Genomic DNA, 57671 nt, shown 5'->3' on the forward strand with positions numbered 1-57671 from the left:
GGACGGCGGGGCGGGGGGCGGGAGGGCGTGGCGGCCGCGGACCGGGCCCGGAGGGAGTGAGGGGCGGGCGGGGGCGAGGCTGGGCATGAGCGTCGCCCGGCCGGCCGCGTCGAGGAGGATGGCGCCCGGGTGGACGGCCCCGTGGCAGGCGCCGCCGGTGTGCAGGGCGGTGAGCTGGTCGAGGACGGCGAGCCCGATGGCGGCGACCTCGCCGGGCGGCAGCGGCCCGCGGGCGGCGAGGACGTGGTCGAGCGGGGTGTCGACGGCCAGCCGGGCGAGCGTGGCGGCGACGAGCGGCGTGGGCGGTGTCCCGGCGGGCCGCAGCATGGCCCGGATGAGCGTCCGCAGCGGGTCGGCGCCGGTGGCGGGGGCCTGCCCGGGCGGGCGGCCTTCGACGGCGAAGTGCAGGGTGGCGGCGAGTGACCACAGGTCGGCCGACTCCCGCATGCCGGGCGCGGGCATCCCGAACCCGGTGAGCAGCGCCCGCCCGGTCCCGGTCAGCAGCACGTTGGCCGGGTTGACCCGCCCGTGCACGATCCCGGCCGCGTGCGCCGCCTCCAGCGCCGACAGGACGCACACCCCGATGCGCGCCGCCTGCTGGACGGCCAGCGGCCGCCGCGCCCGTACGCTCTGCTCCAGTGACGCCCCGGAGACGAACTCCATGACCAGCCACGCCTCGCCGGAGTCGACGAGCACGTCGAGCAGCGGCACCGCCGAGGGGTGGGCGAACCCGGCGGCCCGCCGCGCCTCGATCACGGCGAGTTCGCGGGACTCGGCGGGGACGCGCAGCATCCGCACGACGACGTCGCGGTGCTCGTGCTCGTCGAACGCCAGCAGCAGCGTTCCGCCGCCGAGGGGGTTCAGCAGCCGGTAGCGCCCGCCGAGCTTCCTGGTCTGTGTCATGGCCGGCTTCTCGCCTCCGGGACCGGGGGGCCGTTGCAGGGGATGGTGTACCCGGTCAGGTGCTCGTCAGCCACGCCTCGTGCGCCGCGTGCACCTTGATCCAGAGCTTCTCCTTCTCGGCCGCGCTCACGTCGTCGAGGGGCAGCTCGAAGATGTCGGCCAGGGCGGCGTAGTAGTCGCGGGCCGAGTCGAGCGTCACGGTGAGCACCTTGCCGCCGGTGCGCGACAGCACCAGCCCGCGCAGCGTGTCGACGCCGAGCGCGTCGCGCCGCTGCACGACGGCCGTCCGCACGAACCCGGAGTCGGGCGAGGTGGTCAGATGCCGGTGCATCGCCTCGAAGGCGCTCATCTCCGCCGGGGCGAGGCCGAAGTCCATGCCGATGAACGAACCGGCCGGGTCATGGTCGAACCGCCACCCGCCGGGCGCGACCTGCGACGGACGCAGCCCGTACGTGAAGGGTCCTTGCCGGTACGTGCCCGCGACCAGCGGGAGCGGCTCGTGCAGGCCGTCGCCGAGCCCGGCGTCGACCAGCCACGCGCCGCCGGGGTTGTCCGGCGCGGGAAGGCCGCGCACGGTGAGGACGAGGTGGTTGGCGGTGATGCCAGCCTCGCCGCCCCGGTTCTGGACGCCGCCCACGTGGCGGGTGACGTCGTAGCCGAGCGCCGCGAGCAGCGCCGCGAACGCGCCGTTGAGGTGGTAGCAGTAGCCGCCGCGCCCGGCCGCGATCCGCGCCGCCGACTCGTCCGGGTCGATCGTGGTCGGCCGGCCCAGCCAGACCTCCAGAGCCTCGTACGCGACCCGTTCGACGTGGGCGGCGTGCAGCGCGCGCAGGGCGTCGGCGGAGGGCGGGGCGGCGGGCTGGCGGAGGCGGTTCAGGTACGCGGGCACGTTCACCTGCCCAAGTCTGCACCGGATGTGCACGAATTGGGGAGTGCCCTCTGCACAGCCCCCTTCTAGGCTTTCCGGCGTGACAGAGCAGCGACGCATCCTCGTCGTCGAGGACGACGCCACCATCGCCCGCGCCGTGCGCGACCGGCTCGCCGCCGAGGGGTTCGACGTGCGGGTCGCCGCCGACGGGCACGCCGCGCTGGCCGAGTACGGCAGGGCGGAGCCGGAGCTGGTCATCCTGGACCGGCTGCTGCCGGGGCTCGACGGGCTGGAGGTGTGCCGCCGGATGCAGGCGGCCCGCCCGGTGCCGGTGCTCATGCTGACCGCGCTGGGCGAGGAGACCGACGTGCTCGTGGGGCTCGGCGTCGGCGCGGACGACTACCTGGCCAAGCCGTTCAGCATGCGGGAGCTGGTCGCCCGCATCCACGCGCTGCTGCGGCGGGTGGAGCGCGCCGGGCAGCTCGCCACCACGGAGGACGCCGTGGTCCGGGTCGGCGAGGTGGAGATCGACACGGCGGCGCGGCGGGTGTTCGTGGGCGGCACGGAGGCGCAGCTCACGCGGACCGAGTTCGACCTGCTGCGCCGGCTGGCGGAGCGGCCTGGCCAGGTGTTCGAGCGGGAGCGGCTGCTGTCGGACGTGTGGGGGTTCTCGGAGGCTGCCGCCACCAGGACCGTCGACAGTCACGTACGGGCGCTGCGCCGCAAGCTCGGCCCGGACGTGGTGCGCACCGTCCACGGCGTCGGCTACGCGCTGGTGCGCCGATGAGGCCGCTGGACTTCCTCGGCCGCATCAAGGTGAAGCTCGGCATCGTCATCGTGCTGGCCGTCGGCACGGCGTTCGTGGTGAACGAGGTCGGCATCAACGCCGGTTTCTCCAGGGACGTCCGGATCGCGGTCGCCGTGGTGCTCGCCCTCATCATGGTGCAGCTCCTGGCGATGGGCATGACCAAGCCGCTGCGCGAGATGGCCAGGGCGGCCCAGACGATCGCCCAGGGCCGCTACACGCTGCGCGTGCGGGCCACCTCCCGCGACGAGGTGGGCGAGCTGGCCAGGGCGTTCAACGCGATGGCCGACGACCTGGGCGAGGTCGACAGGCAGCGCCGCGAGCTCGTCGCCAACGTCAGCCACGAGCTGCGCACCCCCATCACCGGCCTGCGCGCCGTCCTGGAGAACGTCGTCGACGGCGTCTCCACGCCCGACCCCGTCACCATGCGCACCGCGCTCGCCCAGACCGAGCGGCTCGGGCGGCTGGTGGCGCAGCTCCTGGACCTGTCGCGGTTCGACTCGGGCTCACGGCTCATCGAGCCGGAGGTCGTCGAGCTCGCGCCGCTCGCCGAGCAGGCGGTGCTGGAGGCGTCGCTGGCGCGCGAGGACGTCCGGCTGCGCGCGGCGGTCCCCGCCGGGCTGGCGGTCAGCGCCGACCCCGACCTGCTGGCGCAGGTCCTGGCCAACCTGCTCGACAACGCCGTACGCCACAGCCCCTCCGGCGGGTCGGTCACCGTGACCGCCTCGGCGTCGGCGGCCGGGGTGACGCTCTCGGTCGCCGACCAGGGGCCGGGCATCCCGCGGGACGCCCGGGGGCGGGTGTTCGAGCGCTTCTCCCGCCTCGACGCCGGCCGCACCGCCGACGCGGGCGGCGCGGGGCTGGGGCTGGCCATCGTCAAGGAGATCGTCGAACTGCACGGCGGCTCCATCCGCATCGACGACTGCGCGGGGTGCCGCATGGTCGTCGATCTTCCCGGGAGGATCACCATGCCCGCCGACCGTCCTTCGGACGCCGCCCCCGTGACCGCGAGGGAGGCCGGCGAGCGTCCCCCCGTCCCCGCCGCGCTCGTCGGGGCGTCGGTGACCGGCGACGCGGCAGCCGAAGCCCCTCAGGCCGGCCCAGCGGCGCCCGCCGAGGGCCCGGCGGTCGCCCCGGCCCCGAAGGAGCCCGTACGCATGCCGGAGAGGCCCGCCGTGGCGAAGGGGATCGGGGCGGCGGAGGGGCTGGCGCGGGTCCTGGTGGGGCTCGTCCTCGGCGTGATGGCGGGGTTCGTCGGGGGTCTGTTCCTCGCCGTGTTCGCGTCCATGGTGTTCGGTGACGGGGCCGGGCTGCTGGTGTGGGTGGCGGGGACGACGCTGGTGCTCGGGGCGGCGGGCGCGTCGATGGGCGCCGCCTCGGCCCGCCGCGCCGCGGACAGGGCACGCGCCACGGCCGTCCCGTACCAGGGCGAGCGGGGTGCGCAGCCGCAGCACGGCGGCGGGCCGCCCGTGTACGTGCCGCCGCCCGTGTTCCCGAGGCCGGAGGTGCCGGAGACGCCGCGCTGGCTGCTGCCGGCGGCGGCGGGGGCGGGGGTGTTCGCGGCGGTGGCGCTGCCCGACGCGCACGTCGGGCTGGGGATCGTGCTGGTCGCGGTGATGATCGGGGCGGCGGCGCTGCCCGCGGTGATGCGGCGGATGACGCCGTGGACGGTCGCGTTCGGGCTGGCGGCGTACTGGCTGATCGCGATGGCGGCCGTGCGGGACGCCGACTGGCTGGTGGGTCTCCTGCTGGTGGCGGGCGCGGGGCTGGTGGCGCTGGCGGTGTCGGGGGCCGGGCTGGGCTGGCTGGGCGTGATCAGGGGCGGCGCGTCGGTGCTGCTGGCGCTGGGGCCGCTGCCGTGGTTCGTGGCCAGGCCGCTGAAGGGGCTGGCGGCGCGGCGGCGGGTGCTGCCGACGCTGGCGGGGCTGGGCATCACGGCGGTGCTGCTGCTGGTGTTCGGGCTGCTGTTCGCCTCGGCGGACCCGGTGTTCGCCGGTTACGTGGACCGGTTGACGGCGGCGCCGGAGTGGGCGGAGTCGCTGCCGTTGCGGATCTTCCTGGCCGGGGTGTTCGCGGTGCTGCTGGCGGCGGTGGTGCTGGTGGCGCTGCGGCCGGTGGTGGACCCGATCGCCCCTGAGGTGCGGGTGCGGGTCAGCAAGGCCGTCTGGCTGGTGCCGCTGACGGCGGTGAACCTGCTGTTCGCGGCGTTCGTCGCGGTCCAGATCACGGCGCTGTTCGGCGGCGACGCGTGGGTGCTGGAGACGGCCGGGCTCACCTACGCCGAGTACGCCAGGCAGGGCTTCTTCCAGCTCGTCGTGGCCAGCGTGGCGGTGCTGGGCATCGTGGCGTTCGCGGCGGGGACGGTCCGGGCGGAGCGGGGCGAGCGGTGGCTGCTGTCGGCGCCGCTCGGCCTGCTGTGCGGGCTGACGCTGGTGATCCTGGTCTCGGCGCTGCACCGGATGGAGCTCTACACGGACGCGTACGGGCTGTCGCGGCTGCGGCTGTCGGTGGAGGCGACGGTGTGGTGGCTGGGCGCGGTGTTCGCGCTGGTGCTGCTGGCCGGGGCGGTCCGGCTGGCGGGGCGCGGCACGGGCTGGCTGCCGCGCACGATCGTGCTGGTGACCGCGGTCGGGCTGGGCGTCTTCGGGATGGCGAACCCGGACCTGCGGGTCGCCGAGTCGCAGGCCACGCTGCGCGGCGTGCAGAACCTCGACGCCGACTACCTGGGCGATCTGGGCGCGGAGGCGGTCCCGGCGCTGGACCGGCTGCCCGAGCCGCAGCGCAGTTGCGTGCTCGCCGACGTGGTCAGGGCCAACGGCCTGGACGAGCCGGATTCGTGGAACGGCTGGAACCTGGACAGGTCACGGGCCCGCGCCCTGCTGGCGGAACGCCCGGTGATCGCGCAGTCGTCCTGTCAGGCCGTGTCCGGCCGCGGTTCCTGATGGTTGAATCTTGGGGTGATGTTCGACGTAGTCATCAGCGGCGGCCGGGTGCTCGACGGCACCGGAGCGCCGGCGTACCGGGCCGACGTGGCGATCTCCGGTGACAGGATCGCGGCGGTGGGCCGCCTCGACGGGGCCGGCGCGGCGACGGTGATCGACGCGGCCGGGCGGCTGGTGGCGCCGGGGTTCGTCGACTGCCACGCGCACGGCGACGCCGTGGTGTTCGACCGGGGCGTGCAGCTCGCGGCGCTGCGGCAGGGCGTGACGACGTTCGTGCTGGGGCAGGACGGGCTGTCGTTCGCGCCGGGCTCCGCCGAGACCGTCGCCTACGCCTCGCGTTACTTCGCCGCCGTCAACGGGCTGCTCACCGAGGGGCCGCTGACGGTGGCCGAGCTGCTCGACGGCTACGACCGCTCGGTGGCGCTCAACACCGCCTACCTGCTGCCGCACGGCACGATCCGCTATGACGTGATGGGCGCCTCGCCGGAGGCCGCCTCGCCCGAGGACCTGGCGGGCATGCTGGCGCGCGTGGAGCGCGGGCTGTCGGAGGGCGCGGTGGGGCTGTCCAGCGGCCTGGAGTACCTGCCGGGCCGCTACGCCTCCGCCGGGGAGCTGGCCGAGCTCTGCCGGCCGCTGGCGGGCCTGCCGTACGTCACGCACATGCGGGCCTACGGCGCCCGCGCCGGGGTCGGCATGGCGGACGTGGTGGAGATCGCGCAGCTCTCGGGCGCCGCGGTGCACGTCTCCCACCTGCACGGCCCCGCCGACGTGCTGCTGCCGCTGATCGACGAGGCGCACGGCAAGGACGTCGACCTGACCTTCGACACCTACCCCTACCTGCGGGCCAGCACGATCCTGGCCATGGTGGTGCTGCCGCCGTCGGTGCCGGGCGCCGAGGTCGACAGGGCGCTGGAGATGATCGCCTCCACCGAGCTCGACGCCTGGTGGGCGGGGCTGGCGCCGACCTGGCCGAGGCTGACGATCTCGCACGCGCCCGGCCTGGAGTGGGCCGAGGGGCTGACGATGGTCGAGGCGGCCGAGCGGGCGGGCGTCGATCCCGCCGCGTTCTGCCGCCGCCTGCTCGTGGAGACCCGCCTGGAGGCCGGCTGCGTGGCCGCGCGCCCCGACGAGGGCCCGGCGGGCGAGGAGTCCGTACGGGCGGTTCTGCGGCATCCGTCGCAGACCGGCGGCTCCGACGGCATCTACGTGGGCGGTCATCCGCATCCGCGGGGGTTCGGGGCGTTCGCCCGGTTCCTCGGGCGGCACGTGCGTGAGCTGGGCGACTGGACGTGGGAGCAGGCCGTGGTGCACCTGGCCTCGCATCCGGCCAGGCGGTTCGGCATGCACGACCGCGGGCTGCTGCGGCCCGGGTTCGCGGCGGACGTGGTGGTGTTCGACCCGCTGACTGTGGGCGACCAGGCCACCTACGACGCGCCGCGCACGCTGGCCGCCGGCGTGGACGACGTGCTGGTGTCGGGTCAGCGGGTGCTGGCGGCCGGTGAGCTGACCGGTGCGACCCCCGGCCGGGCCCTGCGCCCGCGCTGACCGTACAAGATCCACAGGATAAGGTCAGAAGCGGACAAAAGGGGGAGATGTGCGGGAGATGCTTGGACACTCCGTGCTCGACGGCGAGCTCGGGTTCCCGCTCATGGTCGTGCATCGCGACGCGCTGGAGCACAACATCGCGACGATGGCCGCGTTCGCCCGCGACCACGGACTGGAGCTGGCGCCGCACGCCAAGACGCACCTGTCGCCGGAGATCGCCGCGATGCAGCTCGACGCCGGGGCGTGGGGGCTGACCGTGGCCACGCCGCGCCAGGCGATGACCGTGCGCGAGTTCGGCGTGAGCCGGATCATGGTGGCCAACCAGGTCGTGGACCCCGCCGGGCTGCGGTGGGCGGCCGGTGAGCTGGAGCGCGATCCGGAGTTCGAGTTCCTGTCGTTCGCCGACTCGGCGGCCGGGGTCGACATCCTGGCCGCGCACGCCGGGGCGCGGCCGTTCCGGGTGCTGGTCGAACTGGGGCACGCCGGGGGCCGGGCCGGATGCCGGAGCCTGGACGACCTGCTGACCCTGGCCGCGTACGTCCAGCAGACCGGCGGGGTCGAGCTGGCCGGGGTCGCCGGGTACGAGGGGTCGCTGAAGTCGGCGGAAGAGGTCCGGAAATATCTGGACCAGTTGCAGGAGGCCGCCGAGCACCTGCGCATCCGCACCCCGATCCTCAGCGTCGGCGGCAGCCAGTGGTTCGACGTGATCGGCCGCCACCTCGCCGCCACCCAGGCCCGCATCCTGCTGCGCAGCGGCGCCTACGTCACCCACGACGACGGCTACTACCGCGAGCGCACCCCGTTCAACCGGATCGACGGCGAGCTGTGGCCCGCCCTGGAGGTGTGGGCGCACGTGCTGTCCACCCCCGAGCCCGGCCTGGCGGTCGTCGGCATGGGCAAGCGCGACGCCCCGTACGACGAGGGCCTGCCCATTCCCAGGCGCGGCGGCGTCACCATCGTCAAGATGCAGGACCAGCACGCGGTGGTGCACGCCGACGGGCTCAGGCCCGGCGACCTGCTGGCCTTCGGCATCTCGCACCCGTGCACCGCCTTCGACAAGTGGCGGGCGCTTCCCCTCGTCGACCGCGAATACCGGGTCGTCGGCACCATCACCACCCGTTTCCAGGAGTTGACATGAAGAAAGAGCTCAGGACCACCGAAGGCGCCGCCCCGGTCGGCGCCTACTCGCAGGGTCTCGTGGTCGGCGACTTCGTCTACACCTCCGGCATGGGCCCGCTGGACCCGCAGACCGGTGAGATCGTCGGCGGCGACGACGTGGCCGCGCAGACCCATCAGGTCATGCGCAACCTCGGCGCGATCCTGGCGGCCCACGGCCTCGGCTTCGACGACGTGATCAAGGCGACCGTCCACCTCCAGGACCTGCACCGCGACTTCGCCGCCTACAACGAGGTCTACAAGTCCTACTTCACCGAGCCGTACCCGGTGCGCACCACCGTCGGGTCCGAGCTGATGAACATCCTGGTGGAGATCGACTTCGTCGCGCACAAGAGCGCGTAAGGTCGGCTCGTGGACAGTTCGGTGTACGTCTTCGTGGAGGACCTGCGAGGCGAAGGGGTCGAGCGGGTGCTCGACAGGATCAGCGCCTACGGCGTGGCGGGAGTCACCGTCGGCGCCGTCCACCACGCCTCCCGCGACGTCACCCCGCACGGGCTGTCCCGGCTGACCATCCGGCACGACGGGGCCCACCTGGTCCCGCCGGCCGACCTGTTCTCCGGCCTGCGGCTCACGCCGACGGCCGGGCACCAGGACGCGCTCGACGGCCTGCGCGCCGCCTGCACGGCGCGTGGGCTCAAGCTCCACGGCTGGACCGTCTTCCTGCGCAACGCCACCATCGGCGAGGCGCACCCGGACGTGAGCGTGCGCGACTGCTTCGGCGACCGGGGCGCGCTGGCCGACCTGTGCCCCGCCCACCCCGACGTGCGCGACTACGCGGTCGCCCTGGCCAGGGCCGTCGCCCGGCTCGGCGTCGACAGCGTGGTGGCCGAATCGCTGCACTTCAGGCCGCACAAGCCGCAGCGCTCGTTCGTGCCGCTCGGGCCGATGGACGCCTACCTGTTCGGCCTGTGCTTCTGCGACTACTGCATGCGCCGCGCCACCGACCTCGGGGTGAACGCCGAGGTGGCGCGGGACGAGTGCGCCAGGATCGTCGGCAGCGTGCTCGACGGCGACCCCCCCGCGCAGGGCGAGGTGACCAGGGCCGCGCTCACCGCCTACGCCGGCCCCGAGGTCGTCGCCTACGCCCGCGCCCGCTCCGAGACCGTCACCACGCTCGTCTCCGAGGTGGCGTCCGCCGTCGCCGACGAGGGCTCCAAGCTGGTGTTCATCGACTCGACCGGCGCGGTCAAGGGCTACACCGACGGCCTGCCCACGCCCGGCCTGGCCGCCCACGACGCCTGGCAGTTCGGGGTCGACCTGGTGGCGCTCGGCGACCTGGTGCCGGCCTTCGGCGTGCTCGCCTACGCCCGCGACGCCGTCCGGGTGGCCGACGACGTGGGCGCCTACCTGCGTTCCGTGGGCAAGGACCGGGAGGTGCGGGCCGTGCTTCGGCCCGGGTTTCCCGACAGCGACTCCGCCGACCGGCTGGTGGCCAAGGCGCGGGGGGCCAAGGCGGCGGGCGCGGCGGCCGTCGACTTCTACGCCTACGGGCTGGTGCCGCACCCCGTGCTGGAGCGCATCCCGGCCGCGCTGGCCGAGGTCAAGGGCTGACCCCGTCGAGGACCAGCGACACCGTGCGCTCGGCGAACCCGGGCCCGAGCGGCTGCCCGCGGAACACCGCCCGCACCCACACCGCCCCGGCCAGCAGGTCCACGATCAGCATCGGGTCGGCCGAGGCCGCCAGCTCGCCGCGCCGCGCCGCGCGTTCGAAGACCTGGCGCTCGCGGGCGAACCGGTCGGCGAAGAAGCGCCGTACATCCAGCTCCGGATGGTCGACGGCGGCGGCCAGCGCGGCCACGGCGACGTCGCGCGCCGGAGGCTCCGTCAGGAGCCGGCGCAGCCCCTCCACCAGCGCGACCAGGTCGCCGCGCAGGCTGCCCGTGTCGGGCGCCTCGAACGCCAGCAGATCGGCCTCCACCAGCGCGGCGCCGAGCAGCGCGGCCTTCGACGGCCACCAGCGGTAGATCGTCGTCTTGTTGACGCCCGACCGCTCGGCGACCCCTTCGACGGTCAGCCCCGCGTAGCCCTTCTCGGCCACCAGCCGCAACGTCGCATCGAAGATCTCCTGCTGCTTCCTCGGCGCCATGCGATCATTTTCTCCCGGTGAACGCCGTAGCCACGCCCAGCCCCAGGTAGACGACGCCGCTGAGACGGCGTAACGCCCTGGCCCGGCTCGTCAGGCGGTCGCTGAGCGCGCCGGCCGCGAACGCGTACACGATGTCCGACAGCGTGCCCAGCGCCAGCAGCGTCAGCCCGAGCACCACGATCTGCGCCGCCGGCGAGCCCGCCTCCGGCCGGACGAACTGGGGCAGGAAGGCCAGGAAGTAGAGCGTGACCTTGGGGTTCAGCAGGTTGACCACGACGCCTTCGAGGAACACCTTGCGCAGCGGCTGCCGCTCCGGGGTCCGCGCCGCCGCCCCGTCGCCGCCGGTGAAGGCGCGGATGCCCAGATAGACCAGGTACGCCACCCCCGCCCACTTGACGATCGCGAACAGCGTCGCCGAGCGCGCGATCACGTACGACAGCCCGGCGGCGGCCGCGGCGATGTGCACGAGCGTGGCCACCTCCACGCCGACCGCGCTCACCAGTGCCGCCGCACGGCCCTGGGAGAGCCCTCTGGCCATGATGTAGAGGTGATTGGGTCCCGGGATCAGCACCAGGGCCAGCGAGGCGCTCACGAAGAAGACGAACGTCGTCCAGGAGATCACCTGATGAGGGTAAAGGCGGCTTTGGTCCGGGCAGAAGGGCCAATGCACGGCCTGAAATACGGTCCATTGCGGTGCGTGGCATAGTAACTGCGTGAATGGAACTCTCGTCGGCCGCTCGATCGAGCTCGCCCGTCTTGTCCGGGTGCTCGACGCCGCCGCCGAGGGCACCGCCGGGGTCGCCCTCATCGGAGGCGACGCCGGGATCGGCAAGTCCCGCCTGGTCGGAGAGGTGGTCTCCGAGGCGCGCGAGCGCGGCTTCAACGTCCTCGTCGGCCAGTGCGCCGAGCTCGGCGACGCGCTGCCCTACCTGCCGCTGGCCGACGCGCTGCGAAGCGCGGACCCCGAGGTGCGCGAGGCCGCCGCCGCCCACCCCATGCTCAGCCAGCTCCTGCCTGGCACCGAGGGCACGCAGTCGGCCGCGCTGACCCAGCAGCGGCTGTTCGGCACGCTGCTCGGGCTGCTGTCGGAGCTGCAGCCGGTGCTGTTCGTGATCGAGGACCTGCACTGGGCCGACCGGTCCACGCGCGACCTGCTGGTGTTCCTGAGCCGGATGGTCCAGACCGAGCGCGTGTGCGTGGCCGGCACGTACCGCACCGACGACCTGCACCGGCGCCACCCGCTCCGGTCGGTGCTGGCCGAGCTCAAGCGGCTGCCCACGGTGACGAACGTGGAGCTGGGCCCGCTCGGCTCTGGCGACATGTCCGACTATGTCATGACGCTGGGCTCGCTGGACGCCCGCGAACTCGGCATGGTCGTCTCCCGCGCTGACGGCAACCCCTTCTACGCCGAGGAGCTCGCCGGCGCCGTCGCCGAGGGCGAAACCCTGCCCGACAGCCTGGCCAGCCTGCTCATGTCCCGCGTCGAAGTGCTCACGCCCGCCTCCCAGCAGGTGCTGCGCGCCGCCGCCGTGGCCGGCCGCCGCGTCGAGGACGAGCTGCTGCGCGAGGTCTCCGGCCTGCCCCTGCCCGACTTCGAGGAAGCCGTACGGGAGATCGTCTCGCGCGGCCTGCTGCGCGTCCACGGCCACGGCTACGCCTTCCGCCACGCCCTCCTCCAGGAAGCCGTCTACACCGACCTGCTGCCCGGCGAGCGCACCCGCCTGCACGCCGACTTCGCCCGCCTGCTCACCTCGCCCGCCGAGCTCGCCCACCACCACCTGGCCAGCCACAACCTGGCAGGCGCCGTCGCCGCCTCCGCCGAAGCCGGCCGCCTGGCCGAGCGCCTGGGCGCGCCCGCCGAGGCCCACCGCCACTACGACCAGGTGCTCAGCCTGTGGGACCGGGTCAGTGACGCCGCCGAACTCGCCGGCGAGAGCCGCATCGCGCTCGCCTTCCGCAGCGCCGTCATGGCCGCCGACAGCGGCGACAACCACCGCGCCGTGCACGCCCTGCGCGCCCTGCCGCCCACCTCCGAGGTCAGCGAACGGCTCGCCTACTACCTGTTCGAGATGGACGACACCGAAGGCGCCATCGCCGCCGCCGAACACGCCGTCAACACCGCCTTCGACCAGACCGCCCTGGCCCGGGCCCTCGCCACGTACGCCCGCGCCCTGCTGTGGACCCCGCGCCACGCCGAGGTCGAGCAGCTGGCTCACCGCGCGCTGGAGACCGCCCGCGCCGCCGGGGCCAAGGACGCCGAGGCCGGCGCCCTGCTCACGCTCGCCACGTTCACCGAGGTCCGCCACGACGTCATCCGCGCCCACGAGCTGATCGAGCTCGCCTCCGCCGAGAGCACCGGCGACCTCGCCATGGACCTGCGCGCCCACTTCCACCATGCCCGCGTCCACTACGAGCAGGGCCTGCTCCGCCAGGCCGCCGAGGTCGCCGACGAGGGCATCCGGCTCGCCGACGAGACCGGCCTGCGCTGGAGCACCTACGGCACCGACCTGCGCTTCCTGCGCTTCCTCATCCACTACGTGGCCGGCGAATGGGACGAGGCCGAAGCCGTCGCCTCCGGGTTCGGCGCCCGCGTCGGCACCGTGCCCGAGGCCACGCTGTCGTCCTTCGCCCTGTTCATCGAGGTCGCCCGCGGCCTGCCCGCCGTGGAGAGCCGGCTGGCCTGGCTGCGCCCGTTCTGGGACGACGCGCTCGTCGTCTACATGTCACGCGGGCTCGCCGCCGAACACGCCCTGTGGACCGGCGACCCCGCCGCCGCCCTCGACCACGTCGCCGCCGCTCTCGACTCCCTCCTGCCCGGCGAATCCGGCACCGTCCGCATCGCCGCCATCGGCCTGTGGGCGATGGCCTCGCTCGGCACCACCGAAGGCGCCGACGAACTCGCCGACCGCGCCCGCTTCGCCGTCGACTCCGGCCCGGTGGGCGAACGCGGCCCCATGGGCCCCGAAGGAAACGCGTGGGCGCTGCGCGTCGAGGCCGAAAGGCACCGCGTCCACGGCCGCCTCGACGTCTCCCTGTGGCGCCAGGTCGCCGAAGCCTTCTCGTACGGGTTCGTCTACGAGGAGGCGCGGGCCCGCTGGCGGCTCGCCGAAGCCCTGCTGGCCGCCGGCGAACGCGACGAGGCCCAGGCCGAGTGGGAACGGGCGCGAGAGACGGCCCTGAAGCTCAAGGCGGCCCCCCTGGAGTCGGCCCTGGCCGAGTTCGGCAAACGAGCCCGCTTCGGCGCCGGCCAGGGCAACGGGCACGTGGACGGCGCCCTGACCGCCCGCGAACAGGAAGTGCTCCGGCTCGTCGCCGAAGGACTGACCAACCGGGAGATCGCCGAGCGGCTGTTCATCGCGCAGAAGACGGTCAGCGTGCACGTCTCGAACATCCTGGCCAAGCTCGGCGCCTCCACCCGCACCCAGGCCGCCGCCACCGCCCGCCGCCACGGCCTCCTCGGCTAGGGCTTCGCCGCCAGCTCCCTGACCACCTGGATCAGCTCCGCCGGATCGAACGGCTTCGTCAGATAGGCATCGACACCCAGGCCCCGGCCGCGCCGCTTGTCGTCATCCTGCGCCCTGGCCGTGATCAGCACCACCTTGATGTGGCTCGTCGCCTCCTCGGCACGCAACCGCTGAGCCGTCGTCCAGCCGTCGAGGCACGGCATCATCACGTCCAGCGTGATCACGTCCGGCATCACGTCCAGCACCTGATCCAGGCAGTCTTGCCCGTCGGTCGCCGTCGTCACCTCGAACCCCTCAAGGTTGAGATTGACCGCGATCAGCTGACGGATGACCTCGTCATCGTCCACGACCAGTACTTTGCCAAGAACCTCGCCCACGGCGGCAAAGCTACCCGTAGCAGGGCGCTCACGTGCGGTTTTCGCGGGATGTGTGCACGGACGGTTATCTGGTGCCGAGTGGTCGCGGGATACTGGTAGCCTTATCACTCGTCGAGCCCCCTTAGCTCAGGGGATAGAGCACCGGCCTCCGGAGCCGGGTGCGCAGGTTCGAATCCTGCAGGGGGCACCGCTCGACAGCCAGGTCAGACATCGTCTGACCTGGCTTTTTGCTTATTGGCCGATCGTTCGGCCGTGCCCTCTCGCCGCGCTTCCGCTCGCACGATGCGGCGAGTCTCGCGAGCCACTGGCGATGCTCCCGTGCGCGATCCGCGCGTTCGATCCCCACCTCGTCATGTCCGGCCACGCATCGGCGGCAGATCCGCTGCGGGACCTTCCACGTCGTGCCCGCCCGCTCGGCCATTGAGCCGCAGGCACGCCCATGGACAGCCGCCCGGCGACCCCCGGCGCGGTGGGTGGACTTCGGCACCGCCCGATCCGTCGGGGCCAGGGGACCGGGTCGCCACGCGGGTGCGGCCTTCGATCGTGGCGAGGTCGTCGCGGTTGCAGACGACCTCGCGGCCGATCCGGCGGAGGACGCGTGCCTTCAGCGGCGGGCTCGCCGGCGGCTTGGCGGGAGTCGCCAGATGCACGAAGGCCGCTCCCTGTGTGCGGACGGCTCAGGAGGCGAGGAAATCGAAGTGGAAGCCGACGAGGAATAACCCGAACGCGAGCCATCGGGCAGGGTGAGCCGGCCGGGCGCGGTCCAGCAGGAAGGCCAGGCCTCGGCTTGCCGGCAGACACAAGCCATAGATGAAAATCACCCACGGCAGCATGAAGATTCCAACGGCTATCAGCGCCATCACGAGCACGGGCGCTATAAGCATTACCAAGTAGCCTTCGGATTTCAGCTCAGATTTGGATTTTCCTGTTGCGTCGGAGGAGCTGATATACCAGAAGGGCGCCGCGAATACTGCGATGAAGAAGATCGCGAGGAGGACGCCGATCGCGATCTTCCATCTGCCGTCGAGAGCGCCGACGGCCTCGTTGTAGGCCTTGGCAGCCTCTCGCGCAGGACCGAACGTGTCATCGAACAGGCCGATGACGGCGATGATTATCCAGGTGATCGCGGAAAGGACAGAAAGTATGGCTGCCGCCCGCTCGGCGCCTCGGGTGAACCGTGCTCGCCATGGAATTCTGGCCAGTTGCTTGCCGAACGCGCGGAGCGCGTCGGGGCCGATCAGGTCGAGGACGACTGTAAGCGCGGCGACAAACTGGAGCGCCTTCCCCCAGCGGGCCCAGTAGAAGAGGGGCTGCCCCCAGAGGGTGGCGCCAGTGAGTTGCTGCCCGTCCCGCCAGCGCATCCATAAATCACAGAGTTCCCCCACGTGTACAGCGTGATCGAGCGGTCGGGGTACGTCCAGCGAGATGCCGATGTCTGAGGCGTCCCTATCCGACGCTGATGGCGGATCCGGAGTTTCCATGGATCAGAGACCCTGGTCACACGACAGGCATGGACGGGGTCAGCAGGACGGCCAGGACCTACTACTGCTTGGCCCCGGCTCGCGTTGCCGGGGCGTTCATGCTGCTCATGGCATCGTGCTCGCGTAGTGGTCGGCGATGTCGTCGCTGGTGGTCAGCCACACGCCTGGGTGCCCGGCGATGTAGGCGAGCGCCTGGTCGAGATACTTGGTGCGGAAAGCCTGCCCGATCACGAACGGGTGCAGAGCCAGCGCCATGACCCGCCCGCTCGTGGCCGAGTCGGCGTAGAGCTGGTCGAACTGGTCCTTTACCAGCTGCAGGAAGTCGGGCCCCGTCATGCCGTGCATCGTGAACAGGCCGAGGTCGTTGAGCTCCACCGTGTACGGCACGCTCAGCATGCCGGGCACGTTCAGCCGGAACGGCTGGTCGTCGCAGGTCCAGTCGAGCACGTAGCTCAGGCCGAGTTCGGCCAGCAGGGCCGGGGTGCGCAGGGTCTCGTTGAGCGCGGGGCCCATCCAGCCGCGCGGCCGGCGGCTGGTGGCCTGCTCGATCGTGGCGACGATGGAGGTCAGCTCGGCGCGTTCCTCGTCCTCGGACATGCCCGCCGGAAGGACGGAGTTGGTACGGCCGTGGGCCACCCACGCCCAGTCACGGGCCAGGCCGGCCTGGACGATCTGCGGATAGTGGTCGCAGACGGACGAGTTGAGCAGCACGCTGGCCCGGATGCCGTGGCGGTCCAGGCTCTCCATCACCCGCCAGAAGCCGACCCGGGCTCCGTAGTCGCGCCAGCCGTGGTTGAGCGGGTCGGGCACCAGGGCCGAGGTGGCCTCGTTCAGGCTCGTCGACGGCCGGCCGAACAGGAAGTGCTCGACGTTCAGCCCGACGTAGAAGGCCACCCTGGCGTCGCCGGGCCAGTGGAGGGGCTGCCGGTCGACGATCGGGTCGTAGTCGTAGAGTTCGTTCTCCATGGTTCTCCCTTGTTCAGGCCGAGGCGAGGCGGACGAGCATCTTTCCGGTTCCGGCGCCGTGAAGCGTTCCGATGAGGGCGGCAGGCGCCCGGCCGAGTCCGTCGACGACGGCGTGGTCGCGCAGGACCGCGCCGTGCATGACCGTGACGCCGACGGGAACGGCCGCCGCGCGGGAGTCGACGACCTCGCCGGCGAGCAGCAGGATCTGGTGGCTGATCACGGGGCGGCCATCTCGGGTTCCGTCGCCTCGTCAGGGGCGCTCGCCGCGCGTACGTGCCGCAGCGTGATCAGTACGACGGCGATGACCAGTACGGCGAGGCCGGCACTTACGGCGGCGGCCGCAGAGAAGCCGCACAGGAAGGCGTCCTTGGCCGCGGCCACCAGCCGGCCCGCCAGGGGAGAGGGGAGGGCCTCGGCGACGCCGATGGCGCTGCCCAGCGAGTCGCGCGCGGCGTCAGGCGCGCCCGGCGGGAGGTTCGTCGCGATCTCGTCGCGGTAGACGGCCACCGCGAAGCTGCCGGTGATGGCGATGCCCATGGCCAGGCCCAGGTCGTAGGCGGTCTGCCCGGCCGCGGCGGCGGAGCCGGCCTTCTGCGGCGGGGCCGCGCGGACCGCCAGCTCGGTGCCCAGCACGCTGATCGGCCCGACCCCGAGCATGATCACCGTGGCCGCGACAGCGGCGGCCAGCGGGCTGGCCGCCCCCACGGCCAGCAGATACCCGGCCAGCGACACCAGAGCGCCGAGCGTGATGACATACGCCGGCCGCAGCCGCCGTACCAGCAGCGGCGTGAGCTGTGAGCCGAGCAGGAAGGCCGCGGCCGACGGCAGCAACCACAATCCGGCCGCCACCGGGTCGAGCCCGCCGAACAACTGCAGGAACTGCGGGATCAGGTACTCCACGCTGTTGAGCGCCATCATGGCCAGGAACAGCATGGTCAGCGCTCCGGTGAAGGACCGGTCGGCGAACAGCCGCAGGTCCAGCAGCGGCGAGCGGAGCCGGTTCTGCCGCCGGACGAACAGGACGAAGAACACCACCCCGGCCAGCCCGGCCAGCACCACCGCGGGCCGCCAGCCGTGTTCGGCGATGCGCTTGACCGCGTAGACGATCGGCAGGATGCCCAGCAGGAACATCGCCACGCTGGTCAGGTCCAGCCGCCCGGCCGCCCGGTCGCGGTACTCCGGCAGCAGCACCGGCCCGGCCGCCAGCACCAGCAGCATGACCGGCGCGCCGATCAGGAACACCAGCCCCCACCACAGGTTCGCCAGCAGCAGCCCGCCGAACACCGGGCCCAGCCCGACCCCCAGCGCCAGCGCCGTCGCCCACAGCGAGATCGCCCGCGTCCGCTGGCGGGGATCGGTGAACATGGTGCTGATCAGCGACAGCGTCGAGGGCAGGATCGCGGCCCCGGCCACACCCAGCACCGCCCGCGCCCCGATCAGCAGCCCCGGGCTGGCGGCGTACGCGGACGCCACCATGACGAGCTCCACCACCAGGTACGTCGCGGCCCCGGCGAGCAACAGCCGGCGGCGGCCGATCCGATCGCCCAGCGTGCCCATCACCACCAGGAACCCGGCGGTCATGAAGCCGTAGATGTCGATGATCCACAGAAATTCGGCACTCGACGGCCGCAGGTCAGCGGTCACGAACGGGGTGGCCAGCCACAGAACGCCCAGATCGGCGGTGAGCATCATGGTCGGCAGCAACAAGACCGCCAGCCCGAGCCACTGCCGGGGCCCGGCCTTGTGTTCAGTGCGAACGTTCATGCCGGGACCGTACGGATCAGGCCGGGCCCACCAGGAGGGCCGGGCGCGTCAGGAAGGGGACCGGACCCGCCGCAGCGCCGCGGGCCCGGAGCCGTACCAGCGATGGATCGCCCGGCGCAGCGCGCGCTGGTCGGCATAGCCGGTGCGGGCGGCGATCGAGGCCACCGTCATGGGCGTGTTCAGCAGCAGATGCTCCACCCGTGCTCGCCTGACCCGTTCGACCTCCTCGCGCCAGCTCGTCCCCTCCTCGCGCAGGCGGCGCTGCAAGGTGCGCGGCGCCAGGCGCAGCCGGCGCGCGACGGCGGCCAGGTCCCCGTCGGGCAGGCTCAGCTCGACCTCGACCCGGAAGCGGTCCAGCCAGCCCAGCACCGGCCGGGCGCCGGCCAGCGTGGTGCGCGCGTGCTCGCGCAAGATCCTGGCCAGCGCCGGATCCGCCCGCGGCAGCCGCGCCCACGCATCGGCGGCCGAGAAGGTGACCGAAGGCAGCTCGGCGCCGAACTCCAGCCGGTCGGTGCCGTACGCCTCGATCAGGTACGCGTGGCGGCGGGGCGGCGCGCAGGGCAGCGTCACCCGCACCGGGGTCAGCGGCCGTCCGGCGCCCGACCGCGCCGAGGTCAGGATCAGCCCGGCCGCGAACTCGGAAATGATCGGGAACACCGGATGGCCGGCGAACACGCCACGGAACCCGACCGTCAGCCGGCCATCGGCCTCGACGGTGACGGCGAAGGACTCCGCCGGATCGGTGATCGCCGCCGCGTGCCGGTCGCCCTCGCCGAACGCGTCGACGAGCGTGTCGGCGGCGGCGAAAAGGTAGTCCCACACCCCGAGCAGGCCGGGCCGCCACAACTTCCACGGCAGCGTGCCGCCGCCTCGCTCGCGCAGCGCCGTCTCCCACTCCTGCCAGATGCGCACCAGCGAGGCGGACGGCAGCCGGATGCCGTCGTCGCCGACCACGTCCAGCCCGGGAACCCGCGACAGCCGGCGCCGATCGAGCCCGGCCGTCTCACCCGCCAACAGGACCAGTCTCGTGATGTGCGGCGGGCAGGTGTGCTCCATCCCCGTCATGCCTACCCCCGGTGATCCATGTGACCGGCCCTCCGGACCGTGACGCTAGCGATCAAGCTTCGCGCAGGGCAATGACGGTCATCACAGTGGATCCCGGTCAGACGCACCAGAGCGGGGTCTTTGCGCTTGAAACGGGACGCCGGCCCGATCCGGACGGCGGCGAGGCCAGCATGACGCTGAGACCTTCGGCGTGACTGCCCCGGGGAGCGTCAGAGGGCTCGACGGCGCCCACATCAGGTGGTGTCGACGCCGCCCGTAGCTGGACGCCTGGTGGCCGAGCTACGAGGCGATCACCATGTTCTACGGCCTGTGCCGGCCAGGTTCGGTGGGAGGGGTGGCCAGGGGCCGGGCGGGGTCAGCGGGGGCGGTTGTGGGCGGCTTCGGCGAGGTCGGTCCACTGGTCGGCGAAGGCGTGGGGGACGACGACCCAGTCCTTGACCACCTTGCCCTGCCCGGTCGGGTCGAAGAGGGAAGCGCCGTCCAACTGGAGCGCGGCCGCGTGCTCGGGGGTGTCGCGGACCAGGCGGAAGACCATGGCGCCGTCTCGTTGCAGGCTGGCGAACACCTTCCCGGCCTGGTCCTTGAGCGCCGGTCTGCCCATCATGCTGGACACCAGCACGCCCAGGTCGGCCAGTTCGGCGCCGACCTGCTTGAAGTCCTCTTCCGCGCTCACCGGTGCCCCCAAGACTCGTCAGGCAGAACGGCGATCAGGCTAGCCGTCCCGGGAGGTGCTGATCAAACGGCGCCGGAGCCAGGCGCGCAACCATCGAACCGGGCTCCGCCAGATCCGGCTTCGCCCGAGGCCGCGCCGGTGTGGCCGGGTGGAGCGTACGGCGGGGCGGTGTCCGGGGTGTTCGGCGCGGTAGGCGGCGACGGCGTCGGCCACCCGGTGGAAGAAGCGGACGCGCTCGTCCAGCCCCGTTTCGCGCATGAGGTTCCGGACGGGCACGCGGGTGCGGGCGAAGGACAGCCGCACCCCGGCGCGGTCGCAGTCGTCGGCGACGCGGTGCAGGGCTTCGACGCCGGTGGTGTCCAGGTCGTAGACGGCTTCGGCGTCGATGACGATCTCGCGGAGCGGGGGTTCGGCGTCGGCGATGAGGCGGCGCAGGTCGGCGCGGAGGACGTCGGCGTTGGCGAAGAACAGCGGCGCGTCGAAGCGGTAGACGACGAGGCCGGGCAGCGTCTCGGCGTCGCGGTAGTTGACGACGTCGCGGTAGGCGCGCTCGTCACCGGTGCGGCCGAGCACGGCGGTGTAGGGCATGACGGCGCGGCGCAGCACTTCCAGGAGGGAGACGGCGACGCCGACGACGATGCCTTCGAGCACGCCGAAGACGAGGACGCCGGCGGCGGTGACGGCGGCGAGGACGAAGTCGGTGCGGCGGAGGCGCCAGAGCCTGCGGAAGGCGGGCAGGTCGATGAGCCGGGCGGCGGTGAGGATGATGACGGCGCCGAGGGCGGCCTGGGGGAGGGTGCGGATGAGCGGCATGAGGGCCAGCAGGGTGATGATGACGGCGAGGGCGGCGCCGAGGCCGGCGAGGCGGGTGCGGGCGCCGGAGCCGGACAGCAGGGCGCTGCGGGAGTCGCTGCCGTTGGCGGGGAAGCCGCCGAGCAGGGCCGATCCGGCGTTGGCGGCGGCCAGGCCGAGGAACTCCTGCTGCGGATCGGCGTCCTCGCCTTCCTTGGCGGCCAGGGAGCGGGCGGTCAGGACGCTGCTCGCGTACACGAGCAGGGCGAGGCTGAGCGCGGGCCCGATCAGGCGCATGGTGTCGGCGAGGCCGGTCCAGGGCAGGCGCGGCACGGGCAGGCCGCCGGTGGCGGGGCCGAGGACGGCGAGCCGGTCGTCGAGGCCGGCGAGGGCGACGACGGCGGTGGCGGCGACGAGGGCGATGAGCGGTCCGGGCAGGCGCCGGGCGTAGCGGCCGATGAGCAGGACGGCGGCGGCGGTGAGGAGGGCGCAGCCGAGCGCCCACGGGTTCAGGTCGCCGAGGTTGCGCAGGACGGCGCCGATCTTGGTCAGGTGGTGGCCCCGGGGTTCGATGCCGGTGACCTTGCGGAGCTGGCTGACGATGATGACGACGCCGGAGCCGGCGAGGTAGCCGGTCAGGACGGGCGTGGACAGCAGGCGCATCAGCACGCCGGCGCGGATCGCGTACCCGATCGTGAGGAAGGCGGCGATCAGCAGGGCGAGCTGGGCGGACACGAGGGCGGGGTCGCCGCCGGGCACGGTGGCGAGCGCGCCGGCGACGACGATGGCGACGGACGACTCGGGGCCGACGTTCAGGAAGCGGGCGCCGCCGAAGAGCGCGTAGCCGATCATCGCGCCGAGCGCGGTGTAGAGGCCGGCGGCGGCGGGCAGGCCGGCGAGCTGGGCGTAGGCGAACGCCTGCGGCACGAGCACCGCCCACAGCGACAGGGCAGCGAGCAGGTCCGGGCGCAGCCAGGCCCGCCGGTAGCCGCGCAGGGCGGCCCAGCCGGGCATGACGGACAGGTTCACCCGGTTCCTCCCCCTGGTCGGGCTCCCCTGGTTCCTTGCCAACGGCGGGGCAAGGGAAAGCCTGGGAGAGCATCATTCCTGCTCAAAAGGGGTACGCCAGGCCGCATGGGTGGGGTGCTGGGGGAGTTGCTGCCACTCGCGCTGGCCGTGGCGATCAGCACGGTGCCGATCATGGCGGTGATCCTGATGCTGCTGGCGCCGCGTGCGGGCGGCACGAGCGCGGGGTTCCTGGCGGGCTGGGTGGGCGGGATCGCGGTGGCGACGGGGGTGTTCGTCGTGCTGGCGCGCACGGTGGGGCTGTCGGCGGGCTCGGGGGAGCCGTCGGCGGCGGTCTCGTGGATCAAGCTGGTGCTCGGCGTGCTCATGCTGGGACTGGCCGGCAAGCAGTGGCGCTCGCGCGGGCGGCCCGGCCTGCCGGGCTGGATGAAGGCCGTCGACAGGCTCACGCCGGTGAAGGCGGCCGGGCTGGCCGCCGCGCTGGCGGCGGTCAACCCGAAGAACCTGATGATGTGCGTGGCCGCCGGCGTCACCATCGCGCAGGGTGCGGTCCATGAGATGGCGCTGCTCGTCGTGTTCACGCTGCTGGCCGCGTGCAGCGTGGCGGTCCCGGTCGTCGTGTACGCGGTCGCGGCCGAGCGGATGCGGGCGCCGCTGGACCGGCTCAAGAGCTGGCTGGAGCGGGACAACGCGACGGTGATGTTCGTGCTGCTGCTGGTCATCGGCGTGGTGCTGATCGGCAAGGGCCTGGGCGGGCTGCTGCCGTGACGTGGTTCGCCGCGGGCATCAGCAGGCCGCTGGACTGGCCGAAGGAGATCACCGCCGGGGTCACGCTGGCGGCGCTGGCCATCCCGCTCAACATCGGCTACGCGCAGATCGCGGGACTGCCGCCGGTCGTCGGCCTGTACGCGGCGATCGTGCCGATGCTGGTGTTCGCGCTGTTCTGCTCCTCGCGGCAGCTCGTGGCCAGCCCGGACGCGCCGATCGCGGCGCTCATCGCGTCGCTGCTGGCGGCGATGGCGGTCCGGCCGGGCAGCGCGCAGTACGTCGAGCTGGCCTACGCCCAGGCGCTTGTGTGCGCCGGGGTGTTCCTGCTGTTCTTCGTGTTCAGGCTCGGGTTCCTGGCCGACTTCCTGTCCGAGCCGGTGCTGGTCGGGTTCATCGCCGGGCTGGCCGTGGAGATCCTCACCAGCCAGGTCGAGAAGATCCTCGGCGTCCACACCACGGCCGACCGGTTCTTCCCGGAGCTGTGGGAGATCATCACGAGGATTCCGCAGGCCGAGAAGTGGAGCGTGGTCATCGGCCTGGCGACGGTGGCGGTGATCGTCGTGCTGCGCAGGTTCGCGCCGGCGCTGCCCGGGCCGCTGGTCGCGCTGGTGGCAGCGACGGCGGTGGTGGCCTGGGCCGGGCTGGACAAGCGCGGCGTGTCGGTGCTCGGCGACGTGCCGTCCGGGCTGCCGCTGCCGCACTGGCCGTCGATCACGCTCGGGCAGTGGGCGGGGCTCGTCCCCGGCGCCATCGCGATCGCCGCCGTCACCCTGGCCGACGGCCTGCTCACCGCCCGCCGCTACGCGGAACAGCGCGGCTACCGGCTCGACGCCAACCAGGAGCTGCGCGCGTTCGGCCTGGCCAACGTCGCCGCCGGGCTCACCCAGTCGATGACGGTCGGCTCCAGCGCCTCGCGCACCGCCGCCATGGACGCCACCGGCTCCCGTTCCCAGGTGCCCAGCGTGGTGTGCGCGCTCGTGGTGGCCGTCCTGGTCGCGTTCTTCTCCGGGGTGCTCGCGTACCTGCCCAACACCGCCCTGGCGGGCATCGTGGCCGTCGCCGTCGTCCGGCTCATCGACGTGCGCAAGCTGGCCGAGCTGTGGCGGCTGCGCCGCTCGGAGTTCTGGATCGCCGTCGTCTGCCTGCTCGGCGTCCCGGTGCTCGGCTCGCTCACCGCCGTCGTCATCGCCTTCCTGCTGTCGGCCGTGGACGTCGTACGGCGGGCCGCCCGCCCCAGCACGGCCGTCCTGCGTCCCGGCGAGCAGGGCCGGTACGTGCGAGAGGAGGATCACCGGGACGGGGACGGCGAGGCCGGGCCGCTGACCGTCTACCGGTTCGAGAGCCAGCTCTTCTTCGCCAACGCCGCCACCTTCAAGGCCGACGTCGAACGCCTCGCCGAGCGGGGCGCCCGGTGGATCGTGCTGGACGCCGAGGCCATCCCCGACGTCGACACCACCGGCGCGCAGGCCCTGCGGGACACCGTCGCCCTGCTGGGCGAGCGCGGCGTCACCTTCGCCGTCTCCCGCGCCACCGCCGGGCTGCGCCGCCTGCTCACCCACTACGGCCTGACCGAGCTGACCTACTACGACTCCAACGAGGCCGCGGCCGACGCCTTCCGGGAGAGCTCAGCCCCATGAGGTCGCCGGAGAGTCCCGCAGTGCTCACACGCAAGGGGGAACGCGTGCCCCCGGCCCTCTTCCGGCGTCCCCGGCGGCGGCTGCGGGCCGGCGTGGTCCAGGTCGGCTGCGCAGGGGCCGGGCTCGCCGCCGGGCTGATCCTGCCGAACCTGCCCCCCACGGTGCCACTGCCCACCAAGGACGCCACCGGGGCGCTGTTCACCATCGGGTTCGGCGTGCTCGGCCTGGCCAGCGTGATCTTCTCGCTGCTGTTCCTGGTCATGCAGTTCGCCGCGGGCACCTTCAGCCTGCGGCTCACCCTGTTCCGCGACGATCCGACCGTCTGGCGCACCTTCGCCTTCGCCGTCGGCGTCTTCGTCTACACGATCACCGCGGCCCTCGCCGTCGCCCACCGAGGCGCGGTCTCGCTCAGCGTGCCCCTGCTGGCCGTGCTGCTCGCGCTCGTCGCCGCGCTGCTCATGCGCACGGTGCAGATCCGCGCCTTCATCTCCATCCAGCTCGCCCCCTGCCTGAACGTGATCAACCGGCGTACGCGCCGGGTCGTCGACGTCGTCTACCGCAGCCCCTACCGGGCAGACCGCGAGCCGCTCGACCTGCCCGCCCCGGTGTCGTCGATCCTCTGGCGGGGCAGGCCGGCCCGGCTCCAGGAGGTCGACGTGTCCGCGCTCGTCGCCCTCGCCGCCCGGCGCGAGGCCGTCATCGTGCTGCGTGCCCCCATCGGCGCGCAGCTCTTCGACGGCGACCCGCTCGCCGACGTGCACCACCACGCCGTGCCCGAACGGCTGCTGCTGCGCCACGTGCTCACCGGGCCCGAACGCGCCTTCGCGCAGGACGCCGCGTTCGGGTTCCGGCTGCTGGCCGACATCGCGCTCCGGGCGCTCTCGGCGGCGGTCAACGACCCGGTCACCGCCGTGCAGGCCCTCGACCACGCCGAGGACCTGCTGCGCCGCATCGTGGGCAAGGCGCTCGACGTGGGGTCGGCGGCCGACGCCCGCGGCCGGGTCCGCGTGGTGATCCCGCTGCCCTCCTGGGAGGACTACCTGCGGATCACGTTCGACGAGCTCATCGCCACCGCGCGCAGCCCCATGGTCCTGCTGCGGCTGCGCGAGCTGCTGCGCGGGCTGCAAGAGGAGGCGCCGCGCCCCCGCAGGGACGCGGTTGCCGCCCGCCTGAGCCGCGTCGAGGCGCGCCTCAGGCGGCGGAGCGGCTGACGCTCACGGCGTCACGATCGCGAACGCCGGAGTCGGGTCGTCCAGTACGGCGGTCAGGCGGTTCAGCGCGTTCAGGTCGCCCTCGTGCCGGATGCCGTCGGCCGGCCCGCCGGTCAGCAGGCCCAGCAGGTCCCGCTTGGTGAGCGTGAGCGTCAGGTCCACCGGCCGGGACGGCGGATCGGCCTGGTGGATGAGCACGCCGTTGGACAGCGCGGTCCGGTGCCGCCGGTCCAGGTCCGTCAGGTGCCAGTCGATCGCCAGGCTCTCGTTCCACGCCTTCGGCCCGTCGACGCGGATGGCGATGGAGTCGAAGACCTGCTCCAGCGACAGGGCCTGGAGCATCTCCGGCGAGGTGGTGTCGAGGTCGGGCGGCACCACGCCGGAGGTCAGCTCCCGGGCGGCGACCAGGTAGAAGTTTCGCCAGGTGCCGTTCTCGGAGCCGTGGCCGAGCCGGGTGTAGACCTCGGCGAGCAGCTCGCGCGCCTGCCGGTCGCCGTCGTCGGCGAACACCGCGTGGTTGAGCAGCGTGGCAGCGAAGCGCAGGTCGCCCTCGTCGACGTAGCGGCGGGCGTACGACAGGACGCCCTCGCGCCCGCCCATGCACTCGACGTAGCGGCGGGCCTGCTCGACCGGCGGGTGCTCCCACAGGTGGGCCGGGTTGCCGTCGAACCAGCCGAGATAGCGCTGGTAGATGGCCTTGACGTTGTGGCTGACCGAGCCGTAGTAGCCGTGGGTGTGCCACGCCTGCTCCAGGGCCGGCGGCATCCGGATCGCCTCGGCGATCTCGATGCCCGTCATGCCCTGGTTCATCATGCGCAACGTCTGGTCATGCATGTAGGCGTACATGTCGCGCTGCTGGGACAGGAACGTGACGATGTTCTCGCTGCCCCACGTCGGCCAGTGGTGCGAGGCGAAGACCACGTCGGCGTCGCCGGCGAACAGCGTGATCGCCTCGTCGAGGTAGCGCGCCCACACCCGGGTGTCGCGGACCAGCGCGCCGCGCAGCGTCAGGATGTTGTGCTGGTTGTGGGTCGCGTTCTCGGCCATGCAGAGCGCCCGGCGGTCCGGGACGTAGAAGTTCATCTCGGACGGGGCCTCGGTGCCCGGCGTGAGCTGGAAGACCAGCCGCACGCCGTCGATCGTCTCCTCCTGGCCGGTGCGCGTGATGTCGAGCGTGGGCGGGATGAGGGAGATGGTGCCGGTCGAGGTGGTCATCCCGAGCCCGGTGCCGATCTGGCCCTCCGGCGAGCGGGGCAGGTCGGGGCCGTACATGTAGACCGCGCGGCGGTTCATCGCGGTGCCCGCGTAGACGTTCTCCGACACCGCGTGCTCCATGAACCCGGCGGGGGCCAGGATCGGCACGTCGCCGTCGGTGACGCCGCGCACGCCGCCGAAGTGGTCGGCGTGCGAGTGCGTGTAGATGACGGCGGTGACCGGCCGGTCGCCGCGCTGCTCGCGGTAGAGCTTCAGGCCCGCCGCCGCGCACTCGTTGGACAGCAGCGGGTCGACCACGATGACGCCCTCGTCGCCCTCGATCAGCGTCATGTTCGACAGGTCCAGCCCGCGTATCTGGTAGATGCCGTCCGTGACCTCGTACAGGCCCTGTTTGACGCAGAGCTGGCCCTGCCGCCACAGGCTGGGATGCGCGGTGTCCGGGCACTCCCCGTCGAGGAAGCCGTACGCGTCGGAGTCCCAGACGACGCGGCCGTCGGCCGTTCTGATCACCGCGGGGTCGAGCGCGGCCAGGAACCCGCGGTCGGCGGCCTCGAAGTCCGCCCGGTCATGAAAGGGAAGGTCAGCCATGAAAGCGACCTTCCCCCCGGGCGTCCGGTTGCCCGGCCGGAGCCGGTACCTTCACCCACCCGTGGCCATCTCTTGCACCGGCTCTGGCCGGGTCGCCGCGTACGTGTCGACGAGCGCGAACAGCATCGCCACCACGGGGATGGACAGCAGCGCGCCCACCGGCCCGAACAGCGCCGCACCCAGGAGCACGGCCGTGAACGAGGCCGCCGGGTGCAGGTCGACCGAGCGGGCGCTGATCCTCGGCTCCAGCGTCAGGTTCTCCACCTGCTGATACAGGATCGCCCAGCCCAGCGCCACCGCCCCCACCCACGGCTGCGGCGAGGCGAACCCCACCACCGCGGGCAGCGCGATCGAGATGTACGTGCCGATCGTCGGCACGAACTGGGCCACCACCCCCGTCCACACGCCGAGCGCCAGCCACGACGGCATGCCGATCAGCAGGAACACCGCGGCCGACAGGCACCCGTTGATCGTGGCCAGGATGAGCCGGGCCGACACGTACCCGCCGGTCTTCTCGATCGACAGGTCCCAGACGCGGCCGAAGAGCTGCTGCGGCCGGCGCGGCAGCAGGCGCGCGATCCAGTGGCGCAGGCGCGGGCCGTCGGCCGACAGGTAGAAGGCCAGCAGCAGGATGGTGATCAGGTTGAACACGGTCTTCGTCACCGCGCCCAGCAGGCTCAGCACGCCGCCGAGCACCCCCTGGGCGTACTCGGCGGCCTGCTGCGGGGTGAGGTGGATGGAGGCGAGGATGTCGTGCACCCGGTACTGGGTGCCGAGCCGGGCGTTGATCCACGAGATCACGGCCTCGGCGACGGTGGGCAGGTGGCGCAGGAGCTGCGCGGCCTGCTCCAGGAACAGGTTGCCGAACAGCGCCAGGAAGATCAGCGCCGCCAGGATGAGCGCCACCATCATCACCATCGTGGCCCGGCCTCTCGGCATCCATCTCGACAGCCTGCGCACCCCCGGCTCCATCGCCAGCGACACGAACCAGGCCAGCACCACCAGGACGACCAGCCAGCCCGCGTCGGTCAGCACGAAGTGCAGGAAGAACGCCCCCGCGACGAGGACGGCCAGCGCGAGCCCGGCCCGCGCCACGTTCGCGGGCGACAGCACCACCCGCACCGGTCGCGCCCGGTCGGTCCGCGCCGCCCTGCCCGGCTTGATCATGGGTTCCTCCTGGTCGGCTCGCCGCCGTCCAGCCTTTCAAGCGGCGTCGCGGCGCGCGGGTGCGGCGCGTCAGCGGCCCAGCAAGAACGGGTAAATCCTCACGAGTCACCGCCAACCCGGCCGGCCTGGATCGTGCTCCCGCGCGTTGTCTCCACCACGACCGGCACCCCGTCCGGGATCTGCCCGCGCAGCGCCCCGAGCAGGCCGGAGACCGGCGGCAGCTCACCCGGCGTCTGCACCCGGACGCGCAGCTCCCGGGAGACCACGTCCACGCCCGCGATCGACGAACCCGGCACGCCGGAGATCCACTCCGCGGCCACCGCCTTCGCCCGCGCGCTCCACGTCGTCAGCAGCCAGCTCACCACGGTGTTCGCCGACAGCGGGACGACCACCAGGACCAGCAGCGACGCCAGCACCAGCCGGGCCCGGCGGCGGCTGCGCCCCGACTCCGCGACGGCCTCGGCCCCGTACCCCGTCGCCGTGAACACCACGATGCCGCCGAGGATCAGCGCCAGCAGGTTCGACAGGAACAGCACCAGCGCGCCCAGCGCCAGCCAGCCCGCCCCCCGGCCCAGGCACACCCCCACGACCGCCAGCGGCGGCACCAGCGAGATCGCGATCGCCACCCCCGGCAGCACCGCCGCCACGTCCCGCCGCGCGTGCGCCACCGCCCCGGCCAGCCCCGTCGCCAGCGCCGCCACCAGATCCATCAGCTTCGGCGACGTACGCCCCGCGATCTGACTGTTGGTCAGCAGCTCGTACGAGGCCGGCAGCAACGCCGAGAACACCACCCCGATCCCGACCACCAGCAGCCCGCCGAAGAACACGAACCCGACCGCGCCCTGCCCGCTGTGCCGCACCGTCGCCAGCGCGGTCCCCATGATCGGCGTGGCCAGCGGCGCGATGATCATCGCCCCGATCACGGTGGCCGTCGAGTCCGTCAGCACCCCGGCCGACGCGATCACCGCTGACAGCGTGAGCATCGTCCAGAACGCCGACCGCTTGGCCCCGCTGTCACCCGCCGACAGATCCAGGCTCTCGACCAGATCCTCCAGCGGGCGGCGCTGCGTGTCGGGCAGCACGCGCTCTCGAAGTCCGCTCAGCATGCCCCCGAGTATCCGAGCAGGTCACGCCGGGAACCGACAGCGACACGGCCCTGGACATTGGCCGTGTCCGGCCTGATTCTCGTTCCAGCCGGCTCGTGCGGCCTCGGAGGAACGTTGGTCAGAGTCGGTTTCCTGCTGCTCCTCGTCGGACGCGGGTGGGCGACCGCTGACCTGACCGGTCTCTCCGGGCTGGAGCACTCCAGCGGCTACCTGCTGCTCACGTCGCCGGGGTGGTCCACCTGGTCACCGGCGATCCCCGCGCCATGATCCTGGCCGTGGCCGTCGCCCAGATCGACCCGCTGTCCGTGGCCTCCGTCATGGGCCACAAGCGGCTGTCCGACCGGGCCAGGACGGGCTGTCGGCCGCCTACCTGGCCGACCTGGCGCTGAACGCGGTCTTCGCCGCCGTCGCGTACGGGGTGTGGCGGCTGGTCACGAACGCGCCGCCGGTCCTCGGCTACCTGTCCGGCATCGCCGCCGTGCTGACGGCCGCGTGGACGTCCCTCATGCTCGGCCTCGCCGCTTTCGCGGCCCAGATGCTCGCCGCGCTCGTCCTCACCCGCGGCCTCGCCTTCGCCGACCGCGTCCACCTCGGGCTCGCCCAGCAGAACGGCATCACCGCCGTCAGCCTGGCCCTCGCCTTCGAACGCGACTTCCCCGGCTTCGTCGCCATCGTCGCCCCGGCGATCGTGACGGTCAACCTCGTGCACGTCGCCGCCAACCGCCTCTCCGACGCCTGGCAGCTCCGCCGCAGCGGGTACGGCTACTGATCGGCCGGGATAGCGTGTCCCGTTGTGGATCGACATCCGCGCCGATGAGAGAGTACGAACGTGATCGACAGCACCGCCCTCGCCGCAGTGGAGAACGCCGTTCCGGGGATCACCCGCACACGGGCGAGCGACCGGCTGGGCATGGCCCACGACGCCTCCCACTACCTGCTGACCCCGCAGGCCGTTCTCGTGCCGGAGAGCGCCGACCAGGTGGCGGCGCTGCTGCGGACCGGGCTGCCGCTGACGTTCCGGTCGGGCGGGACGAGCCTGAGCGGGCAGGCGGTGAGCGAGCACCTGCTGGTCGACACGCGCAGGCACTTCCGTTCGATCGAGGTGCTCGACGGCGGGGCTCGGGTGCGGGTCCAGCCCGGCGCGGTGCTGCGGCAGGTGAACGCCCGCCTGGCGCCCTACGGCCGCAAGCTCGGCCCCGACCCGGCCAGCGAGTCGGCGTGCACGATCGGCGGCGTCGTCGCCAACAACTCCAGCGGCATGACCTGCGGCACCCACGCGAACACGTACCGGACGCTGGAGTCGATGACGCTGGTCCTGGCGAGCGGCACGGTCGTCGACACCGGCGCGCCCGACGCCACGCAGCGGCTGCGCGCGCTCGAACCCGAGCTGGCGGCCGGGCTGGAACGGCTGCGCGACCGGATCCGCGGCAACCCGGACTCGGTGCGGCGCATCGAGGTGCAGTTCGCGCTGAAGAACACGATGGGCTACGGCCTCAACAGCTTCCTCGACCACGATGACCCGGTGGACATCCTCGCGCACCTGATCGTCGGCAGCGAGGGCACGCTCGGGTTCGTGGCCGAGGCGGTGCTGCGCACGGTGCCCGCCCACCCGCTCGCCGCCACCGGGCTGCTCGTCTTCCCCAGCCTGCACCAGGCGATGGCCGCGATGCCCGGCCTGGTCGCCGCCGAGCCCGCCGCCGTCGAGCTGCTGGACGCCGAGTCGCTGCGGGTGGCGCAGACCGACCCCAAGGCCGACGACCTCCTGCGTACGCTGACCGTACGCGATCATGCGGCGCTGCTGGTGGAGTGGCAGGAGTCCGACGCCGGCGCGCTCGGCGAGCGCGAGGGCGCGGCCGCCACCGTGTTCGGCGAGCTGGAGCTGTCCGCGCCCGCGCGGCTGAGCAGGGACGCGGGCGGCCGGGCCGCGCTGTGGCACATCCGCAAGGGACTGTACGCGTCCGTCGCCGGGGCCAGGCCGAGCGGCACCACGGCGCTCTTGGAGGACGTGGCCGTCCCGGTGACCGCGCTGGCCGACCTGTGCGACGACCTGGGCGCGCTGTTCGCCAAGCACCACTACGAGCGCAGCGTGATTTTCGGGCATGCGAAGGACGGCAACCTGCACTTCATGCTGAACGAGCGCTTCGCCACCGACCTGCGGCGTTACGCCGAGTTCACCGAGGACATGGTGGAGGCGGTGCTGGGCCGGGGCGGCACGCTCAAGGCCGAGCACGGCACCGGCCGGGTCATGGCGCCGTTCGTGCGCCGGCAGTACGGCGACGAGCTGTACGAGGTGATGCGCGAGGTCAAGCGGCTGTGCGACCCCGCGGGCACGCTCAACCCCGGCGTGCTGCTGACCGACCGGGAGGACGCCCACCTGCGCGACCTCAAGACCGTCGTCACCGTCGAGCCCGAGGTCGACCGGTGCGTGGAGTGCGGCTACTGCGAGCCCGTCTGCCCCAGCCGCGACCTGACCACCACCCCGCGCCAGCGCATCGTGCTGCGCCGCGAGCTCGCCGCCGCCCAGGCCGCCGGTGACCACGCGCTCGCCCGCGAGCTGGAGGAGGAGTACGCCTACGACGCCGTCGACACGTGCGCCGTCGACGGCATGTGCGCCACCGCCTGCCCCGTCCAGATCAACACCGGCGACCTGACCCGGCGCCTGCGCGCCGAACGCCACGGCCGCGCCGCGCGCACGGGCTGGAAGAGCGCCGCCAAGCACTGGGACGGCGTCACCCGCGCCATGAACCTGGCCCTCGACACGGCGGCGAGCCTCCCGCCCGCGCTGCCCGAAGCCGCCAGCGGGCTGGGCCGCGACCTGATCGGCGCCGAGACCGTGCCCCGATGGAGCCGCGACCTGCCGCGCGGCGGGACCCGCCGCCGCGCCGCCCCGGCCGCCTCGCCCGACGCCGTCTACCTGCCGTCCTGCCTCAACACGCTGTTCGCCCCCGCCGACGGCGGCCCCGGCGTCATGGCCGCCTTCCGCCGCCTGGCCGGGCGTGCCGGCATCCGCCTGCACGTCCCCGAGCAGATCGCCGGCCTGTGCTGCGGCACCCCGTGGTCGTCCAAGGGCTTCACCGACGGCCACGACACGATGGCCCGCCGCGTCGCGGACGTGCTCACCGAGGCCACCGACGGCGGCCGCCTGCCCGTCGTGACCGACGCCGCCTCCTGCACCGAAGGGTTCGACAAGCTCGGCTTCCAGGTCGTCGACGCAATCGCGTTCACCGCCGAGCGCATCCTGCCCCGCCTGCCCGAGGCCCGCCGCCTGCCGTCGCTCGCCCTGCACCCCACTTGCTCCTCGACCCGCCTGGGCCTCGACGCCGCCATCACCCGCATCGCCGAGGCCGTCGCCGAACGGGTCGTCGTCCCCGACGGCTGGCAGTGCTGCGCCTTCGCCGGCGACCGCGGCCTGCTCCACCCCGAGCTGACCGCCTCCGCCACCCGCGCCGAGGCCGCCTCCGTCACCGCCGGCGACTTCACCGCCCACGCCTCGGTCAACCGCACCTGCGAGCTCGGCCTCACCCGCGCCACCGGCAAGCCGTACCACCACCTGCTCGAACTCCTCGACCGCGTCACCAGATGACAACGCCGATTGTCACACCCCCGTGAGAGAGGCGGTGCCGTGTCAGAGGGTGTGGACAAGGTCCCTTGGGCGAGGATGTGGGCCGGCCGGGAAGACATGCCGGCCTGCTGCGGGAGATCGCGGCGGCGGGTGACCGACTGCGACGTGTGGGCCGACGAGCGGCTGCGGCGGGTCGCCCGGCGTGCGCCGGCCCAGGCCGGGAGCGGGGCGGAGGCCGCTCTGACGCCCTGATGGAAGGTGTAGGTCGTCAGGACGGGTTCTGGAAGGTGACTTCCGGGTTGGCCGGGGTGGGGCCGTCGAGGAGGGGGCGCTGCTTGCCGCGCAGGTGCTGGTCGAAGAACGCGCCCACGTACGCGCGGGTGATCTCGCCCGAGCGCTTGCCCGACAGCGGCGCCGAGGGGTCGCTGTGGCCGGCCTGGCCGCCGAGGATGGGCAGGTCGATGAAGGTGAAGTGGCCGGAGTCCGCGACGGTGAGCCAGCGCTTCCAGCCGTCCAGCCGCTTCCAGTCGCGCGGCCAGCTCGTGTCGCGTGCGGTGGGGGAGTGGCCGGCCTGGGTGCCGAGCATGAGGAACGGACGCCCGCCGAGGCCCCGCTCGGGGACCGGGGCGAAGAACGTCCCGTCCATGTTCACCCCGGCGCGGACGCGGCGGTCGGCGGCCATGACGCTCGCCGAGGCGTTGCCGCCGAGCGAGTGGCCGGCCGCGCCGATGCGCCGCGGGTCGATCGAGCGCTTCCACGCGGGCAGGCTCGTCAGCCGGTCGACGACGAAGGAGAGGTCGGCGGCGCGGCCGGTGGCGGCCTTGGCCAGCAACTTCTTCTCCGCGGCGTCAGAGCCGGCCCCCTCGATGGTGTCGCAGGCGACGCAGGTCAGCGTGCGGCCGCCGGGGAACGTGGTGCCGAACGACTCGTAGGCGTGATCCACGAGCGCGACCACGTACCCGGTGGAGGCGAGCTCCTCGGCGAGCGAGGTGAGGGTGGCGCGGTTGAGCGTGAAGCCGGGGGAGAGCAGGACGAGCGGGTGCCTGCCGGCGGCGGGGCGCGCGCCGGTGCGGGCGTTGGTGCGGGTGGCGGCGAGGATCTTCGGCGGGAAGCGCTTGTCGAGGTTCTGGCCGCGCAGGAGGAGCTCGGCCTCCTTGAGGGACATGTACGGGGCGGGCTTCCCGCCGCCGCGGGCCGGATAGTACATCGAGACCATGAGCTGCCGGGCTCCCGCCGAGGGCACCCACGGGTCACGCCGATCCCGGTCGACCAGGTGCAGCGTGTCGCGGCCGACCGCGTACGAGCCGGTGGGCGCGGGGATGGCCAGGCGCACGTCGTCGGCGGCGGGCGCGGCCTGCGCGGTCTGCGCGGTCTGCACCAGGGGCGTCGCGACGGCCAGGGAGAGGAGGAGAGCGGTGGCGTTGCGCCGGATCGTGTTCATGGAAGGGAGCGTACGAAGGCGCACGTCAGCGCCGACATGCGCGAAAGTCCAGAGCGACCCCTGACGAAAGTCAGGGAGTGCTGGGCGTGGGGCTGATCATGCTGGCGGTCGTGGTGTGGCGGCATCAGCTCGATCACTATCAGAGCTCGGGGCACTGAGGCCGAGCGCGGGCAGGATCGCCTGGTCGACGAAGTCGATCAGGTCGGAGTCGCTCGGCGGCATGCCGTCGAGCAGCCGTTTGACGACGAGCGCCTCGCCGATGTCGGCGACCACCGGGGTGAGGCGGCCGGCGGGGAAGGCGCCGCGTTCGGCGTAGTGGCGCAGCACGGTGCTGGTGAACGTGCCGCCCCGGTGGGCGAACACCCGCTCCTGCAGCGCCTCGGACATTTTCGTCGCGCTCAACGGGTCGGTGAGGATGGCCGCCACGGCGCGTCCGGCGGGGCTCAGCGTCCAGGTGACCATGAGCTTGAGCGCTCGGATCAGGTCGCCGCGCAGGTCGTCGGCGCCGGGGGTCGGCTCCTCGACCGGGTGGGCGTGGTAGAGCGCGTCGAGCAGCACTTCGACGGGGTCGGACCAGCGCCGGTAGAGGGTGCTGCGCGGGGTGGCGGCGCGCTTGCCGATGCCGTCCATGGTGAGCCTGCCGACGCCGACTTCGACCACCTCTTCCAGCACAGCGGTGTGGATGGCGTTGATCAGGTCGTCGCCGCGCCGCCGGGTCCGCCCGCTTCGATCGCTCACGTTTGCCCCTTGCTCAGCTACAAGGCTGTATCTTACTGTCCAACATAAGCTACAGTCGTGTATCTAATGCTGAGGGGACACCCATGTCCATCACCGCCCCACCCCCCGTCCAGCAGGCCGTGCCGCTGAGCCGGCGGTCCCTGGCCCCCGACCTCGCGCGCGGCCTCATGCTGCTGCTCATCGCGGTGGCGCACGCGCACATGTACCTGTCCGGCCACCCCGCCGGCTTCCGCGGCTACACCCTCGACGGCGGACTCCTCGACCGGCTGGTGGCCGGGATCCAGATCCTGCTCGTCGACGGGCGGGCGCTGCCGATGTTCGCCGGGCTGTTCGGCTACGGCCTCGTCCAGCTCGCCGACCGCCAGCTCGCCGCCGGGCGCACCTGGCCGCAGGTGCGGAAGGTGCTGCGCGCACGGAGCCTGTGGCTGCTGGCCTTCGGGTTCTGTCACGCCCTGCTGCTCTTCTTCGGCGACATCCTCGGCGCGTACGGCCTGGTCGGGCTGGTGCTCGTCGGGTTCATCCGGCGCAGCGACCGGGCCCTGTTCTGGGCCGCCGGGGTCAGCACCGTGCTGCACGTCGCCGTGCTCGGCCTGTTCGGGCTGCTCACGGTGACCGCCGAGAAGGGCGACACGCCCGCCGCCATGGCCGACCCGATGGAGGCCGCCGTGATGCGGATGATCGGCTGGTCCGGGATGACGCCGACGTACTTCGCCGTCAGCGTCGTGCCCGCCTTCCTGCTCGGCATCTGGGCGGCCCGCCGCCGCCTGCTGGAGCAGCCCGCGGAGCACCGGGCGCTGCTCCGCCGGGTTGGCGTCATCGGCACGCTGATCGCCGTCGTCGGCGCCGTGCCGCTCACGCTGATCGACACCCGGCTCTGGGACGCCACGGACGCCATCGGCATCACCGCGTACGCGCTGCACAGCGTCACCGGCATCGCGGGCGGGCTCGCGTACGCCGCCCTCATCGGGCTCGCCGTCGCCGGCCGGGAACGCCACGCGCGCCCGGGGGCGGTCACCCGCGCGCTCGCCGCGTGCGGCCAGTGGTCGCTGACCTGCTACCTGCTGCAGTCGGTGGTCTTCGTCGCGCTCTTCGCACCCTACTTCGGCGGGCTCGGCACCCAGCTCGGCGACGCCGCCGCCTCCGGTGTCGCCGTCGTCACCTGGCTGTTCACCGTCGTGCTCGCCGCCACCCTGTCGCGTACGGGCCGCCGCGGTCCCGCCGAGACGCTGCTGCGCCGCCTGACGTACCGCCGCGTGAGGTAGCCGGCTCAGAGCCCGGGGCGCCAGGCGAACGCGTCACCCCTGTGAGTCTGCCGTGGTCAGGCGCGCCACGGGACCTGGGGCGAGCGGTGGAAGCCGATGCCCAGGGTCTGCCATCTCGGGGCCTGGGCGGCCAGGCGCTCGCGGAAGCTCGCCCAGTCGTGCGTGGACCGGGGGGACCAGGCCAGCTCCGCCACGGCGGGCAGCCTGGGGAAGGCCATGTACTCCAGGTCCTCCTCGGTCGCGAGCGTCTCGGTCCACAGTGGCGCCTCGACGCCGAGCACCGCCGACTCGTGGACGCCCGCCAGGTGCGTCCCCGGGTCCCAGTCGTAGGCGTCACGCACCTCGATGAGGGCCGCCCAGGTCGTCCCGAGCTTGGTCGTGGCGTCGTACTTCATGTCCAGGTACGTCTTGTTCGCCGGGGACATGATGACCTTGGCACCGCCCGCGACGGCCTGGGTGACGGTCGCGTCGTTGCTCGTCAGCCCCCAGTACTGCAGGACGCGGCCGGGGGAGTGGCGCACGTCGGGCGCGGCGATCTGGTGCCAGCCCACGACCTTCTTGCCGAGGGACACAACCATGGGGTGGACCCGGTTGACGAAGGTGGCGAAGTCGGCGTCGGAGGTCGCGTCGGCCTCGTCGCCGCCGAGGTGCACGTACGGGCCGGGGGTGAGCTCGGCCAGCTCTCTCAGGACGTCGCGGACGAAGGTGTAGGTGATCTCCTTGGACGTGCACAGCGAGCTGAAGCCGACCTTGACGCCGGTGTAGAGAGGCGGGGCGACGCCGTCGCAGTTGAGCTCGGCGTAGGAGGCGAGGGCGGCGTTGGTGTGGCCGGGGACGTCGATCTCCGGCACGATCGTGATGTGCCGCCGGGCGGCGTGCGCGACGATCTCCCGGTAGTCGGCCTTGGTGTAGTAGCCGCCGGGGCCGCCGCCCACCTGGGTGCTTCCGCCGTGGGTGGTCAGCCGGGGCCAGGAGTCGATGGCGATGCGCCAGCCCTGGTCGTCCGACAGGTGCAGATGCAGGTGGTTGATCTTGTAGAGGGCGATCCGGTCGAGGTAGCGCTTGACCGTCTCGACCGGGTGGAAGTGGCGGGCCACGTCGAGCATCGCGCCCCGGTAGGCGAAGCGCGGGTGGTCCACGATGCGCCCGGCGGGCACCTGCCACGGCCCCGGCCGCACGCTCGGGCTCTCCACGCTCGCGGGCAGCAACTGCCGGAGCGTCTGTACGCCGTTGAACAGCCCGGCCGGCGTCCGCGCCCTGATCGTCACGCCGCGGGGCGTGACGTCGAGCTGGTAGCCCTCCGGTCCGACGGACGCGGGCGCACCCTCCAGCCGGAGCGAGATCGCGCCCTTGGGGCGGATCGGCAGGGCGTAGCCGGTGGCCGGGCGCAGGACCCCGGCCAGGTAGGCGGCCACGCCCGCGTCGTCGGATGCGATGGCCGTGCCGGGCCGCAGCGTGAACGCGCCGCGCGCGGGCCGCACCGAGACCGGGGCAGGCACCAGGTCGTGCATCGCCGTGCGCCCGTGGGCGACGATGGCCGGTGGCGGCGCGACGACCGCGAAGGCCAGCAGCAGGGTCCCGAGAGCGAACAGCCTCACCGTGCACCGCCTTGTCAGTAGGGTTAGTCAATAGGAAGCTTTACTAACCGATTCGCTCTGTCAAGACCTGTTTCGCCTCGTGGGCCCCCGTCGCCCGTCAGGCCTTCGCACGGTCGAGCGGGTGGGCGAGCTCGTCGGCGGGCATGCGGGCCAGCAGGACCGCCGCGACCGCGATCGGCAACGGCAGCAGACCGGCGATCACGAAGGTCGTCGTCAGGCCGATCGCCTCGCTGAGCGGGCCGGCCAGCGCCATCGACACCGGCATGAACACCAGCGACACGAAGAAGTCGAGGCTCGACACCCGCCCCAGCAGCTCGGGCGGGACGCGGCGCTGCAACAGCGTGCCCCAGATCACCATCGGCGCGCTGAACAGCGCCCCGATCACGAACGCGCCCAGCGCGATCAGCCACACGTCACGGGCGACGCCGATCAGCACGAACGGCAGACAGGCCAGGCCCCACATGACGTTCATCGCGGTCAGGTAGCGCCGGGGCAGCCTGCGCGAGGCCATCGCCAGCGAGGCCAGCGCCCCGCTGACGCCGAAGGCCGCCATCACCAGCGCGTGATCCTCGGGGCCGCCGCCCGCGCCGTCCTTGACCGCGAACGGGATCAGCACCTCCATCGGGCCCATCACCACGAGGATCATCAGCGAGGCGAAGACCAGCGTGGCCAGCAGCCACGGAGTCCGGAGCATGTACGCGAAGCCCTCGCGCAGGTCGATCAGCATCGAGCGCACAGGGTGACGGGGCTCCTCGTCGGTGCGGTCGCGGCGGATCGGGACCGGCTTCATCAGCAGCAGGAACACCGTCGCCGCCACCTGCGACGCGGCGCCCACGGCCAGCGCGGCGCCGGGGGAGTAGCTGGCCACGAGGATGCCCGCGAGCGCCGGGCCGCCGGCCTGCAGCACGATCGGGCGCAGCGTGCCCTCGATGCCGTTGGCCGCCAGCAGGTGCTCGGCGGGCACGATCGAGGGCAGCATCGCCGAGTAGGCCGGATAGTAGAAGCCGCTGCACAGGCCGCGGACCAGCGCGACCACGGCGAGCTGCCAGACCTGGACGGCGCCGAGCAGCGCCAGCGCGGCGATCGCGGTGGCGGAGACGGCCAGCAGCAGCTCGGTCGTCAGCAGCACCCGGCGCTGCGGCACCCGGTCGGCGATCACGCCACCGAGCAGGACCGTGGCGACCATGCCCAGGGCCGTGCAGGTCGAGACGAGCGACAGCGCGCCCGCGCCGCCGCCCAGCTCGATCACCTGCCACACCATGGCCATCAGCCACAGGCCCTCACCCAGCATGGACGCCGTGAGCGAGCCGGTCAGCAGCCCGTACTGGCCGTGCTGGAAGGGGCGGAGCGGGCCACGCAGCCAGCGCGAGGCCCGCGTGCCGGTGGTGGTCGGTTCCGTCATGGGTCCGACGCTAGCGGGGGCTGCCGACATAATTCCTCGCCGCGCCGCTGCGGCCCTCAAAATAGGGATATGTCGTATCCTCCGCCGCCCCAGCCCGAAGGCGGCACCCCGCCCCACCACGCCCACGGCCCGTCCGGCCCACCCCCCGCCGCCGGCCCGGGCCAGCACGGCACCGCACCGGGGCAAGGACAGCCCGGCCCGTACGGCGGCGCCCCCCAGGGCCAGTCCCCGTACGCGCCCCCGCCCGGCCAGGCCCCCTACGGCGGCTCCCCAGGCCAGTACCCCCCACCGCCGAACCAGGGCCAGAGCCAGGGGCACTACGGCGGGCAGCAGGGCCAGGGGCAGGGGCACTACGGCGGGCAGCACAACCCCGGCCAGTACGGCGGACCGCAGGGCCCGTACGGGACGCCGCCCGGCCAGCCACCGCACGGGCAGCCACCGCACGGGCAGCCCCCTTATGGTCAGCCACCGCACGGGCAGCCTCCGTACGGCCAGCCCGCCTATGGTCAGCCCCCGTACGGACAGCCGCCCTACGGCGCGCCGCAGCCGCCGAAGCGCGGGAAGGGCCTGGTGATCGCGCTGGTCGCGGGCCTGGCGGTGCTGATCCTGGGCGGCGCGGCGACGGCGGTCGTCTACGTGGTGAACAACCGGCCGGACGACCGCTTCGTCGCCCAGCCGCCCGCCGCCTCCGACACCCCTGCGGCCCCGGAGACCACCCCGCCCGGCACCCCGGACCCGGCCACGTCCGCCCCGGCGACTCCCGACCCCTCGGCGTCCGCGGCCGAGACCCCGGCCCCGTCCCCCAGCGACACGGCCCAGGCTGAGCCGGGCGCGAAGCTCAGCCATGACGAGTTCAAGGACTGGAACTTCAAGCTGAGCGGCGTCTCGTACCAGGCGAAGAAGGTGGGCGGCTGGAACTACTCCTCCTGCGACCCGGTCGACGGCGCCGGCGTGCTGGCCAAGACCAACTGCGACCACGCCGTGCAGGTGGCGTACACGGCGTACGGCGGCGCGCTCAAGGGTGTGCGGATCGTCATGGCGTTCCCGACCGAGGCGGACGCCGAGGAAGCCTCGACGAAGCTGGGCAAGCTGTCGTCGGACGCGGTGCTGTGGCGCAAGGACAGGACGCACGCGAGCTACGCGTACGGCAAGATCCGCATGGGTGACGCCCGGAACATCGTGGTCGTCACGATCGTCACGGCGACCAAGGCGGCCGAATCCAAGGCGACGAAGTTCCACAACTACTTCCAGGCGGACGCCGCCGGATATTTCCTCTTCCGGGATGACGTATCGGTCGCTTGAGGCCGGGGTGAGGCTGGGGTGCGACCGGTGAGACCGGTCAGTGGCCCCCGCCGGACGTGGCGCGGGCGAACTCCCACGGGTCGTGCGCGCTGATGAGCGTCACCTGGTCGCCGTGGTGGCGCACCAGCTCGCGGAGCCGGGCCTGGGTGCCCAGCCGCAGGTCGTGGTGGACCTCCGAGCTGGTCTGGACGAGGTTCAGGACGGGGTGCGGGTGCGGGTCGGCGTCCAGCTCGCGGTGGTAGTAGTACGCGTCGCCGCAGTGCAGGAGCCAGCGGTCCCCGTCGTGCAGGGCCACGCCGGTGTGCCCCTCGGTGTGGCCGCCGAGCGGGACCAGCCGGATCTCCGGGGGCAGGCCCTCGGCCTGCACGGAGGTGAAGCCGAACCAGTCGTCACCTGAGCCGTCCGGAACCGGGCCGCCGCCCGCGTACGTCACCCAGTCCGGGCCGTGCGCCCAGTGGGCCGGGCGGTAGCGGAAGCTGGGCGCCTGGCGGGTCGCCGCGTCGAGCTCGGCGGCCAGGACGTGCACCTTGGCGGCCGGGAAGTCGGGCAGCCCGCCGCAGTGGTCCACGTCGAGGTGGGTGACGATGACGTGCCGCACGTCGCGGGGGTCGTGGCCGAGCGCGGCGACCTGGCGTACGGCGGTCTCGCGCTCGTCCAGCACGGGCTCGGCCAGCTCGACCCAGTCGGCGCCGAGGCTGCCGGCGGGGTCGCGCACGTCGGCCAGGCCGAGGCCGGTCTCGACGAGGACCAGCCCGGCGGATTCGGTCTCGGCCAGCAGGCAGTGGTTGACGGCGTGCGCGCCGGGCGGGCCCTGGTAGGTGGGTTCGATGCGGCGTACGGATCCGCAGTTGAGGTGATGGATCTTCATGCCGCTAGGGTCTTACTTGAAGCGCGGTTCAAGTCAAGGAGGCGGGATGGACGGCGAACTGCTGGACATCGGCGAGGTGGCCCGACGGACCGGGCTGGCGGCGTCGGCGCTGCGCTACTACGAGAAGCAGGGCTTCATCGCCCCGGCCGGGCGCAACGGGCTGCGCCGCAGCTACCGCCCGGACGTGCTCGACCGCCTGGCGCTGATCGTCTGCGCGCGTGACGCCGGGTTCACCATCGCCGAGATCGCGGGGTTCCTGCGGGCGGCCCCTGGTGATCCCGAGCTGCGCGCCCGGCTGGCGGACAAGGCCGTGCGGCTGGAGGACGACATCGCCCGCCTGGAACGCATGCGCGACGCCCTGCGGCACGCCTCGGCCTGCGCGCACGAGCCCCTGGTGGAATGCCCTGACTTCAAGCGCCACTTCCGGCCGGACGGCGGTGGTCAGTCGGCCTCGGAGCGGCCCTCGCGCCAATAGCCCATGAACGCGACCGCGCGCCGGTCCATGCCACGGTCGGCCACCAGGTGCCGTCGCAGCCCCTTGATCACCCCGGCCTCGCCGGCCAGCCAGGCGTACAGGGGGCCGGGAGGCCGCTCATCCTCGGGGACCTCCCACAGGTCGTCGACGTCCACGTCCTCGACGGAGTCGTTGGCGGCCAGCGGGGGCAGCAGCCGGTCGGCGGCGGCGACGACGGCCGGGCGGAGCAGGCTGCCGCGCGGGACGCCGGACCTCGCCAGCCAGGTGATCTTGACCTGGCTGGGCGTCTCGATGTCGAGGGCGTCGGCCTCGTACGGGACCTCCATCAGCGCCTCGCCGGTGCACCCGGCGGGGAGCCGTTCGAGGGTGGCGGCGATCGCGGGGACGGCGGTCTCGTCGCCGGCGAGCAGCACCGGGCCGCTCTCGGCGTGCGGGCGGAAGGCCATGCCGGCGCTGGGGCCGTCGAAGCCGGCGTTCGGGCCGAACAGGAGGGCGGGCGCGCCGGGCCGCACGGTCGCGGCCCAGCGGGCGACGGGGCCGCTGTGGCCGTCGTCGTCGTGCAGCGCGATGTCCACGTCGACCTCGCGCAGGTGCGGCCGGGCCAGCCGTACGGTGAGCGTGCGGATGGGGTTGCGCAGCTCGCCGGGCAGCTCGCGCCAGCGCTGATACCAGCCGGGGCCCTGGGGCATGGGAGCCAGGCCGTGCCCGGCCAGCGGCAGGATGAGCTTGATCCGCTGGTCGTAGCCGATGTCGGCGAAGTGTGCCAGGTCGCCACCGCTGAAGGTCACGCGCAGGAACGACGGGCTGAGCCGCTCGGTCCTGCTCACCTCGACCTCGAACATACCAAAAGGCTCCGTCATATTAGGTGAGCCTAACCTAAAACGCTATCCGGGCTGCGGCCAGGTCAGCTTCCCCCGGACCAGCGACGCGTACCCCTGGCCGGACGGCGGGCGTACGGCGCCGAGCGCCAGGTCGGCGAGGGTCGCGCCGGCGGCCTGCCGGGTGTTCGTGCGCGGCACCAGGCGGCCGAGCGGCGAGCCGAGCAGCGCCCAGGCCGGCCGGATCGCCGGGCTGAAGTTGCGCGGCAGGCCGGTGCCCGGCGTCGGCCCGGGGTCGTAGGTGAGCACGAGGAGCTGCTCAAGGCCGTCGAGACGCTGCTCGCCCGGGCGCAGGAGGCGGGCGCGGTCCGCCGCGACATCGCCGTTCCCGAGCTCAACGCGCTGCTCATCGGCGCGGCCTGCGCGCGGCATGACATCCGTCATGTCAGGTCCATGACGGAGCGGACTGGTAGCCCCGTACGCCATCCATAAGGATCAAATCAACACAAAACATCGATCTTGGAGGTGGCATGCGACGCGTGATCGTGGGAGTCGGGCTCGGCGCGCTGCTGGTCGCGGGCGCGGGGACGCCGGCGGCCGCCGAGCGAGGCGGCCTGGACCGGGACGCGCTCGACCGGACGCTGACGGCGATCGAAGCAGCCGGCATGTACGGGACGTACTCGGCGGCACAGGACGGGCGGCAGGCGTGGAAGGGCGCCGCCGGGGTGGCCGACGTCGAGACCCGCAGGCCGGTCCGCGCCGACATGCGGCACCGGGTCGGCAGCGTCACCAAGACCTTCACCGCGGTCGCCGTCATGCAGCAGGTGGCGCGCGGCACGATCGAGCTGGACGCGCCGGTGGCTCGCTACCTGCCCGGCCTCGTCACCGACGAGCGCGTCACCGTCCGGATGCTGCTCAACCACACCAGCCACATCGCCGACCACGTGGCGTACGCGTTCCCGTCGCTGTTGCAGGGCTCGACGGCCAGCCTCGACGACAACCGGTTCCGCTCGTTCACCGACGAGGAGCTGGCCCGCCTCGGCCTGGCCGCGCCGCCCACCGGGGAGCCGGGCGCGCTGCCCGGTTCGTACTCCAACACCAACTACGTGCTCGCCGGGATGGTGCTGGAGAAGGTCACCGGCCAGGACGCCGAGCGCTACATCACCCGCCACGTGATCCGCAAGGCCGGGCTGCGCCACACCTCGTTCCCGCGCTCGCCGCACATCCCCGGGCCGCACTCCAAGCTGTACGAGTCGTGGTACGGCTTCATCGACCCGCCGCGCGACTACAGCGTCTACGACATGTCGTGGATCGGCACCGCCGGGGCCGTCGTGTCCACGATGGACGACCTCAACCAGTTCTACCGCGCCCTGCTCGGCGGCCGGCTGCTCGGGGTCGAGCAGCTCGCCGAGATGAAGCGCACGGTGCCGGTCGCGGTCGGCGGCGGGGCCTTCGCGTACGGGCTCGGCATCTACCCCGCCGACCTGCCCTGCGGCCGGTTCTGGGGGCACGACGGCGCCGTGTTCGGGTCGATCACGCAGTCGCTGACCAGCGAGGACGGCAAGCGGCAGGTGTCGATCGGGCTGAACCTGGCCAAGTACCAGCGGATCGAGAACGGCACCATCCCGATCCACCCGATCGACGTGGCCGCGGGCAATCACCTGTTCACCGCCCTGTGCGGCGGCGAGGGCGCCACGGCCCGCAGCGCCCAGGCCCCGTTCGTCCCCTTCCAGGCCGACCGGACGCTGATCAAGCGCCAGTAGGTTGGGCGCATGCTCGACTATGACCGTGAGGCGGCCTCGTACGACGCGACACGCGGCGGCGAGGCCAGGGCCGGGGCCGCGGCGGAGGCGATCGAGCGGCTGCTGCCGCCCGGCGCGCGGGTCGTGGTGGACGTGGCGTGCGGCACCGGGATCGTCACCACGCGACTGCGGCGGGCCGGCCGGCTCGTCGCGGGCGTGGACCGGGCGGCCGGGATGGCGGCGGTCGCCGCCTCGCGGCTGCCCGGCGGCGTCGTGCGGGGCGACGCGGCGCGGCTGCCGTTCGCCGGGGGCTCGGCCGACGCGCTCACCATGATCTGGCTGCTGCACCTGCTCGACCACGACACGTCGGCGGCGGTGCTGGCCGGGGCGGCGCGGGTGCTGCGGCCGGGCGGCACGCTGATCACCACCGTCGACAAGACCGACGCCGTCTACCGGGCCGGTGACGAGCGGCTCAGCCGGGCCCGTGACGCGCACGCGCCGCAGGCGAGCGACGCGCTGGACCGGGTGCTCGACGTGGGCGCCGGGTGCGGGCTGGCGATGGCGGGCCGCACCACGTTCGCGGGGGTGGGACAGGGGCGCAGCCCGCGCGCGTGGGGCGACCTCCTCGGCGGGACCGGCCTCGGCTGGACCCGGCACGCCGACCCGGCCGTCGTCGCCGGGCTGCGCGAGCACCTGGCCGGGCTCCCCGGCCAGGACGTCCCGGGACCCGACCCGGTCTACACGCTGCTCGCGCTGGTCAAGGCATAGGAGGCCGGCGGCCGGGCCGGCTTGACCTTGACGCTACGTCAACGTCTCTAATGGAGGCATGCTGATCGGCGAGCTCGCCGCGCTGGTCGGGGTGTCGACCCGGACCGTGCGCCACTACCACCACCTCGGCCTGCTGCCCGAGCCCGAACGCACCTCGGGCGGCTATCGCGCGTACCGGATGCGTGACGCCGTGCTGCTGGCGCGGGTGCGGCGGCTGGCCGAGCTCGGGCTGTCCCTGGACGAGATCCGCGACGTGCTGGCCGACGACCAGGGCAAGGACCTGCGCGAGGTGCTGCGCGAGCTGGACGACGACCTCGCCAGGCAGCAGGAGGCGATCGGGACGCGGCGGGCGCGGCTGGCGGCGCTGCTGGAGGAGCCCGAGCTGGGCGCCGACTCGGCCGTGTCGCCCGAGATGGGCGAGGTGCTGCGCGACCTCGCACCCGACGGGTCGGCCTTCGCCCAGCTCGACCAGGGGATGCTCGCGCTGCTCGACACCGTGGCCGACCCGGAGGACCGGGAGTGGGCGCTGCGGGCGCTGCGGCCCTTCACCGAGCCCGGGGTGGTCGAGCGGGTCCACGAGATGTACGCCAGGCTCGACGAGATCGCCGGGGCCGACCCCGGCGACTCCCGGCTGCCGGCGCTGGCCGCCGACCTGGCCGCGCACATCCCGGCCGAGCTGGCCGGGGCGATGAGCGGCAGCGAGGAGTGGATGGACCTGGTGTTCGCCGAGCTGACCCCGGCGCAGGCAGTGGTTTTCAGGCAGGTCGTGGCGTTGCTGAAGAAGGAGGGCTGATGGACCGGGTGCGCCGGATCATGGACTTCGACCGGAAGGGGATGGCCAGCCTGGTGCTGTGGGCGCGGCGGCGGCGCGACGGGGTGCCGCCCGGCGCCGTCGAGGTCTCCTACTCGCGGGAGCAGTCGACCACCATGATGGTCTTCGCGTTCGCCATGGCCGTGGAGCTGATCGCCGTCGAGGTGCTGCTCCAGGCCATGGACGTGGACCTGTGGGTGCGGCTGGTCGTGCTGGTGCTGGACGCGTACTCGCTGCTGTTCGTGCTCGCGATGATCGCCGCCTGCGTCACCCGGCCGCACGTCGTCACCGGCGGCGAGCTGCGGATCCGCTACGGCGCGTTCCTCGACGTCCGCGTCCCGCGCGAGCTCGTCGCCTCGGTCCGCCTCGTGCGCAGCTACAACGAGACGGGCCTGGTCACGGTCGCGGACGGGCGGCTCGGCGTGGCCGTGTCGTCGCAGACGAACGTGGTCGTCCAGCTCACCGAGCCGATCACCGTGACCCGGCCGCTGGGGCAGCGGGCCGAGGTCACGGTGATCCGGTTCTTCGCCGACAGTCCCGGCGACCTGGTGGCCGCGCTGAAGTCGGCCGAGCCGAGCCCCGCCTAGCGGCAGCGGCCGCCGTTCAGGTGGAAGACCTCCGGGGCCGGGTTCGGGCCCGGGGTCGCGGCGCCGACGAAGCCGAACGTCACCGAACCGCCCGGCTTGATCCGCGCGTTCCAGCCGAGGCCCTTCGCCGTCACCACCGGGCCCGCCTGCGTGACCTCGGCCGCCCAGGCGTGCTTGACCTCCTGCGCGCCCGGGAACGACCAGCGCAGCGTCCAGCCGTCGATCGCCCGGTCACCGGTGTTCTCGATGACGACCTGGCTGGTGAAGCCGCGCGGCCACGAGCCGTGCGCGGTGTAGCGGACCTCGCAGGAGGCCCGCGCCGAGCGGTCGGCCAGGAAGGACGAGATCCAGGCCAGCGGCGAGTTCCAGTTGATCGTCAGCTCGTTGGTGGCCCAGGACTCGATGTGGTCGATGTAGCAGAACTGCGGCTTGCAGCCCTGGAGCAGCCGCTGCGCCAGCGGGTCCTGGATGGCCGAGTTGGGGCCGCCCGAGAGGGTGCCGCGCGGCGGGTTGGGCAGTGCGGGGTCGAGCTGGCGGGCGTACCAGCGGCTGTGCTGGTTCTTCGACGCCACCTCGCCGTAGCCGGTGACGTACGACTGGTTGAGCGCGTTGCGGCCGAGGATGTAGTCCATGCTCTCGCGGACGGCCGCGCGATACTTCTCCTGCCCGGTCAGGTCGTACGCGGTCGCCAGCACCACCATGTTGTTGAGGACCAGGTTGTTGGACCCCCAGTCGAACGACGGCGGGTCGTACGGCATGCCGTACGGGTGCTCGCGCTGGATCTCCAGATACTTGTCGGCGCCCTCGACGACCGAGGCGCGCACCCGCTCGCGGTCCGGCAGCGCGTTGGGCACGGTCGCCAGGTCGAGGCGGCCGAGCGGCGCGGTGAAGCCCCAGTCGAAGCCGCGCTCGCGCCAGATGTCGCCGGTGTGGTGCGGCGAGGCGAGCACGTACTCCTGGAACGCCTTCTCGCCCGTCGTGATGAACAGCTCGGCGGCGGCCCAGTAGAACTCGTCGCTGACGTCGCCGTCGGCGTAGGAGCCGCCGCCGACGCCGTCGTTCGGGTCGGCGTACTTGTCGGGGTTCGCCACGGCGGCGGCCCAGGCGGCGCGCGCGGCCTTCAGGTTGCGGGCGGCGAAGGCGGCGTCGTACGGGGCGAACAGGCGGGCGGCCTGCGCGGCGGTGGCGGCCAGGTTCAGCGTGGCCGCGGTGGACGGCGGGTGCAGCTCGCGGGGCTGCGGGTCCAGGTGCGGCATCAGCGGCAGCCCGGTCCAGGCCCGGTCGTGGATCTTGTGGTGGGCCATCCCGGCCAGCGTCTCGCCCTCGGGCACCTGCATGCTGAGCAGGAACTCCTGCTCCCAGCGGACCTCGTCGAGCACGTCGGGGACGCCGTTGCCGCTCTCGGGGAGGGTGAGCTGGCCGTCGGTGAAGGCGGCCTTGTCCCGCTCGTAGGCGGCCATCAGCTGGTAGGCGGAGATGCCGCCGTTGACCACGTACTTGCCGTGGTCGCCCGCGTCGTACCAGCCGCCCTTGACGTCGAGCGTGTAGTCGCAGACGCCGGGCTGGCAGGGGACCTTCGTGTCGCCCTGGTTGGGCTCGACGCCCGCGTGACCGGCGGGGCGGCCGTAGCCGGGGCGCAGCTCGTCCAGGATCTCGACGCCGCTGCGCTGGGTGTAGTAGAACTTCAGCGCGTCCACCCGCATGTCGTCATACAGGCCGGGGGCCAGGTCGAACGGGCGGCTGGTCTCGCCGTCGGCCGTGAGCGTGTAGCCCTGGCCGGGCTTGGCGTAGGCGGTGAAGTCGATCGTGTGGACGTTCTGGCCGGAGCTGGCGTCCATGCCGCGCGGGGTGCTCGCGCCGGTGGCGACGGTCTCGCCGGCGGCGTCCTTGAGCTGCCAGTCCACCGCGTCGGTCTTCTCGGTGACGACGGTGGCCTTCTTGGGGCCATCGGGCAGGTAGCCGACCATGTTCACCCGGACGCGCGGGCCGGTGTCGGGCTCGTACTCCTCCGGCTCGGCGCCGCCCTTCAGCGACACGTCGTCCATGCAGAACCTCCAGGGCTCGGCGCTGCCGCCCAGCTGGAAGACGACCTGGGCGTTCGGCAGCGAGACGGGGGCGGTGAAGGTGTAGGAGTAGTCGTTGCCCGACACGCTCAGCTCGGGGGCCGCCGAAAGATACTGCGTCCACGGGTCCACGGGGAGCTGGATGAGGGCCCGGCCGACCTTGGCGGGGGTGGCGGAGGCGGTGAACGAGTAGGCGTACGTCTCGCCCTCGACGAGCGGCAGGTCGTTCTGGCCGATGATCACGTCCCACGGGTTGGCGGTGCCGCCGGGGATGTCGGCGCACAGGCGGCCGGTGTCGAGCTCGGGGGTGACGTTGGCGGTGCCCCACCAGGGGGCGGTGGAGGAGTCGAAGGTGCCGTTGACGATCTGCTCCGGGCCCTCGTCGGCGTGGGCCGGCGTGGCGGCGGCCAAGGGGAGCAGGAGGAAGAGGGCCGCTGCCGCGGCCCGGCGTAGGGTCATGGGGGGTGTCCTTCGGGAGTTTGGGAGCGCTCCCAGGATCTTGCGGCCGAGGCCGCCGCCCCGTCAACGGCCCTGTCTCACCGCCTGTGAAACTTTCCCGCCGCCTGCCTGGCCATCGCCGCGGACGAGCGTGAAACTTTCATCCGGCCATCGCTTCCAGCAGGTCGGCGGCCCGGACGGTGCCGCCCTCGGCGCGCGTCTCCTCGCGCAGCAGCGCCGAACGCCGCGCCACCGCCGGGTCGGTCGTCAGCGCGGTCAGCGCCTCGCGCAACGCCTCCGGGGTCGCCTCGGCCGTGTCGAGGCGCCGGGCCACCCCCAGCTCCACCAGCCGGTCGGCGTTCATGAACTGGTCGACCGCCTGCGGCACGGCGATCATCGGGACGCCCGTGAACAGCCCCTCGCTGCTCCCGCCCATGCCCGCGTGCGTGACGAACGCGTCGGCCTGCTCCAGGATCGCCAGCTGCGGCACCCAGGAATGCACCTCCACGTTGCCCGGGATCGGTCCCAGCTCCGCCGGATCGGTGCGCTTGCCGATCTGCAGCACGACATGCCAGCCCGGCAGGTCACCGAAGGCGGCCAGGCAGTTGCGGTAGAACTCCGGCTGCTGCGTGTAGGCCGACCCGAGCGACACCAGCAGCACCCGCTCCGCGCCCGCCGGCTTCGTCCAGCTCTCCCGCGCCCCCAGGCACGGGCCGACGAACGTCACCACGTCCGTGTCGACCTCGTCCGCGTGCGGCTGCATGGCGCGCGGGATCGTCGCGACGCAGCGCGGCGGATGGCCGGAGAAGTCGTCCATGTCGGTCGTCGTCGCCCCGTTGCCGGCCAGCCAGCCGGTGAACTTCGCCCGGTAGGCGTCGGCGCCGGGAAGCTGCCAGATCTGCGCGGCCACGTCGTTGTCGTACTGCTTCCAGGCCACCATCGCCGGGGAGAGCTGCACGATCGGACGGCCCTGCGACTCGGCCAGCGCGCGGGCCGCGTAGGAGCCGATGTCGTACAGGTAGAGGTCGGCGGGATCGCGGTCGTAGACCTCGCGGAGCTGCGGCAGCATCTGTATGTTGTCATCCAGGAACACGCCCATCGCCTCGATCGGGTCGTCCGGCCAGTCGTAGTCGGCCACCGGCAGCGTCGACCGGTAGGCGACCAGCTCGGCGCCGGTCGCCGTGACCACCTCGCGCACCGACGGGTCGTTGGCGTAGGTCACCCGGTGGCCGCGCGAGGCGAGCTCCCGGATGATCTCCAGGCTGGGCAGGACGTGGCTGATCGCGGGGATGCCGACCATCGCGATGTGCATCCGCCGATCTTATCGGCCTGCCGCCCGGTAGTCCGGCCCGCGCGGCCCGTGTCAGGCGCGCCCGTCACACGCCCGGGGCTTGCGGGGCCGCTCCGGCTTGCCCAGGGCCTTCATCAGCTCCGCCGTGAGCGGCCCCATCCCGTACGTCCTGTCCGACAGGCGCAACGGCTTGTCCCCGGGCGGCAGGACCCGGTTGCCCGAGCACAGCCCCGTGGTCAGCCCCTTCTTCCCCTTCCTGGCGAACACCAGGTAGCGGGTGCCCTTGGCGAACTGGTAGCCGCAGGCCGCGCTCTGCGCCCTGGTGCGCACCTGGGTCCTGACGCCCGGCGACCCCTTGTACACGTGGTCGACGCGGAGCGTGGCCACCACCTCACCGCCGTCCAGCATCGGCTCCACCACGCGCACGCCCGTGGCCGTCGCCGTGAACACGGCCGACGACCCGCGCACCAGCTCCTTCGGCTTCGCCACCGCGCAACTGCACGCGGCGGCCGGACCGGCGACGCCCACCAGGAAGCCCGCCACCATCACGAGCACGACGAGAACACGACTCATGCCCTCACACACGTACGCCGGCCCGCCCCGGTTCACCCCGGGACGCGCCGCGTCACAGGGGGAGGCCGCCGGTGGCCGCGTTGGTGGAGCCGGTGGAGCGGTAGGCGTCGATGGTGCGCTCGGCGATGCGCATCTGGTGGATCTCGTCGGCGCCGTCGGCGAAGCGGGCCCAGCGGGCGTGCTGGAACATGTGGGCCAGCGGGGTGTCCGTGGAGTAGCCGAGGGCGCCGTGGACCTGGATGGCCCGGTCGACGATGCGGTTGAGGCTGCCCGCGACGAAGTGCTTGGCCATGGACACCTCGGTGCGGAAGTCCTCGCCCTTGTCGATCTTGGAGGCGGCGTGCAGGACCATGAGCTTGCACTGGTAGAGCTCCATGGCGGAGTCGGCGATGAGCCACTGGACGCCCTGCTTGTCGGCCAGCAGCGAGCCGTGGCTGTAGCGGTTGAGCGCCCGGTCGACCATCATGTCGAGCGCGGTCTCCGCCTGGGAGATCCAGCGCATGCAGTGGGCGAGCCGGGCGGGGCCGAGACGATACTGGCCCAGGCGGTGGCCGTTGCCGCGTCCGCCGAGGATCTGCCCGGAGGGCACGCGCAGGTCCTTGATGACGATCTCGCTGTGGCCGGTCGAGCCGTGCATGGTCTCGATCTCGCGGACGTCGTTCCAGCCGTCCTGGGGCAGGTCGATGAGGAAGGCGGTGTTGGCGCCGCGGGCGCCTTCGGGGACGTCGGGCTCGGTCCTGGCGATGAGGATGGCGAAGCTGGCCCGCCGGGCGTTGGAGATGAACCACTTGTGCCCGTTGATGACCCATTCGTCGCCGTCCTGGACGGCGTTGGTGCGGATGAGCGTCGGGTCCGAGCCGGCGACCTCGGGCTCGGTCATGGCGAAGCACGACATCTTGACGCCGTCGAGCAGGGGCCGCAGGTACTTGTCCTTCTGCTCGTCGGTGGCCCAGTGCAGCAGGGTGTGCATGTTGCCCTCGTCGGGGGCCTGGCAGTTGAGCACCCACGGCCCGAGCCGGGTCTTGGCCGCCTCCGACTGCACCATGGCGAGCTCCACGTGGCCCAGGCCCATGCCGCCCCACTCCTTGGGCATGTGCGGCAGCCACAGCCCTTCGGCCTTGGCCTTCTCGCGCAGCTTGAAGATGCCGCGCAGGTAGGCGTCGCGGTCGCTCTCGCGCAGCTCCTCACTGGCGGGGATCACGACCTCCTGGATGAAGGCGCGCACCCGCTTGCGGATCTCCTCGTGCTCGGGGGCGAGGGTGAAGTCGATGGCCATGTCGTTCTCCTATTGGTCGGGATAGTGGCAGGCGACGAAGTGGTCGCCGCCGTTCAGCGAGCGGATCTCGGGCTCCTCCGCGGCGCACCGGGCGGCGGCGCGGGGGCAGCGGGTACGGAAGCGGCAGCCGGTGGGCGGGCTGACCGGCGACGGCGGCTCGCCGGTGATGAGCCGGTCGGCCGGGGGCAGGCCGAGGCCGCCGCCGGGGATGGAGGCGAGCAGCGCCCGCGTGTACGGGTGGGCGGGGCGGGCGACCAGCTCCTCGCTGGGGGCGAGCTCGCACGTCTTGCCCAGGTACATCACCAGGACGCGGTCGCTGACGTTCTTGACCACGGCCAGATCGTGGGCGATGAACACGAGCGTCAGCCCGAAACGGGCCTTGAGGTCCTCCAGCAGGCCGAGGATCTGGGCCTGCACCGACACGTCGAGCGCCGACACCGGCTCGTCGCAGATCACCACCTCGGGCTCCAGCACGAGGGCGCGGGCGATGGAGACGCGCTGGCACTGCCCGCCGGAGAACTCGTGCGGCCGCCGCTCGGCCGCCGTGGCCGGGTCGAGGCCGACGGCCTCCAGGACCTCGTCGACGGCCAGGCCGTCGTGGCCCCACACGCGCGGCCCCTCGGCGACGATGTCGCGGACGCGGCGGCGCGGGTTGAGCGACGAGATCGGGTCCTGGAAGATCATCTGAAGCCGTCGCCGGGTGCGCCGCAGCGCCTCGCCGCGCAGCGTGGTCAGCTCGACGCCGTCCAGCCGCACCGAGCCGGATCGCGGCGGCGGGAGCTGGATGAGCGCCCGCGCGGTGCTCGACTTGCCGCAGCCGGACTCGCCGACGATGCCCAGCGTCTCGCCCCTGGCCAGGTCGAAGCTCACCCCGGACACGGCTCTGACGGTACGGCCGCGCCCGGCGGGGAACTCGACCACCAGGCCGACGGCCTGGAGCAGCACCTCGTCACGCGGGCGCAGGTGCGCCGTCCCGCTACCGGCCATGGCTGTCCGCCCCTTCGCTCTCCGTCATGGTCCTGCCCACCGGGTGCCAGCAGGCATGCAGGTGGCCGCCCTCCGCCACCAGCGGGGGAGCCTGCTCGGCGCACCGGTCGCGGGCGTAGGCGCACCGGGGCCGGAACGCGCAGCCGTCCGGCACGGCGGCCAGGTCGGGCGGCCGGCCGGGGATGACGCGCAGCCGGTGGTGCGCGGGGTCGGTCAGCCGGGGCGCGGCCTGGAGCAGCGCCTCGGTGTACGGCATGCGGGTGCGCTCGAACACGTCGGCCGCGGGCCCGCGTTCGACGACCTTGCCCGCGTACATGACGATGACCTCGTCGGCCCACTGCCGCACCACGGACAGGTCGTGGCTGACGAGCACCACGGCCATGTCGCGCTCCTCGCGCAGCCGGTGGACGAGGCGCAGCACCTGGTCCTGGACGGTGACGTCGAGCGCGGTCGTGGGCTCGTCGGCGAACAGCACGTCGGGCCCGCATGAGAGCGCCATGGCGATGGTGACGCGCTGCCGCATGCCGCCGGAGAGCTGGTGCGGGTAGCGGCCGAGCGTGCGGGCCGGGTCGGGGATGCCGACGGAGGCGAGCAGCCGGGCCGCCTCCTCGCGCGCCTGCCGGCGACTCATGCCCAGGTGGACCCGGAGCGGCTCGGCGACCTGGGCGCCGATCGTGCGCACGGGGTTGAGCGCGGTCATCGGGTCCTGGAAGACGGCGCCCAGCCGGCGGCCGAGCACCTGGCGCATCCGTTCGGGGGTGAACGCGGTCAGCTCGTCGCCCCCCAGGTGGACGTGCCCGCCGCGCGCCACGCCCGCGCCGGGCAGCAGGCCGAGGACGGAGCGGATCAGCATCGACTTGCCGGAGCCGGACTCGCCGACGACGGCCAGCGTCCTGCCGCGTTCGAGCGTGAACGACACCCCGTCCACGGCCTTGACGGGGCCGCGCGGGGTGAGGAAGTGCGTGCGCAGGTCGTCCACCTGGAGCAGCGCGCCGGTGAGCGGCCGGGGCCCGGCGGACGGCAGGACCGCCGGGGCCTGCCGCGTCGGTTCCAGGCCGCTTGGCCGCACGTCGCCGGCGGCCCGCAGCCGGTCGCCGACCAGGTTGAACGACAGCACGGTCAGGAACATCACGACCGACGGCGCGAGCACGACGTGCGGCGCGGTCTCCATCAGCGCCCGCCCCTCGTTGATCAGCCCGCCCCACGTGGGCGTCGGCGCCTGCACCGACAGGCCGAGGAAGGCCAGGCTGCCCTCCGCGACGACGACCACGGCCATGCCGACGAAGGCGTACGAGGCCGCGGGCACGGCGACGTTGGGCATGATCTCCCGCCACAGGATGCGCCGGTCGCGCACGCCCAGCACCCGGGCGGCGAGCACGAACTCCCGCTCGGCGAACGACAGCGTCGCCCCGCGGATCAGCCGCGTCCACGCGGGCACCCCGAGGACGCCGAGGACGACGAGCACGTTGCGCAGGCTGGCCCCGGCGAAGGCGACCACGGCCAGCGCGAACACCAGCGCCGGGAAGGCCAGCGCCACGTCGTTGACCGCCATGATCACCGCGTCGGCGGCCCGCCTGCGGTACCCGGCCAGCACGCCGAGCGGGGCGCCGATGGCCAGGCCGAGGACGACCGCGCCGATGCCCACGCCGAGCGAGACGCGCGCCCCGTGCACGACCCTGCTGAGCACGTCGCGGCCGAGGCCGTCGGTGCCGAACGGGTGCGCGGCGCTGGGCCCGGCCTGGGGCGGCCCGGCCAGCGTCTCGTCGTAGCGGGCGATGGGCAGCAGGTCGGCCAGCACGGCGGCGGCCAGCACGAGCGCGATCCACGCGACGGCGATCCAGAACCCGGCCCCGAGCCGCCTACGCACGCCGGATCCTCGGGTCCACGGCGGCGTACACGACGTCGACGGCGAAGTTGACCAGCACGTAGCCGACGGAGATCAGCACGACGCCGCCCTGAACGGTCAGGTGGTCGCGGGAGAAGATGGAGTCGACGATGAGCCGCCCGATGCCCGGCAGCCCGAACAGAGTCTCGATGATCACGGTGCCGCCGATGAGCGCGCCCATGTTGAGCCCGACGGCGGTGATCAGCGAGATCGCCGACGGGCGCAGCGCGTGCCGCCACAGGATGCGGCGCGGCGACAGCCCGCGGGCGCGGGCGAGCGTGATGTAGTCCTCCTGGAGGGTGGCGATCAGGTCGGCGCGCAGCAGCCGCGCGTACACGGCGAGCTGCCCGCAGCCGAGCGTGACGGCGGGGAGCAGCACCGAGGTGATGTTCCACCCCAGATCCACCGAGATCGGCGTCCAGCCGGTGGCGGGCACCACCTGCCAGGTGACCGCGAACAGCAGGATGAGCAGCACCCCGAGCACGAACACCGGCGTGGACAGCAGCGCGAAGCTCAGCACGGTCAGCGCCTGGTCGAGCGCCCTCCCGGCCCGGCGCGCGGCGGCGATGCCCACGGGGACCGCCAGCCCGAGCGCCACGACCTGGGCGGCCACGAGCAGCTCCAGCGTGACCGGCAGCCGCTCGGCCAGCTCGCCCGCGACCGGCGTCCGGGTGATGGGCGAGGTGCCGAAGTCGCCGGTGAGCAGGTCGCCGAGCCAGCCCGCGTAGCGGACGAGCAGCGGCTCGTCCAGGCCGAGTTCCTGCCGGAGCCGCGCGCGGGCCTCCTCGTCCGCGCCGATGCCGAGGATCTGCGTGACCGGGTCGCCGGGCAGCAGCGCGAGCATCACGTAGGACAGGAACGTCACCACGAGCAGCACGATCACGAGCCGGGCCAGCCGGTGCAGGACGATCACCGCGGGCTGACCCAGAGCTGCGTGAACGGGTGGTACGGCACGGGCGAGCCGGTCAGCGGCAGCCCCTTCTCGCCGTCGGGCAGCACCTGCTCGCCGATGCCGCGCACCTTGGTCCTGGCCACGACCGCGCCGGTGTCGAGGTGGTCGACGAACACGAACGGCACCAGCTCGCGCAGCCGCTCCTGGACGGTGGCGTACGCCTGCTTGCGGGCGCTCTCGTCCGGGTTCGTCCGGCCGAGGTCGAACGCCTTGCTGAGCTTGTCGTCCCGCAGCCGGGTGAAGTTCAGCGAGACCTGGCCGACGGGCTTGGAGTACGCCTGGTGCATCCAGATGTACTCGCCGTCGGGGTCGGGGGAGGAGAACTGCACCCACACGGTGGCGGCGTAGTTGCCGGTGACCGCCCGGTTGATGAGGTCGGCCTGGTCGGCCTGCTTGATCGTCACGTCCACGCCGGCCTTGCGCCACATGTCCTGGGCCAGCTCGATGCCCTGCATGGTGTTCGGGTCGGGGGTGGAGATGATCTCGAACGCGATCGGTCCCTTCTCCGCCTCGACCTCCTTGACCAGCGCGGTCGCCTTGGCCAGGTCGTAGGCGGGGTAGGCGCCGCCACCGGCGTACCACGGGGAGTCGCGCGACCACGGCCCGTCGGCCGGCTGGGTGAGCCCGCCGCGCAGCGTCTTGATGATCGTCGCCCGGTCCAGCGCGTGCGCGAGCGCCCGGCGCACCCGCAGGTCGTCGAGTGGGGCGACGGCGGTGTTGAGCAGGAACATGTACTCCGGCACCGCCATGCCCCGGGCCCGATGAACGGTGTAGGCGTCCTTCTGGCCGCCGTACTTGGTGATGTCCTCGTCGCGGGTGGTGCCCATGGCGTCGATGCCGCCCGCTTCCAGGGTCTGCGCCCGGGTCTGGCTGTCGGGCAGGATGCGGAACTCGATCTCGTCCAGGTACGGCAGCCCGTCCCGCCAGTAGTCCGGGTTGCGGGTCACGACCATGCGGCTGTCGGGCACGTACTCCTTGAAGACGAACGCGCCGGTGCCGACGGGTTTGACGCTGGCCGTCCCGGGGTCGCGCAGCGACGCGGGCGGCACGATCATGCCGAGCTGGGCGGCCAGGTAGTAGGGGAAGGCCACCCACGGCTGGTTGAGCTTGACCGTGACCGTCATCGGGTCGGTGAGCTCGAAGGACTCGACGGGCACGAGGACCGCGTTGTTGAGCGGGGAGGCCTTCTGCGCCTCCAGGTTGGCCT

51 protein-coding genes and 1 tRNA gene (1 of these 52 running past the window's edge) are annotated in these 57671 nt (G+C 73.0%); 23 read left to right on the forward strand and 29 right to left on the reverse strand.

Translation table 11 applies throughout. The features are described 5' to 3' along the window. Together KME80_RS23870 and KME80_RS23875 are read right to left on the reverse strand one after the other, a co-directional pair. Window positions 1-903: serine/threonine-protein kinase (locus KME80_RS23870; protein ID WP_219508352.1), on the reverse strand; the 903-nt coding region annotated here is incomplete at its 3' end. Window positions 904-958: 55 nt separating this feature from the next. Further along, complete coding sequence (locus tag KME80_RS23875) at window positions 959-1798, reverse strand: arylamine N-acetyltransferase family protein (protein ID WP_308125901.1); 840 nt, start codon at window positions 1796-1798, stop codon at window positions 959-961. A gap of 73 nt (window positions 1799-1871) precedes the next feature. Between KME80_RS23875 and KME80_RS23880 the strand changes: the two genes are divergently transcribed. Genes KME80_RS23880 through KME80_RS23905 form a run of 6 tightly spaced genes read left to right on the forward strand, consistent with a single transcriptional unit; the run spans window position 1872 to window position 9790 of the window. After that, window positions 1872-2558, forward strand: coding sequence for a response regulator (locus tag KME80_RS23880; protein ID WP_219508354.1), 687 nt, complete (start codon window positions 1872-1874; stop codon window positions 2556-2558). Beyond that, on the forward strand, window positions 2555-5518 hold the full coding sequence (locus KME80_RS23885; RefSeq protein WP_219508355.1) for a DUF4153 domain-containing protein: 2964 nt from the start codon (window positions 2555-2557) through the stop codon (window positions 5516-5518). The genes KME80_RS23880 and KME80_RS23885 overlap by 4 nt, the downstream gene beginning before the upstream one ends. A gap of 18 nt (window positions 5519-5536) precedes the next feature. Beyond that, a complete protein-coding gene (locus tag KME80_RS23890) occupies window positions 5537-7063 on the forward strand; it encodes an N-acyl-D-amino-acid deacylase family protein (RefSeq protein ID WP_246645639.1) in 1527 nt (508 codons plus the stop codon). A 58-nt stretch (window positions 7064-7121) separates the two neighbouring features. Continuing rightward, the gene (locus KME80_RS23895; protein ID WP_219508357.1) at window positions 7122-8201 is read left to right on the forward strand and encodes an alanine racemase; all 1080 of its coding nucleotides are present in this window, start codon (window positions 7122-7124) and stop codon (window positions 8199-8201) included. After that, entirely contained in the window at window positions 8198-8581 is a 384-nt protein-coding gene (locus tag KME80_RS23900; protein WP_219508358.1) for a RidA family protein, read from the forward strand. The genes KME80_RS23895 and KME80_RS23900 overlap by 4 nt, the downstream gene beginning before the upstream one ends. A gap of 9 nt (window positions 8582-8590) precedes the next feature. Next, a complete protein-coding gene (locus tag KME80_RS23905) occupies window positions 8591-9790 on the forward strand; it encodes a hypothetical protein (protein WP_219508359.1) in 1200 nt (399 codons plus the stop codon). Here the strand turns inward: KME80_RS23905 and KME80_RS23910 are convergent. Together KME80_RS23910 and KME80_RS23915 are read right to left on the reverse strand one after the other, a co-directional pair. After that, window positions 9780-10325: a TetR/AcrR family transcriptional regulator gene (locus KME80_RS23910; protein ID WP_219508360.1), complete on the reverse strand. Its 546-nt coding sequence runs from the start codon at window positions 10323-10325 to the stop codon at window positions 9780-9782. The genes KME80_RS23905 and KME80_RS23910 overlap by 11 nt on opposite strands. Window positions 10326-10329: 4 nt before the next feature. Continuing rightward, window positions 10330-10947, reverse strand: coding sequence for a LysE family translocator (locus KME80_RS23915; protein WP_219508361.1), 618 nt, complete (start codon window positions 10945-10947; stop codon window positions 10330-10332). Window positions 10948-11038: 91 nt separating this feature from the next. Here KME80_RS23915 and KME80_RS52810 point away from each other — a divergent pair, with 91 nt between their 5' ends. Beyond that, the gene (locus KME80_RS52810) at window positions 11039-13789 is read left to right on the forward strand and encodes a helix-turn-helix transcriptional regulator (protein WP_219508362.1); all 2751 of its coding nucleotides are present in this window, start codon (window positions 11039-11041) and stop codon (window positions 13787-13789) included. On the opposite strand, the gene KME80_RS23925 is transcribed toward KME80_RS52810, so the two are convergent. After that, window positions 13786-14166 carry a response regulator transcription factor gene (locus KME80_RS23925; RefSeq protein ID WP_219508363.1) on the reverse strand — a complete coding sequence of 127 codons (381 nt, stop codon included), beginning with the start codon at window positions 14164-14166 and terminating at the stop codon, window positions 13786-13788. The two genes, KME80_RS52810 and KME80_RS23925, sit on opposite strands and share 4 nt — an antisense overlap. 115 nt (window positions 14167-14281) lie before the next feature. Here KME80_RS23925 and KME80_RS23930 point away from each other — a divergent pair. Next, window positions 14282-14353: transfer RNA gene (locus KME80_RS23930), tRNA-Arg, on the forward strand. Between the two features lie 490 nt (window positions 14354-14843). On the opposite strand, the gene KME80_RS23935 is transcribed toward KME80_RS23930, so the two are convergent. The 7 genes from KME80_RS23935 to KME80_RS23965 all read right to left on the reverse strand — a co-directional run bounded on the left by KME80_RS23935 (window position 14844) and on the right by KME80_RS23965 (window position 21936). Continuing rightward, window positions 14844-15527: a hypothetical protein gene (locus tag KME80_RS23935; RefSeq protein ID WP_219508364.1), complete on the reverse strand. Its 684-nt coding sequence runs from the start codon at window positions 15525-15527 to the stop codon at window positions 14844-14846. 225 nt (window positions 15528-15752) lie between these two features. Continuing rightward, a complete protein-coding gene (locus KME80_RS23940) occupies window positions 15753-16613 on the reverse strand; it encodes a polysaccharide deacetylase family protein (RefSeq protein ID WP_219508365.1) in 861 nt (286 codons plus the stop codon). 13 nt (window positions 16614-16626) lie between these two features. Continuing rightward, window positions 16627-16833 carry a hypothetical protein gene (locus KME80_RS23945; RefSeq protein ID WP_219508366.1) on the reverse strand — a complete coding sequence of 69 codons (207 nt, stop codon included), beginning with the start codon at window positions 16831-16833 and terminating at the stop codon, window positions 16627-16629. After that, window positions 16830-18377 carry an MFS transporter gene (locus KME80_RS23950; protein WP_219508367.1) on the reverse strand — a complete coding sequence of 516 codons (1548 nt, stop codon included), beginning with the start codon at window positions 18375-18377 and terminating at the stop codon, window positions 16830-16832. The genes KME80_RS23945 and KME80_RS23950 overlap by 4 nt, the downstream gene beginning before the upstream one ends. Before the next feature lie 48 nt (window positions 18378-18425). Next, window positions 18426-19391: a helix-turn-helix domain-containing protein gene (locus KME80_RS23955; RefSeq protein ID WP_219508368.1), complete on the reverse strand. Its 966-nt coding sequence runs from the start codon at window positions 19389-19391 to the stop codon at window positions 18426-18428. A 406-nt stretch (window positions 19392-19797) separates the two neighbouring features. Next, entirely contained in the window at window positions 19798-20115 is a 318-nt protein-coding gene (locus KME80_RS23960) for a hypothetical protein (protein ID WP_219508369.1), read from the reverse strand. A gap of 39 nt (window positions 20116-20154) precedes the next feature. Beyond that, on the reverse strand, window positions 20155-21936 hold the full coding sequence (locus KME80_RS23965) for a SulP family inorganic anion transporter (protein WP_219508370.1): 1782 nt from the start codon (window positions 21934-21936) through the stop codon (window positions 20155-20157). A gap of 105 nt (window positions 21937-22041) precedes the next feature. On the opposite strand from KME80_RS23965, the gene KME80_RS23970 reads away from it, so the two are divergent. Genes KME80_RS23970 through KME80_RS23980 form a run of 3 tightly spaced genes read left to right on the forward strand, consistent with a single transcriptional unit; the run spans window position 22042 to window position 25549 of the window. Beyond that, on the forward strand, window positions 22042-22701 hold the full coding sequence (locus KME80_RS23970) for a GAP family protein (protein WP_219508371.1): 660 nt from the start codon (window positions 22042-22044) through the stop codon (window positions 22699-22701). Then, window positions 22698-24338 (forward strand): SulP family inorganic anion transporter, encoded by a 1641-nt coding sequence (locus tag KME80_RS23975; RefSeq protein ID WP_219508372.1) that lies wholly within the window; start codon window positions 22698-22700, stop codon window positions 24336-24338. Before KME80_RS23970 ends, KME80_RS23975 begins: the two co-directional genes overlap by 4 nt. A gap of 20 nt (window positions 24339-24358) precedes the next feature. Then, window positions 24359-25549 (forward strand): DUF2254 family protein, encoded by a 1191-nt coding sequence (locus tag KME80_RS23980; protein ID WP_219508373.1) that lies wholly within the window; start codon window positions 24359-24361, stop codon window positions 25547-25549. Between the two features lie 3 nt (window positions 25550-25552). Here the strand turns inward: KME80_RS23980 and KME80_RS23985 are convergent, their stop codons facing one another. The 3 genes from KME80_RS23985 to KME80_RS23995 form a co-directional block, all read right to left on the reverse strand. Continuing rightward, window positions 25553-27352, reverse strand: a complete 1800-nt coding sequence (locus KME80_RS23985; RefSeq protein WP_219508374.1) for an alkyl/aryl-sulfatase — start codon at window positions 27350-27352, stop codon at window positions 25553-25555. A gap of 51 nt (window positions 27353-27403) precedes the next feature. Next, entirely contained in the window at window positions 27404-28519 is a 1116-nt protein-coding gene (locus tag KME80_RS23990; protein WP_246645645.1) for an AI-2E family transporter, read from the reverse strand. Between the two features lie 98 nt (window positions 28520-28617). Then, complete coding sequence (locus KME80_RS23995) at window positions 28618-29625, reverse strand: DUF389 domain-containing protein (RefSeq protein ID WP_219508375.1); 1008 nt, start codon at window positions 29623-29625, stop codon at window positions 28618-28620. A 114-nt stretch (window positions 29626-29739) separates the two neighbouring features. Here KME80_RS23995 and KME80_RS24000 point away from each other — a divergent pair, with 114 nt between their 5' ends. The 4 genes from KME80_RS24000 to KME80_RS24015 are packed head-to-tail and all read left to right on the forward strand — an operon-like array spanning window position 29740 to window position 33208. Beyond that, window positions 29740-29892: a hypothetical protein gene (locus KME80_RS24000; RefSeq protein ID WP_219508376.1), complete on the forward strand. Its 153-nt coding sequence runs from the start codon at window positions 29740-29742 to the stop codon at window positions 29890-29892. Continuing rightward, window positions 29856-30014, forward strand: coding sequence for a hypothetical protein (locus KME80_RS24005; RefSeq protein WP_219508377.1), 159 nt, complete (start codon window positions 29856-29858; stop codon window positions 30012-30014). Before KME80_RS24000 ends, KME80_RS24005 begins: the two co-directional genes overlap by 37 nt. A gap of 29 nt (window positions 30015-30043) precedes the next feature. Then, complete coding sequence (locus tag KME80_RS24010; RefSeq protein ID WP_219508378.1) at window positions 30044-30394, forward strand: hypothetical protein; 351 nt, start codon at window positions 30044-30046, stop codon at window positions 30392-30394. A 60-nt stretch (window positions 30395-30454) separates the two neighbouring features. Beyond that, on the forward strand, window positions 30455-33208 hold the full coding sequence (locus tag KME80_RS24015; RefSeq protein WP_219508379.1) for an FAD-binding and (Fe-S)-binding domain-containing protein: 2754 nt from the start codon (window positions 30455-30457) through the stop codon (window positions 33206-33208). A gap of 247 nt (window positions 33209-33455) precedes the next feature. Here KME80_RS24015 and KME80_RS24020 read toward each other — a convergent pair whose 3' ends face one another. Both KME80_RS24020 and KME80_RS24025 read right to left on the reverse strand, forming a co-directional pair. After that, window positions 33456-34628, reverse strand: a complete 1173-nt coding sequence (locus KME80_RS24020; RefSeq protein ID WP_219508380.1) for an alpha/beta hydrolase family protein — start codon at window positions 34626-34628, stop codon at window positions 33456-33458. Window positions 34629-34724: 96 nt separating this feature from the next. Next, window positions 34725-35366: a TetR-like C-terminal domain-containing protein gene (locus KME80_RS24025; protein ID WP_219508381.1), complete on the reverse strand. Its 642-nt coding sequence runs from the start codon at window positions 35364-35366 to the stop codon at window positions 34725-34727. An 83-nt stretch (window positions 35367-35449) separates the two neighbouring features. Between KME80_RS24025 and KME80_RS24030 the strand changes: the two genes are divergently transcribed. After that, window positions 35450-36628, forward strand: coding sequence for a DUF418 domain-containing protein (locus KME80_RS24030; protein ID WP_219508382.1), 1179 nt, complete (start codon window positions 35450-35452; stop codon window positions 36626-36628). Between the two features lie 56 nt (window positions 36629-36684). Here the strand turns inward: KME80_RS24030 and KME80_RS24035 are convergent, their stop codons facing one another. Beyond that, window positions 36685-38226, reverse strand: a complete 1542-nt coding sequence (locus KME80_RS24035) for a beta-N-acetylhexosaminidase (RefSeq protein ID WP_308125902.1) — start codon at window positions 38224-38226, stop codon at window positions 36685-36687. Between the two features lie 97 nt (window positions 38227-38323). Further along, the gene (locus KME80_RS24040) at window positions 38324-39628 is read right to left on the reverse strand and encodes an MFS transporter (RefSeq protein ID WP_219508383.1); all 1305 of its coding nucleotides are present in this window, start codon (window positions 39626-39628) and stop codon (window positions 38324-38326) included. Window positions 39629-39697: 69 nt separating this feature from the next. Here KME80_RS24040 and KME80_RS24045 point away from each other — a divergent pair, with 69 nt between their 5' ends. Further along, the gene (locus KME80_RS24045) at window positions 39698-40930 is read left to right on the forward strand and encodes a hypothetical protein (protein WP_219508384.1); all 1233 of its coding nucleotides are present in this window, start codon (window positions 39698-39700) and stop codon (window positions 40928-40930) included. Between the two features lie 37 nt (window positions 40931-40967). Here KME80_RS24045 and KME80_RS24050 read toward each other — a convergent pair whose 3' ends face one another. Continuing rightward, on the reverse strand, window positions 40968-41798 hold the full coding sequence (locus KME80_RS24050; RefSeq protein ID WP_219508385.1) for an MBL fold metallo-hydrolase: 831 nt from the start codon (window positions 41796-41798) through the stop codon (window positions 40968-40970). Between the two features lie 46 nt (window positions 41799-41844). Here KME80_RS24050 and KME80_RS24055 point away from each other — a divergent pair, with 46 nt between their 5' ends. Then, a complete protein-coding gene (locus KME80_RS24055; RefSeq protein ID WP_219508386.1) occupies window positions 41845-42273 on the forward strand; it encodes a MerR family transcriptional regulator in 429 nt (142 codons plus the stop codon). On the opposite strand, the gene KME80_RS24060 is transcribed toward KME80_RS24055, so the two are convergent. Next, a complete protein-coding gene (locus KME80_RS24060) occupies window positions 42240-43115 on the reverse strand; it encodes a siderophore-interacting protein (protein ID WP_246645646.1) in 876 nt (291 codons plus the stop codon). The two genes, KME80_RS24055 and KME80_RS24060, sit on opposite strands and share 34 nt — an antisense overlap. 291 nt (window positions 43116-43406) lie before the next feature. On the opposite strand from KME80_RS24060, the gene KME80_RS53270 reads away from it, so the two are divergent. The 5 genes from KME80_RS53270 to KME80_RS24085 are packed head-to-tail and all read left to right on the forward strand — an operon-like array spanning window position 43407 to window position 46999. Further along, window positions 43407-43583: an SbtR family transcriptional regulator gene (locus tag KME80_RS53270; protein ID WP_372455382.1), complete on the forward strand. Its 177-nt coding sequence runs from the start codon at window positions 43407-43409 to the stop codon at window positions 43581-43583. A gap of 38 nt (window positions 43584-43621) precedes the next feature. Further along, window positions 43622-44854 carry a serine hydrolase domain-containing protein gene (locus tag KME80_RS24070; protein WP_219508389.1) on the forward strand — a complete coding sequence of 411 codons (1233 nt, stop codon included), beginning with the start codon at window positions 43622-43624 and terminating at the stop codon, window positions 44852-44854. Between the two features lie 9 nt (window positions 44855-44863). After that, complete coding sequence (locus KME80_RS24075) at window positions 44864-45601, forward strand: class I SAM-dependent methyltransferase (protein ID WP_219508390.1); 738 nt, start codon at window positions 44864-44866, stop codon at window positions 45599-45601. 58 nt (window positions 45602-45659) lie between these two features. Next, on the forward strand, window positions 45660-46394 hold the full coding sequence (locus tag KME80_RS24080; protein ID WP_219508391.1) for a MerR family transcriptional regulator: 735 nt from the start codon (window positions 45660-45662) through the stop codon (window positions 46392-46394). Continuing rightward, window positions 46394-46999, forward strand: a complete 606-nt coding sequence (locus KME80_RS24085; protein ID WP_219508392.1) for a hypothetical protein — start codon at window positions 46394-46396, stop codon at window positions 46997-46999. The genes KME80_RS24080 and KME80_RS24085 overlap by 1 nt, the downstream gene beginning before the upstream one ends. On the opposite strand, the gene KME80_RS24090 is transcribed toward KME80_RS24085, so the two are convergent. The 8 genes from KME80_RS24090 to KME80_RS24125 form a co-directional block, all read right to left on the reverse strand. After that, a complete protein-coding gene (locus KME80_RS24090) occupies window positions 46996-49521 on the reverse strand; it encodes a glycoside hydrolase family 9 protein (RefSeq protein WP_219508393.1) in 2526 nt (841 codons plus the stop codon). The two genes, KME80_RS24085 and KME80_RS24090, sit on opposite strands and share 4 nt — an antisense overlap. Window positions 49522-49660: 139 nt before the next feature. Then, the gene (locus tag KME80_RS24095) at window positions 49661-50812 is read right to left on the reverse strand and encodes a macrolide family glycosyltransferase (RefSeq protein ID WP_246645647.1); all 1152 of its coding nucleotides are present in this window, start codon (window positions 50810-50812) and stop codon (window positions 49661-49663) included. A 51-nt stretch (window positions 50813-50863) separates the two neighbouring features. Continuing rightward, window positions 50864-51364, reverse strand: a complete 501-nt coding sequence (locus tag KME80_RS24100; RefSeq protein WP_219508394.1) for a hypothetical protein — start codon at window positions 51362-51364, stop codon at window positions 50864-50866. Window positions 51365-51416: 52 nt separating this feature from the next. Beyond that, on the reverse strand, window positions 51417-52640 hold the full coding sequence (locus KME80_RS24105; protein ID WP_219508395.1) for an acyl-CoA dehydrogenase family protein: 1224 nt from the start codon (window positions 52638-52640) through the stop codon (window positions 51417-51419). A gap of 9 nt (window positions 52641-52649) precedes the next feature. Continuing rightward, entirely contained in the window at window positions 52650-53627 is a 978-nt protein-coding gene (locus KME80_RS24110; RefSeq protein ID WP_219508396.1) for an ABC transporter ATP-binding protein, read from the reverse strand. Further along, window positions 53617-55494: a dipeptide/oligopeptide/nickel ABC transporter permease/ATP-binding protein gene (locus KME80_RS24115; RefSeq protein WP_308125903.1), complete on the reverse strand. Its 1878-nt coding sequence runs from the start codon at window positions 55492-55494 to the stop codon at window positions 53617-53619. The genes KME80_RS24110 and KME80_RS24115 overlap by 11 nt, the downstream gene beginning before the upstream one ends. Next, the gene (locus KME80_RS24120) at window positions 55487-56425 is read right to left on the reverse strand and encodes an ABC transporter permease (RefSeq protein ID WP_219508397.1); all 939 of its coding nucleotides are present in this window, start codon (window positions 56423-56425) and stop codon (window positions 55487-55489) included. The genes KME80_RS24115 and KME80_RS24120 overlap by 8 nt, the downstream gene beginning before the upstream one ends. Next, on the reverse strand, window positions 56422-57671 hold the 3' portion of the coding sequence (locus KME80_RS24125; protein WP_219508398.1) for an ABC transporter substrate-binding protein. The gene runs 379 nt beyond the window's last position; the window shows 1250 of its 1629 coding nt (coding positions 380-1629); the start codon falls outside the window, past its right edge; the stop codon is at window positions 56422-56424. The genes KME80_RS24120 and KME80_RS24125 overlap by 4 nt, the downstream gene beginning before the upstream one ends.

It is taken from the genome of Nonomuraea ceibae, from assembly GCF_019396325.1.
Taxonomy (GTDB): Bacteria; Actinomycetota; Actinomycetes; order Streptosporangiales; family Streptosporangiaceae; genus Nonomuraea; species Nonomuraea ceibae.

Coding starts and splice junctions, on each gene's coding strand:
- KME80_RS23900 (WP_219508358.1), top strand. CDS start 8,198: ATGAAGAAAGAGCTCAGGACCACCGAAGGCGCCGCCCCGGTCGGCGCC.
- KME80_RS24110 (WP_219508396.1), bottom strand. CDS start 53,627: ATGGCCGGTAGCGGGACGGCGCACCTGCGCCCGCGTGACGAGGTGCTG.
- KME80_RS23990 (WP_246645645.1), bottom strand. CDS start 28,519: ATGATCAAGCCGGGCAGGGCGGCGCGGACCGACCGGGCGCGACCGGTG.
- KME80_RS24075 (WP_219508390.1), top strand. CDS start 44,864: ATGCTCGACTATGACCGTGAGGCGGCCTCGTACGACGCGACACGCGGC.
- KME80_RS23950 (WP_219508367.1), bottom strand. CDS start 18,377: ATGAACGTTCGCACTGAACACAAGGCCGGGCCCCGGCAGTGGCTCGGG.
- KME80_RS23885 (WP_219508355.1), top strand. CDS start 2,555: ATGAGGCCGCTGGACTTCCTCGGCCGCATCAAGGTGAAGCTCGGCATC.
- KME80_RS23985 (WP_219508374.1), bottom strand. CDS start 27,352: ATGGCTGACCTTCCCTTTCATGACCGGGCGGACTTCGAGGCCGCCGAC.
- KME80_RS23970 (WP_219508371.1), top strand. CDS start 22,042: ATGGGTGGGGTGCTGGGGGAGTTGCTGCCACTCGCGCTGGCCGTGGCG.
- KME80_RS24055 (WP_219508386.1), top strand. CDS start 41,845: ATGGACGGCGAACTGCTGGACATCGGCGAGGTGGCCCGACGGACCGGG.
- KME80_RS24030 (WP_219508382.1), top strand. CDS start 35,450: ATGTCCATCACCGCCCCACCCCCCGTCCAGCAGGCCGTGCCGCTGAGC.
- KME80_RS24020 (WP_219508380.1), bottom strand. CDS start 34,628: ATGAACACGATCCGGCGCAACGCCACCGCTCTCCTCCTCTCCCTGGCC.
- KME80_RS23995 (WP_219508375.1), bottom strand. CDS start 29,625: ATGCTGAGCGGACTTCGAGAGCGCGTGCTGCCCGACACGCAGCGCCGC.
- KME80_RS24060 (WP_246645646.1), bottom strand. CDS start 43,115: ATGTTCGAGGTCGAGGTGAGCAGGACCGAGCGGCTCAGCCCGTCGTTC.
- KME80_RS24080 (WP_219508391.1), top strand. CDS start 45,660: ATGCTGATCGGCGAGCTCGCCGCGCTGGTCGGGGTGTCGACCCGGACC.
- KME80_RS24045 (WP_219508384.1), top strand. CDS start 39,698: ATGTCGTATCCTCCGCCGCCCCAGCCCGAAGGCGGCACCCCGCCCCAC.
- KME80_RS24090 (WP_219508393.1), bottom strand. CDS start 49,521: ATGACCCTACGCCGGGCCGCGGCAGCGGCCCTCTTCCTCCTGCTCCCC.
- KME80_RS24050 (WP_219508385.1), bottom strand. CDS start 41,798: ATGAAGATCCATCACCTCAACTGCGGATCCGTACGCCGCATCGAACCC.
- KME80_RS23935 (WP_219508364.1), bottom strand. CDS start 15,527: ATGCGCTGGCGGGACGGGCAGCAACTCACTGGCGCCACCCTCTGGGGG.
- KME80_RS24085 (WP_219508392.1), top strand. CDS start 46,394: ATGGACCGGGTGCGCCGGATCATGGACTTCGACCGGAAGGGGATGGCC.
- KME80_RS24040 (WP_219508383.1), bottom strand. CDS start 39,628: ATGACGGAACCGACCACCACCGGCACGCGGGCCTCGCGCTGGCTGCGT.
- KME80_RS24100 (WP_219508394.1), bottom strand. CDS start 51,364: ATGAGTCGTGTTCTCGTCGTGCTCGTGATGGTGGCGGGCTTCCTGGTG.
- KME80_RS23890 (WP_246645639.1), top strand. CDS start 5,537: ATGTTCGACGTAGTCATCAGCGGCGGCCGGGTGCTCGACGGCACCGGA.
- KME80_RS24095 (WP_246645647.1), bottom strand. CDS start 50,812: ATGCACATCGCGATGGTCGGCATCCCCGCGATCAGCCACGTCCTGCCC.
- KME80_RS24070 (WP_219508389.1), top strand. CDS start 43,622: ATGCGACGCGTGATCGTGGGAGTCGGGCTCGGCGCGCTGCTGGTCGCG.
- KME80_RS24105 (WP_219508395.1), bottom strand. CDS start 52,640: ATGGCCATCGACTTCACCCTCGCCCCCGAGCACGAGGAGATCCGCAAG.
- KME80_RS23895 (WP_219508357.1), top strand. CDS start 7,122: ATGCTTGGACACTCCGTGCTCGACGGCGAGCTCGGGTTCCCGCTCATG.
- KME80_RS23910 (WP_219508360.1), bottom strand. CDS start 10,325: ATGGCGCCGAGGAAGCAGCAGGAGATCTTCGATGCGACGTTGCGGCTG.
- KME80_RS23940 (WP_219508365.1), bottom strand. CDS start 16,613: ATGGAGAACGAACTCTACGACTACGACCCGATCGTCGACCGGCAGCCC.